Below are 56,301 nucleotides of genomic sequence, written 5' to 3'. Positions count from 1 at the left end.
GCCGCTCACGTAATAGGCCGTCGTCGATCCGGCAGCCAAGGCGTCCTGCGAGATCGACACGAAGTAGCCCTGCGTCGAGACGAACTCGGTATTGGTGCCGTAGCCGCCGACCGTGACCGCATAGAGCGGACGCGGCAGCGTGCTGGTCAGCGTGCCGTTGATGCGTGCGACGAACTTGGCGCTGCCGGTCGCGCCGGTGACTCCGGTGGCACCGGTCGCGCCAGTCGGACCGGTAGCGCCGGTCGGCCCCGTCGCGCCGGTCACGCCGGTCGGACCGGTCGCACCCGTCGCGCCCAACGTACCGGTCGCACCGATCGGGCCTTGAAGGCCGGTCGACCCTTGCATACCCGTCGGACCAACCGCGCCTTGCGCACCGGTGGGACCGACGGCGCCGTCCGCGCCAGTCGGACCGGTCGCACCCGTCGCGCCGGTGGCACCAGTCGGACCGGTCATTCCGGTCGAGCCGGTCGAGCCGATCGCTCCGGTCGGTCCGATCGCGCCCGTCGCGCCGACCGGGCCTTGCGTACCCGTCGCTCCGACAGCGCCATCCGCGCCGGTCGGACCGGTCGGCCCCTGCAAGCCGGTCGCGCCAGTGGCGCCCGTCGCACCCGTGGCTCCGGTCGCTCCCGCATTGCCGTTCAACGCGTACTGCGCGACCGGCGCGGTGGCGACCGGCTGGCGCGGCAGCGCGACGCCGTTGACCTTCACTTGCAGGTAGGTCTGATTGCCGACGAACGCGCCGGGGAAGGCGAGGTTGAGGCTGAACAGTCCGTTCTGCACCGGGAAACCCGGCTCGGAGATCGTCGTGCCGATCTGGCTGCCGCCGCTGGCGGCGTCCCACAGCGAGAACTCCAGATCGTAGTTGCCGTTGGCCGCGGTACCGTCCTGCTCCAGCCGCCCCTGATAGAGGAAGTCCGGCAGCTGGACCGCCTCCGGCGCGGCCTGCGCCGACGCCGCCGCCACGGCCAATGCGACCGCCAATGCCTTGCGTGCGAGTTTCATGGTGTGCAGTCCCCTGTCTTCGGTTCGAATCCGTTGTGGAACAAGCTGTCGCCGATCGCCGACTGCGCGGCGAGGAAGCCCGCGGTCAGCCGGTACTGTGTGCCGTCGCCTTTCGCCACGCCGGTGCCGGCGACCGCCTGGCCGAGCGTCGAGACCATCGCGTAGCAGGACGCCGAGACCACCCCGCCGCCGCTGGCGACGACTCTGCGCGGAATCGCGTAGCCGTCTCCCGCCGCGGCGGGCGCCGCGACGCACCACGCGATCGCCGCGATGCACGCACAGCGTCGCGCCGCGCGTTGCGCAGTTGCTTTGCCTTCCATCGATTTCTCCCCGTCGCTCGCCGAACGCGCACGCGCCGCTGCAGCGCGGTCGCCGTCGTGTCGAACGTCGCGAACTCCTCTGGACGCTTGCGCGCCCGCCCCTGTCCGACGCGCTGAGCTGCGTCGGTCCATTTTTAGCATTGTGAACTGCATCACAGCCGACCGCTCGCGTCAATGAGCGCCGGGTACGCCCGCGTCGTGCCATGCTTCGCCGTTCGCCCCGATCGCCGGAGACAGCCGCGCATGAAACCGCCCCGCATCGCCCTGGTCAGCGTCGCCGCCGCGCGTGCGCTCGATGAGGATCTCGCCCCGCTGCTGGACGCCCTGCACGCCGCCGGCGCCGCCGCCGAGGTCGCCGACTGGGACGACGCCGCGCGGGACTGGTCAGGCTACGACCTGGCCCTGCTGCGCTCCACCTGGGACTACACCGATCGCCTGCCCGACTTCCTCGCCTGGGCCGCGCGCGCCGCCGCGCACACCCTGCTGCTCAATCCGCCCGAGGTATTGCGCTGGAACACCGACAAGCACTACCTCGCCGAACTCGAACGCGCCGGCGTCGCGATCGTGCCGAGCCGCTTCGTCGAACCGGGCGACGCACCGCCGCCGGCGCTCGACGCGTTTCTCGCCGAGCACGCCATGGCGCGCGAGTTCGTGGTCAAGCCGTCGGTCGGCGCCGGCTCGCGCGACGCGCAGCGCTACGGCCGTGAACAGCGCGCCGAGGCCGTCACGCACATCGCGCGCCTGCACGCCGCCGGGCGCAGCGTGCTGCTGCAACCGTATCTCGATCGCGTCGACGAGCACGGCGAAACCGCGCTGATCCATTTCGACGGCACGTTCAGCCATGCGATCCGCAAAGGTCCGCTGCTGCGCCGTGGCGACGGCCCGACCGCGGCGCTGTTCGCCGCCGAGCAGATCACGCCGCGCGTGCCGGACACGGCCGAGCGTGCGCTGGCCGAGCGCGCGCTGCGGGCGGTTCCGTTCGCAGGTCCGCTCGCCTACGCGCGCGTCGACCTGATCCACGACTCCGACGGCGCGCCGCGCCTGCTCGAACTCGAACTGGCCGAGCCATCGCTGTTCTTCGCGCACGCGCCGGGCTCTGCGGCGCGCTTCGTTCAGACGATCCTCGCTCGCGCGGGCTGACGTCTGGCCGCGCTCGCGTCGACGGCGCGATGCCCGCAGCGCCGGACTCGCGCCCGACATGCGCGAGGACGAGAGTTGGAAAAGGCGTGCCGATGACGCTCCCTTCGTCGTCGACTTCGGCGGCAGTCGCCGCGCAGGCGCGCATCGCGGCGGGCGCAATTGATCACTCCTTGACCACCCCGGCTTGACAGCCGCATGACACGGACGTTTCAGCCACTTCGTCCAGAACTTCTCCACAGGGCTATCCACGCGTGCTGTGGAAAAGCCGCGGTCGTCGCGTTGTGATCGATGGCAGGCATCCGCCTCCTTCGCCGATGTTCTGCGGCCGCGCCGCGCGTCCCGTCGAATGGGCGGCACGGCGTGGGGAGAACGATCCCACGCGCATCGACGCCTTCGTCTCGCACCGCTGAGGATTTCCGGCACCCTCTTGCGTATCAGCACGTACGAGGCCCGGGGCCCGTGTCGAGGTACGGCGCGGCGCCCCTTTGGGTTCGACCTTGCGAGTCGGCATCGCTCGTGGAATCGTCCGTCATCGACCGCGAGGGGAATCCAGCGTGCTCTCCAATCCGTTGCCGCCGTCCGTTGCGCGCCTCGCGCCGCCGCTTCGCTCGCTCGCCGCGGCGCTGCTGATCGCACTCTTCCCGGTCGCTGCAGGCGCGGCGACGATCGTCGTCACGTCTCCCGACGACACCGACCCGGGCGCCGGAGGCACCTGCACGCTGCGTCAGGCGATCGTGTCGATGAACACCGGCGCACTCGCCGGCAGCTGCGCGAATGCCGGCGCCGCGTTCGGCAGCGGCGACACGATCCACTTCGCCGCCTCGGCGCTCGCCGACGCGGCGACGCCGGGCACGATCGCGCTCGCCGACTCGGCCGACGCCAGCGGCGCCGTCGGCGGCACACTGGTGGTCACTGGCGCGGAACTGACCATCGACGGCAGCGCGTGGCGCGGCGGCGGCGCAGGCCAGTACACCGACGGCGTGACGATCGTGCGGCCGGACGGCGCGAACCATCGATTCGGCATCGTCCGCGACACCGCAGCAGCCGGTGGATCGCTCACGCTGCTGGGACTGAGCCTCGGCAACGGCGCGGCCACCGATGCCTGCGAGCGGAACGGCGGCGGTGGAATCTGCATCCCGACCGCCGACCTGCATCTGATCGACAGCACGATCAGCGACGGCGACGCCGCCTACGGCGCAGGGATCTACGGCGGGTCGGGTACGCTGACCGTGGCCGGCAGCACGATCCGCGGCGGCAACGCGGCGTACGGCGGCGGCATCTTTTCGATGTCGGGCACAGTGATGCTGGACCACAGCGTGCTCGACGGCAACGTGGCCAACTGCGGCGGCGCCGTCGCCACCGCCGGCACCTTGATCGCGAACGACAGCACCATCGGCAACGGCGCCGCGCTGCGGCGCGGCGGCGGAATCTTCACCACCACTGGCTCGATTCGGGTCAACCGCAGCCGCCTCGTCGGCAACGACTCCTACTACGGCGGCGGCGCGATCCTGGCCAAGTACGCCGCCGACATCACCGTCGCAGGCAGCACGATCAGCGGCAACCACGCGCGTTACGTCGGCGGCGGGATCGCCTCCTACGGCGGCACGCTGAGCGTCACCAACAGCACGATCAGCGGCAATAGCACCTTCCGCGGCGGCGGCGGCATCCACGCCAACGGCACGCTGAGCCTGCGCCACGCGACCGTGTCGGGCAACACCACCAACGGCACCGGCGGCGGCATCGATGGCGACGGCGGCGGCGCGATCGACGATTCGATCGTTGCCGGCAACGCGCAGGCGTCCGGCGACGACATCGCCCTCGCCGGATCGTGGACCGGCGACCACAACCTGACGTCGGCGACCGGCCTCGATCTCGGCCCGCTGCAGGACAACGGCGGCCCCACGCCGACGATGCTGCCTGGCTCCGCCAGCGCGGCGATCGACGCGATCCCCGCGCAGGAGTGTGCGGAACCGACCGACCAGCGCGGCATCGCGCGCCCGCAAGGTGCGGGCTGCGACATCGGCGCGGTGGAGATCGTGGTGGACGTCATCTTCGCCGACGGCTTCGACGGCGACTAGACGTCGCGCACTGGTCAGGAAGTGACCAATCCGCTTGACAGCCGCATGACACGGGCGTGTCCGGCCTTCTTCCAGAACTTCTCCACAGGCCTGCCCACACGAACTGTGGAGGAAACCAAATCCCGCGGACCGTCCGGCTCCGCGGCTCCCGTCTCGTCGCCGCGCCGATGATCCTTCGCCACGCCGAGTTGCGCGTCACGTCGGAGAGCGACGATCGGCGAAAGGCCTCCTCGCCCGGCATCACCATTCGACGAGGCGGCCATGAAGAAAACGACACGATCGCGCACGCATCCGCTGACGGCCGCGCTGGTGGCCGCGCTGGGAATCGGCCTGCACGCCGTCGATGCGCTTGCCGCCACGCGGATCGCGGTGACGACCGCGGACGATGCGGGAACGACCGACACCTGCACGTTGCGCCAGGCGATCGCGGCGATGAACGACGGCGGCGTCGCGACGATGAGCGCCTGCGTGACCAGCACGATCAGCGGCATCGACACGATCGTGTTCGACACGAGCGTGTTCCCGCCGAACGGCGCGAACGTCATCACACTGGCGGATACGCCGAACAATCAGCTCACCATCACCGACACGCATCTGATCGTCGACGCCAGCGCGAACGGCAACTTGACCGTGCAGCGCCCGACGACGGCGACGAATGCGTTCGGCGTTCTCTACGCCATCACCTCCTACGGCACGCTGACGATCGACAGCCTGACGATCGCGAACGGAAAGCTGACCGCATCGCAGCCCTCGGGCGCCGCGCTCGGCGCCGGTATCGCCAGCGTCTATACGTCGCTGAGGCTCGACAACAGCGTGGTCAGCGGCAACGACAACGCCAGCGCCGGCTATGCGGCCGGCGGCGGCATCGCCGTCTACGCCGGCGACCTCGTCTTGAACAACAGCACCGTCGGCGGCAACCACGTTTCGGGCAATTCCGGCATCTCCGGCATGGGCGGCGGGGTCTTCGTCCGGCAGAAAATCGGAACCCAGACCGGCGGCAACGCGACCATCGCCGACAGCCGCATCATCGACAACGCCGCGCAAGGCAACGGCGGCGGACTGCACGTCGGCGGCGGCCTGACGCTGATCCGCAGTCAGGTCAGCGGCAACACGGCGGGCAAGGACGGCGGCGGCATCAAGCTCTACGGCGCCTCGACGCTGACCGACAGCACGATCCGCGACAACACGGCGACGCGCAACGGCGGCGGCATTCTCGCCGCCGGCGGCTACTACGGCGCGCCGGCCGCCCTGCTGACGCTGGACGCCTCGACCGTGAGCGGCAACCGCGTCACCGCCGTCTCGGGCAGCCGCGGCGGCGGTCTGTTCACGCGCGTCGGCAACCTGTCCTTGATCAACAGCACGCTGGCCGGCAATTCCACCGCAGCGAGCGGATACGGCTACGGCGGCGCGATCTACGTCAAGCAGAACGACTTCCCGATCACGCTGCGGCAGACCACGATCGCGTCGAATACGGCCGCGCACCGCGGCGGCGGCCTGATGATCATGAGCAGCGGCGCCGGCGCGGTGACGTTCGACGGCAGCCTGTTCGCCAACACCGACGCACCGTCGAACGGTGGCGGCAACATCGGCGTCGGCATCGGCGGCATCACCATCGAGGGCGGCGGCAACCTGGTCTTTCCCGGCGCACCGCCATCAAGCGACGTGATCAACGCGGCGTTCTCCACCGCTCCGATCAATGGCGATCCGAAACTGGCGCCGCTGGCGGACAACGGCGGGCCGACGCAGACGATGCTGCCCGGCGCCGGCAGCGCCGCCGTCGACGCGATGGCGGCGACGGACGGCCGGTGCCCGCTCGCGACGGACCAGCGCGGCATGATCCGCCCCGATCCGGCCGGCGCCCACTCCAGCCCGACACCGTGCGACATCGGCGCGGTCGAAGCCGGCTCGATTTCGGACGCGATCTTCGCGGACGGATTCGACGCCTGGCGGACATTCGGCGCGCGCGATCCGGCCGCACTGGTCAAGGATTGACCACCCCCGCTTGACAGGCGCACCACGCGGTCGTTTCCGCTACTCGATCCCAAACTTGTCCACAGCGCTGTCCACGCCAATTGTGGAAAACCCACAGCCCTGCTGCGATGCCGCACGGGCGCATCGTTTCCGCTAAAATCGCGGTTCTTTGCGCCGGCCCCTCGGCCGCGCGGCTTCCAGCGAGGTTCGACACCCGATGAAGATCCTGGTCGGCTACAAGCGCGTCGTCGATTTCAACGTGCGCATCCAGGTCAAGCCGGACGGTTCCGGCGTGGTCACCGACGGCGTGAAACTCTCCGCCAATCCGTTCGACGACATCGCGCTCGAAGAAGCGCTGCGGCTGCGCGAGAAAGGCGTCGCCAGCGAGGTCGTGGTCGCCACGATCGGCCCGGCCGACGCGCAGGCGCACATCCGCAACGGCCTGGCGATGGGGGCGAACCGCGCGATCCACGTCGTCACCACCGACGCGATCCAGCCGCTGACCGCCGCGCGCGCGCTGCTCAAGCTGATCGAGAAGGAGCAGCCGCAGATCGTGCTGCTCGGCAAGCAAGCGATCGACGACGACTGCAACCAGACCGGCCAGATGCTCGCCGCGCTGTGGGACCGTCCGCAGGCGACGTTCGCCTCGAAGGTCGAGGTGAACGGCGAGGCCGCGCGCGTCACGCGCGAAGTCGACGCCGGCCTGGAGACGATCGAGGTCGACCTGCCGGCGGTGATCACCACCGACCTGCGCCTCAACGAGCCGCGCTTCATCAAGCTGCCGGACATCATGAAGGCGAAGGCCAAGCCGATCGAGACGATCGAGCTCGCCAGCCTCGGCGTCGAGTCCGGCGATCACCTCAAGACCACGCACTACGCAGCGCCGGCCAAGCGCAGCAAGGGCGTGATGGTGAAGGACGTGGCGGAACTCGTGTCGGCGCTGAAAGCAAAGGGGCTGGTCTGATGAGCAAGATCCTGATCGTCGCCGAGCATCTCGACGGCAAACTCAACTCCAGCACCGCCCGTTGCGTGACCTGCGCCCGGCAGATCGGCGCCGACTCCGTCGACGTGCTGGTGCTCGCCGCCGACCCGGCCGGCATCGCCGCTGAGGCGGCGCAGATCGACGGCGTGAGCAACGTGCTCACCGTCGCCCGCGCCGAGAATGCGCACGCGCTGGCCGCCGTCTATGCGCCGCAGATCGCTGCCGCCGCGAAGAACGGCTACAGCCACGTGCTGGCGCCGTCGACCACCTTCGGCAAGGACGTGCTGCCGCGCGCCGCCGGGCTGCTCGGCGTGGCGCAGGTATCGGACATCTCCGCGGTCGAAGGCGCGCACACGTTCAAGCGCCCGATCTACGCCGGCAACGCGATCGTCACCGTCGAAGCGCCGGCCGGCCAGATCCTCGTCGGCACCGTGCGCACGGCGTCGTACGCCGCCGCCGCGCAAGGCGCGAACTCGGCGCCGGTGCAGGCGCTGTCGCTGGACGTCGCGCTGCCCGCGCACACGCGCTTCGTCGAGCTCGCGCAGGGCAAGAGCGATCGCCCGGACCTGCAGAGCGCGAGCCGCGTCGTGTCCGGCGGCCGCGCGCTCGGTTCGGCCGACGCGTTCAAGATCATCTACTCGCTCGCCGACAAGCTCGGCGCCGCCGTCGGCGCCTCGCGCGCGGCGGTCGACGCCGGCTACGTGCCGAGCGACCTGCAGGTCGGCCAGACCGGCAAGATCATCGCGCCGGAACTGTACGTCGCGATCGGCATTTCCGGCGCCATCCAGCACCTGACCGGCATCAAGGACGCCGGCACCATCGTCGCGATCAACAAGGACGGCGAGGCGCCGATCTTCGAGATTGCGGACTATGGGCTGGTCGGCGATCTGTTCGCGCTGGTGCCGGAGTTGGAAAAGGCACTCGGCTAAAGAATCGACTGCGAACCGGCTCGATTCGTCGCCTCAGTCCGAAGGAAGAACCGCTGCTGCGAGAAGTTGGGACGCACCGTCACCGGCGCGTCCCAACCAAGGCCGCGTCGACTTACTGGATCGAGCAAGAAAGGCGGGTTCCGTTCCAAATGCAACTGTAGCGCAGGATACGGGAGCCGCTTCCACGAGTGATCGTCACTCCCTGGCGCAGCATGTTCTGATAGAAGTCGTCGAGGTCCCCCGGCTTGATTTCATAGTAGCCGCCAGCCGAGGAGTTGATCTGTTCGCGGATGGAGTTGTCGTTCGAGTCGACGCCCGAACCTTCCGTGCGCTCGGCCTCCCCATTGGTATCGGCGCTCATGACGAATTCCATCTTGCCGCCGTCCGAAAAGGTCACCGTAGTGGCCACCTTCAGGAGTTCGCCGTCTGCGATCACCTTGTCGATGGACTGGAGCAAAGCCGAAAGCTTGTTCGCCAGTCCGTGCGCGACGTTTTGCCCCATGATCTCCGCGCGGCGCTCCTCAAGGTAATTTTCGAGCCTGTTGCTGTTCGCAGGCGTATTGACGAGACCATAGGCGTTGTAACTTCCGACTGGATTGCCGCGACTGTCGACGGCATTGGCCGGCATCTCGTAGCTGATTGGAATGCCACTCAACGGCCGCGCGAAGTAGTCGCGCACGGCGAGCATGTCGTTGAAGTAGGTGGCGTAGCGCGGCTCCACGGGCAACCAATTCACCGCCGTCGCGACCGAGAGCCCGTCCTCTCCCGCCTGCCTCGAGCGATCTTCCTCACCGCCCCTCAAGGGATCGCCGCCGCCATCGGCATAGACGACCTCGAACTTCCTGAGCTGCCGCGTCGCGAAACTGTACAGATAGCCGACGTGACCGATCGCGTAACCCTTGGCTCGGTTCTCCCAGATCTGCTCGGTGGTGCAGTCACAACGGGCGGGATGAATGTCCGCCTTGGCGGACATAGCCGCCATGCTCAATACGGCAGCGGTCAAAAAGAAGAATGCCTTGAACATGATCTCCCTTCCTTGAACGGCGCGGCACCCCATCAAACGCCCGGAAATCCACGATGAAAAAGAATCGGGCGCGCCGTCGCCGGCGCGCCCAATTTGAACTGTGCCGATCTACTGGATCACGCAAGAAAGCCGCGTGCCGTTCCACGTGCAGCTGTAGCGCAGTATGCGCGAACCGCTTCCGCGGGTGATCGTCACTCCTTGACGCAGCATGTTCTGATAGAAGCCGTCGAGGTCCCCGGGCTTGACGATGTAGTTTCCACCGGAACTCGAATCGATGGTTTCCCGAATAGGATTATTGTTCGAATCCTTGCCTGAGTTCGTGGTCCGCTTGGCTTCTCCATTGCTGTCGGCGCTCATGACGAACTCCATCTTGCTGCCGTCAGAGAAAGTCACCGTGATGGTGACCTTCAAAAGTTCGCCGTCCGCAATGACTTTATCGATGGACTGCAGCAAAGCTGCCAGCTTATTGGCCAGACCGTATACGACGTTCTGCCCCATGATCTCCGCGCGGCGCTGGTTCAGGTAGTCCGCCAAATTGTTGCCGAAGGCAGGGGTATTTACGACGTCATACCCGTTGTAGGTCCCGACTGGATTGCCACGAGCATCTACCGCATTGGGCGGCATTTCGTAGCTGATTGGAATGCCACTCAACGGCCGCGCGAAGTAGTCGCGCACGGCGAGCATGTCGTTGAAATAGGTGGCGTAGCGCGACTCCACCGGCAACCAATTCACCGCCTTCGCGGCCGAGAGATCGTCCTCTTCCGCCTGCCTCGAACGACCTTCCTCGCCGGTCTTCAAGGGATCGCCGCCGCCATCGGCATAGACGACCTCGAACTTCCTGAGCTGCCGCGCCGCGAAACTGTACAGATAGCCCACGTGACCGATCGCGTAACCCTTGGCCCGGTTCTCCCAGATCTGCTCGGTGGCGCAGTCACAACGGGCGGGACGGATATCTGCCTTGGCGGGCATGGCCGCGATGCCTATTGCAGCGGCGGCGAAAATGAATAATGCCTTGAACATTCGACTTCCTCCTTGAATTAATGGCACCCCCACTCCCGCACCGTAACAAAGGGCCAATCCAATACTCAATCGCTTCTTTTAATCCAATATTCTTTTTTGTGACGCCCTTCATCTGACAAAAATGACAGGCGCTCAAACAAAAATGAACGCGCATGCGGCGTGCAGGAGAACAGCGGTCCTGTGTGGAACCTATTCGGACTCGACACCACAGTGAAAGGATCGCTACAGACGGTCGCACGCTTTGCCCTCCAGAGCGACCTGGTCGACCTTCATTGGCGAGCCGGCGCACCGACCGCCGACGAGCTCGACGCCCCATCGACGCTCGCGCATGGCGCCCGCGAATCACTCCTCTTCGCCGCCCTCACGCGGCGGTGAAGCGGAACCCTGGTCGCCGTCGCAATCCGCGCATTCGGATTCCGCTTCGTCCACGTCCCCTGCGCAGACGCCGTTCGGACACCGCGTCGGATGGGCCGCGGCGAAGCGCTGCGCCGCCGCTTCGGCCTGCGCGATGCGTTCCGCTGTCGGCGGATGGCTGGACAGATACGCGAAATCCTCTTCGTTCTCATCGTCCGTCTGCAGGACCCGCATCGCCCGCGCGAACCAGCGCGGCGATTCCTCGTGACGCGCGAGCAGATCGAACGCGAACGCATCGGCTTCGGCCTCGAAGCCGCGGGAATAGTGGCTGTCGAGCAGGAACGTCGGCACCGCCACGACGACCGCGCCGGCCGAGCTGACGTCTCCCGCGAACACCGCCGCGACGACCGCGACCAGCGAGCCGCGCAGCGCCTGCCGCAAGGCGTGCCGATGCTGCTGGTGGCCGAGTTCGTGCGCGACGACCGCGTCGAATTCGCGATCGTCGCGCAGCCGGTGCACGAGCTGGTCGGTGACGACGACGATGCCGCCGGGCAAGGCGAACGCGTTCGCGCCGATTCCGGGCGCGTCGCGGAACTCGATGCGATCGGCGACGCCGCGATCGAGCCCGTGCAGCAGGTTCTGGAAGCGCGCGTACAGCTCGTCCTGCCGATCCTGCTCCAGTGCGCTCGGCTCCAGTCCGAAACGGTCGAGCTGCGCCAGCGTGTGTTCGCCGAGCGAATGCTCGGTGCCGGAAGGAATGGTCGCCGCGATGTGGTCGGCGAGTCGCGGCACGCCCCAGATCGCGCCGATCGCCAGAGCGGCGACGCAGATCAGCACGGCGGCGGCGACCGCGGGCGCGCGCCGCTCGAGACGATCGACCAGTGCCTCCAGTCGATGGCGGCGCGGGAACCAGACGTCGATCGGCGCGCTCGCCGGCAGCAGCAGCCGGGCACCGTCGCCGAACTCGACGGTGCGTTCCACATTGGCCAGCTTCGGCGTGACGGTCAGCTCCGCGATCGCGCCTTCGCGCGCGACGCCGTCGCCTTCGAGGACGTAGCGGCCGGCTTCGAGGTCGCGCAGCGTCGCCGCATGCGCGCGGCCGCTGCGGCCGTCGAAGTAGGTGCCGTCGAAGCGTTCGTTCATAGGCCGATGTCGATGTCGAACAAGCCGTCCATCTCGGCCGCGACGGCGTCGATATCCTCGCCGGCTTCCGCGTGCAGATCGGCCAGGTCTTCGCCGGCCAGCAGCGTCAAGCTCTGCGCGCGGTAGCGCGCGAGGCGCACCTTCGCCCAGGGAATCAGGAGGCCGGCGCTGCACAGGATCGCCACGGTGTTGCCGAGATACAACGCGCACAGGCGGCCGCCATTCAGGCTCGAACGGAACCGGTATGGCCCGAGTTCGGCACGGTTGTAGAGCAGGTTCGCGAGCGCCGCGTTGAGGAACGCCCAGACGACGAAGTAGCCGGAATACAGCGGCACCAGGAATGCGTAGCTGACCCACGCCGGCGGCGGCCCATGTGCGCCTTGCTGCGAGACGAACGAGAAGACGATCGCTCCGGTCAGCATGGAGGAGACGAAGGCCCAGGCGACCAGCGCGCCCCACGCGGCCAGATACGGCGGATAGAAATCCCGAGCCGTCGCGCGCAGAGCGAACGCGTGCCCGCCGTAGCGATGCTGTTCGACGAAGAACTGCTTCTGCTTGAACTTCATGTACGGGAACAGCAGTCCCACCGTCAGCACCAGCGGAAACCACAGCAACAGATAGCGCTTGATGGCCTCGCGATAGTCGGCGACGAAGCGGAAGCGCAGGCCGCGCCACGACGAGTAGCGCGCGCGGAACGCCGCCCCGCGCACCAGCAGCCATGGCGTGAGCACGGCGATCAGCGCGGCCAGGCCGAGTTGCAGCATTTCGCCGAACTGCCCGGCCAGCACGTAGCCGCCGAACAGCGCGACCGCGATCAGGCGGCCCTTCAGGATCGGCCCGGGCCGGGCGAGGTATTCGAACGGCACGCCGGCGAGCCGCGTGTTGCCGTAGAAGTAGCGTTCGCTGCGCACTTTCGCCCAGGCGGAATAGATGCCGAGCGTGACGATGCCGAGCGCCAGGTTGACGATCCAGATGCGGAAGTATTCGCGCGCGTCGCCGCTGAACTCGAACGGATGCTCGGTCGGCGCCGGTTCGGGCGGCGCAGGCGGCGCCGTAGGCTGCGGCTCACTCGCCGTGATGACGGGATCGTCCATTCCGCTCGCGCCGTGACGGCTGCCCCTCGCCTGCCCCGCGGCAGTCTAGCAGCGCACCGGCGTCAATCGTCGAGCAGCAATTCCGCCGCGCGTTCGGCGATCATCATCGTCGGCGCATTCGTATTGCCGCTGACCAGGTTCGGCATCACCGACGCGTCGACCACGCGCAGGTTGTCGACGCCGCGCACGCGCAGTTCGCCGTCGAGCACGGCGGCCGCGTCGCGGCCCATGCGGCAGGTGCCGACCGGGTGGTAGATCGTCTCGGCCTTGCGCCGCACGAAGTCGGCCAGCTCCGCTTCGCTCTGCGCGGCAGCGCCGGGGAAGATCTCCGCGCCGCGGTACGGCGCGAACGGCGCCTGCGCGAGGATTTCGCGCGCGAGCCTGGCCGCTTCGACCATCACCTTCAGGTCGAAGCCTTCCGCGTCGCCGAGATAGTTCGCGCGGATCTCCGCCGCGACGGACGGATCGGCCGACTTCAGCCGGATCGAGCCGCGGCTCCTCGGCCGCAGGAAGCAGGCGTGCACGGTGTAGCCGGAACCGGGCAGCTTGTTGCGGCCGTGGTCGTCGAGCAGGGCCGGCACGAAATGGAACTGCACGTCGCAGCGCGCGTCGGTGGCGTAGCGCGTGCGCACGAAGCCGCCGGCCTCGGCGATGTTCGAGGTGCCGATGCCGCGACGCCGGAGCAGGAATTCGAGCGCGACGGCCGTGTCGCTGACGGTGTCGTAGGTGATCTTGCGCGTCGACTGCACCAGGGTGCAGATGTCCAGGTGGTCCTGCAGGTTGGCGCCGACCTCGCGTGCGTCGAGCACGACGCCGATGCCGTGCTCGCGCAGATGGTCGGCCGGGCCGACGCCCGACAGCATCAGCAGCTGCGGCGAATTGATCGCGCCGCCGGCGAGCAGCACCTGACCGGCCTCGACGCGTTCGGAACGGCCACCGCGGCGATACTCGACACCGGCCGCGCGCGTGCCGTCGAACCGCACGCGCGTCGCCTGTGCCTGCGTCAGCACGGTCAGGTTCTCGCGCGCGCGTGCCGGCTTCAGGTACGCCACCGCCGCCGAACAGCGCGCGCCGTCGCGCTGCGTGACCTGATAGAAGCCGACGCCTTCCTGCGTGGCGCCGTTGAAGTCGTCGTTGCGCGGGATGCCGGCCGCGGCCGCGGCGTCGACGAAGGTCTGCGAAAGCACGTTGTGATGACGCAGATCCGACACCGTCAATGGACCACCGACGCCGTGCCACGCGTCGGCGCCGCGCGCGTTGTCCTCGCCGCGCTTGAACACCTCGAGCACGTTCGACCAGGCCCAGCGCGGATCGCCGGTCGCCTCGGCCCATTCGTCGTAGTCGGCGCCGACGCCACGCGCGTAGCACATCGCATTGATCGAACTCGATCCGCCGAGCACGCGCCCGCGCGGCCACCACAAGCGGCGCTGCCGCAATGCCGGTTCCGGCTCGGTCGAGTAGTCCCAGTTGATCCGCTTCAGCGCGAACAGCTTGCCGAGGCCGGCCGGCATGTGGATGAACGGATGCCAGTCGCGTCCGCCGGCTTCGAGCAGCAGCACGCGGTTGGCCGGATTCGCGCTGAGCCGGTTCGCCAACACGCAGCCGGCCGAGCCCGCACCGACGATGACGAAGTCGTAGCTCGAAACCATCGCGCGCCCCTTCCGACCACCGGAAGAGGCACGTTAAAACGATCGTTCGAAAATCTCAACCGTATCGCCGACGCGCAAGATGCCGCGGCCGCGTGGGATCAGGTTCTGGCCGAAGGTGACGCCCTTCGGCGTGCGCCGGTAGGTCGTCAAGGTGCGCAAGGGCTCGCCGGAAGGGTCGAACTCGCCGCGTTCGTAGTCGACCGTGGTGAAGACGCAGCGCGTGCAGGGCTTGACCACGTCGAACTCGACCGCGCCGATGCGGATGCGCTTCCAGCCGTCCTCGGCGTGCGGCTCGGTGCCGGTGACGACCAGGCTCGGACGGAAGCGCAGCATCGGCACCGGCTGCGCGAGCTTCGCGTTCAAGGCGTCGAGCGCGGCCTGCGAAATCAGCAGCAGCGGATAGCCGTCGGCGAAGCTGACCTCGTCGCCGGGCCGGCCGTAGTCCGCGTCGACCGCGCGTACGCAGTCCGCGTCCATGTGCACGAAGCGCGCGGGCAGACCGAGGAAGGCGCTGATCCACGCGTCGGCGCGCGCTTCGGCGACCTGCGCCTGCACGGTGCTCTTCCAGACCGTCGCCTCGATGCGTGCGGCGGATTCCGGCGGCGCCAGCCGCAGCACCGGCATGCCGGGCGCGCCCAGCGCGAGCGCATCGCCGTCGACCTCGGCGCGCACCAGGGTCAGGCGCGGATGCTGGCGCGCGGTGAGGAATTTTCCGTTCGCGTCGGCGACCATCCAGCGGCGGTCGCCGGCCAGGCCACGCGGCTCGACTTCGGCCTCGTCGCGCACCCACGCCGCACAGGACTTGATCGGGAATACGTGAATCGCGGAAAGCGTCGGCGTCATTGCACGATGATAGCGGCATGGGTGTGGATTCGTTTGCGGCGCTTTGGGAATGCATGAGCGGTGAGCGGTGAGCGGTGAGCGGTGAGCGGGAAGATCGTGACAGGCTCTGCTTTTTCCGCTCACCGCTCACCGCTATTCCGCTCACTCCCGACTATCGTCCCGCCCCGCAGCAACGAAACCATCGCATGCTAGGCTTGCGCCGCCTCCGAGGGACCCCCGTGCCGAGCCGCCCCGCCATCCAGCGCCACGAAGTCTTCGCCGTCGCCGTCGCGTTCGTGTACTTCTTCCTGGTGCTGGCCGCGTACTACGTGATCCGGCCGGTGCGCGACCAGCTCTCCGCCGCGGTCGGCTCGACCGCGCTGCCGATCTTCTACGCGGCGACCTTCGTCGCGACCCTGGCACTGGCGCCGCTGTTCGGCGCGCTGGTCGCGCGCTACCCGCGCCGCCGCTTCGTGCCGTTCGTGTACCTGTTCTTCATCGCCGGCATGGTCGCGTTCATTCCGCTGTTCAACGCGCAGGACAGGATCGACGCGCGCCTGCTCGGCTCGGCGTTCTTCGTCTACGGCAGCGTGTTCAACCTGTTCGTGGTGTCGGTGTTCTGGAGCTTCATGGCCGACCTGTTCGACGCCGAGCAGGCGCGGCGGTTGTTCCCGATCATCGCGCTCGGCGGCGCCGCGGGCGCGATCGCCGGACCGGCGTTGACCAAGGCGCTGGTGTTCGTGGTCGGCGTGCCCGGACTGCTGGTCATCTCCTCCGCCCTGCTCGGCTTGTCGATCGCCTGCATCTTCGCGCTGTCGCGCTGGTCGCAGCGCCACCCGGTCGCCGGCGACGATCGCCGCGATCAGCGCATCATCGGCGGCAGCTTCCTCGCCGGTGCGATCGAGACGCTGAAATCGCCGCTGATGCGTCGCGTCGCGCTGCTGATGCTGCTCGGCGACGCGGTCGGCACGGTCATCTACGCACTGCTCGCCGACTACAGCGGCGCGACCTATCCGACGCGCGAGGCGCGCACGGATTTCGCCGCCAGCGTCGACCTCTACGCCAACCTGCTGCAGGCCGCGCTGCAGCTCACCGTCACGCGCGCACTGATGGTGCGCGCGGGACCGGCACCGGCGCTGGCCCTCGACGGCGTGGTGAAGGCGGTGATGCTGGCGGGCCTGGCCGTGTTCAGCGGCGCCTGGATCGCGGTCGTCGCGGTGGTCACGCGGGCCAGCGCCTACGGCGTGTTCAAGCCGGCGTTCGACAGCCTCTACACGCAGGTCGACGCGGAGACGCGCTACAAGACCAAGAACTTCATCGACACTTCGGTCTGGCGCTTCGGCGACCTCCTGATCACCACCGGCTTCAACGGCCTGCGCACGCTCGGCATGACGCTGCCGGGATTCGCGGGACTGGCGATCCTCGCGGCGGGATGCTCCGGCTGGGTCGGCTGGAAGGCGGCGCGATCGCTCGGCGATCACGCCGCGGAAAAGCCGCGCACCGCCGACGCCTGATTCGCACCGCGCCTCAATCCTCGCCCGGCTCGGGCTTGTCGCGCGTCAGGATCGCCGCGGCGGGCGAATCGCCGACCAGCTTGCCGTCCGCGATCGAGATCGCGAAGTCCGCGGCCGGCTGCTGTACGCGGCGGGTCTTCAGATCGATGCTGCCGCGGCCGTCGACGCGCACGAGACGGATGTCGGCCAGCGACAGCGGCTTGCCCGCCGCGAGGCCGGTCGCGGGCTTGCGCGGCAGCACGATCCACGCGCTGCCGGCGGAGTCCGCGGAGAGCTTGCCGACGCCGTCGGCGCCGATCAGCAGCGCGCTCTTCTCGTCGACGCCGATGCCGAATACCTTGCCGCCCTTGCCCGCGGCGTCCGGCGCATCGAGACGCGCGAGGAAGGCGATCAGCCGGCCGAGGCGGTGGCGCTCGGAGAAGTGCGTGTCGGTGAGGACGTCTTCGAGAAAACGGAAATGCAGGAAGTCGCGCTCCAGCGTCACGCCGGAGTCGAACGGATCGGTCAGCGCGACCTTCGATTCCATGCTGCCGCCGTCGAGCGCGCCGTAGCTGTAGCGGCCGAGCACCGCCAGGCCCGCGCTCGATCCGCCGATCGGCCGGTTCGCGGCGACGTGGGCGTCGAGCGCCGCCTGCACCGGCGTGCCCTTCCAGTAACGGATGTAGTTGGACTGGTCGCCGCCGGCGAGGAAGATGCCGTCGGCGTTCTTCAGCGCGGCGATCACGCGCGGATCCGATGAGGCCTCGCGGTTGTGGAAGACGATCGTCTCGGCCGAGGCGACCGGCCCCCAGTCCTTCGCGAACGACTCGCCGTAGTTGCCGTCGTCCGGGTCGAAGCTGTCGTCGCCGACGGCGCGCAGGATCACGATGTGGCCGCCGCCGGCGCGCCGGGCGATGAAGCGGAACGCCTCGTTGAGCCGACCGCCGCCGCCCATCAGGGCGAGGCCGAATTCGGTATGCGCGGCGCGCGGCTTGGACGGATCGCCGCTGACGAAGTAGTCGAAGTTGCGGTCGCGGTAGTTGCGCGCCTTCGCCGCGGCCTCGGCGGCGGCGGGAGGCGCGAACGCGGCGGACGCGGCGGACGCGACCAGGCAGAGAAGAGCGGCGACGACGGGGATGCGCATGCGGCGGTGTCCTGATTGGCGATGACGTAGGCGTGAGCCGCATGACCCTTCACGGTCCGGCCCCGAGGGCACGTCGGAAACCTCGATCGACGCCATTCCCGCCGACACGGCACTCCATCCTGTTCTCGACCGAGCGGAGAAAACCAGGATGGAACCCGCCTTCGCGGGGATGACGAGCGAAAAGGGGCTCGACGCTCCCTTGACAAGGACGAGTTCGACGCGGATTTTTGAAATGCGCCAGTTCCCGCCTTCCGGCGACGGAGACGCGCCCGCGATTTCAATCCGGTCGCGGCCATTCGTCTAGGCGTGGACGCGACATGGCGGACCCCAGCGTGAACCCGGCGACCAGCCAGCCCGAACTCGAACGCGCACGCCCGGCCGCGGGTGCCGATGCGGCGCACGCGGCGCAGGTCGCGCGCCTGTTCAGCGAGCACAACCGCACCCTGATCGCGTTCCTCTCCAGCCGCCTCGACTCCGTCGCCGAGGCGCAGGAAGTCGCCCAGGAAGCCTACGTGCGCCTGCTGCGCCTGGAACATCCCGAACAGGTCGGCTTCCTGCGCGCCTACCTGTTCCGCATCGCCTCCAATCTCGCCGTCGACCGCCTGCGCCAGCGCAACGCGCGCGCCGACACCGACCAGGACGAACCGCTCGCCGACCTGTTCGAGGAATGGCTGGCCGCGCCGGCGCCCGAGCGCCGCGCGCTGGCGGCCGATCAGCTGCGCATCGTGCGCGAAGCGCTGCGCGAACTGCCGCGCAAGACCAGCGCCGCCTTCGTCATGCACGCGATCGAGGGGTGCGGCTTCGACGTGATCGCGCAGACGATGCAACTCAGTGAGCGCATGGTGCGCTACCACGTGGCGCGCGCGATGGCGCACTGCCGCGAACGCCTGGATGCCGAGGAGAACACCTGACATGGACCCGAACCGTCCCGATCCGACCCCGCTGCACGCCGCCGCCGACTGGTGGGTGCGCCTGCGCGATCCGCGCCGTGCCGCGCGCAGCGAGGAACAATGGCTGGAATGGAGCGGACGCGATCCGCGCCACCCCGACGCGTTCGCGCGCGTGAGCGAACTCGGCGCGCAGCTCGGCGCGCTCGACGCCGAAGCGCGGCAGGGATTCGTGCGCGAGTTCGCGCCGAGGCGGACGCGGCGCTGGTGGCCTTTCGCGCTCGCCGCCTCGTTCCTGCTCGCCGCCGTCGCGGTCGGCACGATGCTGCGCGATCGCCTGCGTGCCGACGCGGTCGAAAGCGCCAGCTACGCCACTCCGGTCGCGGTCGACCGCGACATCGCGCTGTCGGACGGATCGCAGATCGCGCTCGGCGGCGCGACGCAGCTGACCACGCACTACACGCCGGCGCGCCGCGACGTCGACCTCGGCGCGGGCGAGGCGTACTTCCAGGTGGCGCACGACACCAAGCGGCCCTTCATCGTCGCCGCCGGGAAGATCTCGATCCGCGCGGTCGGCACCGCCTTCAACGTGCGCCGCACCGGCGAGCGCGTCACCATCGCGGTCGCCGAAGGGCGCGTGCGCGTGGCCGGCAGCGAAGGTGCAGCGATCGGCAAGGTCTCCGCGGCCGACGCGCTGGAAGCGGTCGCCGGCCAGCAGATCTCCTTCGACCCGCGCGCGTCCGGCCTGACGGTCAGCGCGATCTCGCCGACCCGCGCCACCAGCTGGCGCGAGCACCGCCTCGAATTCGTCAACGAACCGCTCGATTCGGTGGTCGCCAACATCAACCGCTACTCCACGCGCCCGCTGGTGCTCGCCGACGCCAGGCTCGGCACGCTCGCGTTCACCGGCACGGTCGACCCCGCCGCGCTCGACGGCTGGCTGCGCGCGCTGCCGAAGATCCTGCCGGTGCGCGTCGGGGGCGATGCCGGACAGGTGACGATTTCGGCGGCGCGTGCTGCGCGCTGATCGCGTCCGTCCCGCCGCGGCTTGTGCGCGTCGATGGATTCCAGCGCGACGGGACCTCGAAAGGCCTCGATGCCGTCGCACCGCGAACACGGGGATCGACGGATTCCGTTTGACCAGCCGCGGGACAGCCGCTGTGGAGAAGCGCCTCGCGGGAGTGATGCAGCTTCTGAAGGTTCCCTTGCGCGGGAACGACGGGAACGACGTAACGCGCGCGACCGGCACAGAACGGACCGGGCCGGACGGACACGGTTTCGTGACCGCCGCATTTCAAAATCCGCCCGATGATCCGTCATGGCTCCCGAGCCGCGCCGTTGCCGCGGCAACGGGGATGTCCATGGGTAGTCGCGCGGTTTCGCCGCACAGGGTTGTTTCGTTCGTTCTGATCGTCGTTCTGGCGTTCCTCGCGCTGCCGTGGCCGGCCGCGGACGCGCGGGCGCAAGGATCGCCGGCGCCAGTGGATTTCGCGATCGCGCCGCAGCCGCTGGCCGGTGCGCTGATCGAGTACTCCAAGCAGGCCCACGTGCAGGTGCTGACCTCGGGCGCGAACCTCGACAACGCGCAGTCGCCGGGCGTCAACGGCAAGCTCAGCGCGTCCGCCGGCCTGCGCAAGCTGCTCGAAGGCACCACGTTCAGCTCGGAATTCACCGACGCGAACACGGTCGTGGTCAAGCCGGCGGCGTCGCGGCCCGCCGCGAAGGAGCCGGCGCCGACCAAGACGGCGGCGCCGAAGGAGAGCGACGTTCCGCAGGAACCGCCGGCCGAACTGGAGAAGCTCACCGTCACCGGCTCGCGCATCCCGCGCGCGCAGGTCGAGGGGCCGGCGCCGGTCGTCGTCGTCACCGCGGCGGACATCCGCAACAACGGCTTCGCCAGCACCTACGACATCATGACGTCGCTGACCCAGAACCTGGGCTCGCTCGACAACAACGCCAATACCAACGGCTTCTCCAACGGCGCGATCGCGGTCGACCTGCGCGGCCTCGGCCCCAACCACACTCTCGTGCTCGTCAACGGCCGGCGCATCGCCGACTACCCGCAGTCCTACGGCGGCAACAGCAACTTCACCGACATCTCCAGCATCCCCGCGTCGATGATCGAGCGGGTCGAAATCCTGTCCGGCAGCGCTTCGGCGGTGTACGGCTCCGACGCCGTTTCCGGCGTCATCAACTTCATTCTCAAGCAGAAGGTCGACGGCACCACCGTCGACCTGCGCGTCGGCGACACCCAGCACGGCGGCGCCAGCTCCCAGCGCCTGCAGGTCACCAGCGGCTGGTCGAGCGGCAACTTCGACTCGGTGTTCTCGCTGGAACTGTTGAACAAGACGCCGCTGTGGGCCTACCAGCGGCGCTACACCGATTCCAAGCTCGATTCGCCGGTGCCGACCTACGCCTCGCCGGTGTTCACCCTCATCGACGAGAACGGCGACTACATCGACCCGGGCAAGGAAACCTGCGACGCGCTCTCGCATCTCGATCGCGGCTCGGTGTTCCACGCCTATCGCCGCAACTACGGCTACTACTGCGGCAGCAACCAGGACGTCGGCTACGGCACGCTCGAGAACGGCCGCAAGGCGGCGAACTTCTACGGCACCGCCACCTACCACTTCAGCGACCACCTCGACTTCTTCCTCGACCTGCAGGCCAGCACCTCGCACCAGGAGGGCTACAACACGCCGCTGCAGTGGCAGAACAGCTACCAGCTCAACGGCGACTCGACGCCGGTGCCGTTCTACAACCTCGCCACCGGCCGGATCGAGCAGTGGCAGCGCCGCTATTTCACGATCGAGGAGAACGGCGGCTTCGAGCGCGGCAAGATCCGCAACATCAACAACACCTACTCGATCAACACCGGCGTCAAGGGCTCGATCCCCGACACCGCCTGGACCTACGAGGCGCTGTTCGGCCACTCGCAGAACCAGCTGAAGAGCAAATGGCCGGCGCTGATCTCGGCGAAGGCGCAGGCGCTCTATCTCGGCCCCTCGCTCGGCATCGATCCCGACAGCGGCTACCAGATCTACGACGCGCCGATCAGCCGCCTGTACACCCCGCTGACGGTCGACCAGTTCCGCTCGATCACGCAGGACTCGATCGACCGCGACTTCAGCCGCGCGGAGAACTTCAGCGCGACCCTGACCAACACCGAGCTGTTCCACCTGCCGGCCGGCCCGGTCGGCTTCGCCGCGGTGGCCGAGTACGGCAACCAGTACTACGGCCTCAAGCCCGATCCGCTCTCGCTCGACGGCACCTACTACGGCCTGCACAACACCGGCGCGGTCGGCTCGCGCGACCATACCGGCGCCGGCGTCGAATTCAACGTGCCGGTGTTCTCGATGCTCAACATGAACGCCGCCGGCCGCTACGACCGCTACGAATATTCCTCGACCTCGTCGGGCAAGTTCACCTGGTCGCTGGGCCTGGAGTTCCGTCCGTTCGAGAGCCTGCTGCTGCGCGGCTCGGCCGGCACCGGCTTCCGCGCGCCGGACCTGTCCTACCTCTACGCCGGCCTCAGCGGATCGAGCTCGAGCGCGCCGGACTACTACTACTGCCGCGAGTTCGAGCCGGACGTCGACATCGGCGACTGCAGCCGCAGCGACGTGCCCTACAACGGCCGCAGCCACGGCAGCACCACGCTGAAGAACGAGACCAGCCGCTCGTTCACCTACGGCTTCGTCTATTCGCCCGTGCGCGGCCTGGACATCACCGCCGACTACTACAACATCCGGCTGAAGAACGAAGTGCTGTACCAGGACAGCGACATGATCCTGCGCCAGGAAGCCGACTGCCGCCTCGGCGTGCTCGACATGAACTCCGCGCTGTGCCAGCAGGTGCTGACCCAGGTCGTGCGCAACCCGGCCACCGACCCGGCCAATCCGCTCGGCATCACCTCGGTGCTGGTGCTGCCGATCAACGCGGCGGTCGACCGCACCTCGGGCGTCGACGTCAAGGCGCACTACAAGCTCGAAACCGATCGCGTCGGCACGTGGGACTTCGATCTCGGCTACACCTACGTCATCAGCCACGACCTGCAGCAGTTCCCGGGCGACCCGGTCGTCGACGAGCTGAAGGACCTCTACAACTACGTCATCCCGCGCGACAAGACTTCCTACTCGGTGACGTGGAACTACGACAAGATCACCACCACGCTGTACGGCTATCGCCTCGGCGGCCTGCCGGACTACGACGGCACCCAGCGCCTCGCGCCGACCTTCGTCTACAACGGCTCGTTCAACTACCGCTGGAGCGACGCGCTGACGCTGAGCCTGATCGTCGACAACCTGCTCGACAAGGAACCGCGCCGCAAGGGCGAATGGACCAGCTATCCGTACTATCCGAACCGCTGGTACAGCCCGCTCGGCCGCTCGTTCTTCGTGCAGGCGAACTACCGCTTCGGCGGCAAGGACTGAGCGGACGCGGATCGGCCCGCGGCATGCGCGCGAACTCGCTCGCGGCGAAGCATGCGTGCCGCGCGCTCGCGCTCGCCGCGGCGGGCGCCGCGCTCTGCGCCTGCGCACCGCCGCGCGTCGATTCCACGGACGCGGCGCCGGTCGCGCGCAAGGTTCCGCACGTCGTCTCCTCGCCGAACGGCGATCGCGTCGACGACTACTACTGGCTGCGCGACGACACGCGCAGCCGCGCCGACGTGCTCGGCTACCTGCGCGCCGAGAACGCGTACTACGCGCACACGATGGCGCCGCTGCAGGCGCAGGCCGACCGCCTCTACGACGAGATCACCTCGCGCATCGCCGCCGAGGACGCCAACGTGCCGGTGCGCGAGCGCGGATGCTGGTACCAGACCCGCTACGAGGGCGGCGCCGGCTATCCGCGCTTCGTGCGTCGCTGCGGCAACGAAACCGCCGCCGAGGAACTCCTGCTCGACGAAGCCGCGCTCGCCGCCGGGCACGACTACTACCACGTGCGCTCGCGCGTCGTCAGCCCGGACGAACGCCTGCTCGCCTACGCCGAGGACACCTCCGGGCGCTATCAATGCACGATCCGCATCAAGGATCTCGGCCGCGGCGAAACCCTGCCGGACGAGATCCGCGGCACCTCCGGCGCGATCGCCTGGGCGGACGACAACCGCACGTTCTTCTACGTCGAGAACGATCCGGTCACGCTGGCCACCCGGCGCGTCCGCCGTCATGTCCTCGGCACCAGCGCCGCCGAGGACGTCACCGTCTACGAGGAGCCGGACGACCGCTACTACGTCGACCTGGCGCGCAGCGGTGACGACCGCTTCCTCGTCATCCAGCTCGACAGCCGCACCACCAGCGAGGCGCGCTACCTGCCGGCGAACGCGCCGCTGGCGCCGTGGCGGATCCTGGCGCCGCGCGAGAGCGGCGTCGAATACGACGTCGACCACGTCGACGGCGGCTGGGTCGTGCGCACCAACTGGCAGGCGCCGAACTTCCGCATCGTGCAGGTCGACGACGCCGACGCCGGCGACAAGCGCCGCTGGCGCGAGGTCGTCGCCGCGCAGGACGGCACGACGATCGAGCGCGTCGCGGTGTTCCAGAACCATCTCGCGCTCGGCGAGCGCGGCGACGGGCTGCGCCGCCTCCGCATCGTCGATCGGCGCGACGGACACCAGTTCCACGTCGGGTTCGACGCCACCGATTACACCGCCACGCTCGGCGACAACCGCGTGCAGGGCACGCACGAGCTGCGCTACGACGTCACCTCGCTGACCACGCCGCCGTCGACGTATCGCCTCGACATGCGCAGCGGCGAGCGCACCCTGCTCGAGCAGGCGCGCATTCCCGGCTACGACGCTGCCGCCTACGAGGCCACGCGCATCCGCATCGACGCACGCGACGGCACGCGCATTCCGGTCTCGCTCGCGTATCGCAAGGGCCTGCGCCTCGACGGCACGGCGCCGCTGCTGCAGATCGGCTACGGCGCCTACGGCGTGTCGAGCGACCCGCGTTTCGATCCGGCCTATGCGTCCTTGCTCGACCGCGGCTTCGTCGTCGCCGTCGCGCACGTGCGCGGCGGCGGCGAGATGGGGAACGCCTGGCACGATGCCGGCAAGCTGCTGCACAAGCAGAACACGTTCGACGATTTCGTCGACGTCACGCGCGCGCTCGTCGCCGCCGGCTATGCCGACCGCGCCAAGGTCTTCGCCACCGGCCGCAGCGCCGGCGGCCTGCTGATGGGCGCGATCGCCAACCAGGCGCCGCGCGACTACCGCGCCATCGCCGCCGGCGTGCCCTTCGTCGACGTGCTGACCACGATGCTCGATCCCAGCGTGCCGACCACCACGAACGAGTACGAGGAATGGGGCGATCCGCGCGAGAAGCGCTACTACGATGCGCTCCTGTCGTATTCGCCGTACGACAACGTCCGCGCGCAGGACTATCCCGCGCTGTTCGTCACCACCAGCCTCAACGACTCGCAGGTGCAGTACTACGAACCGGCGAAATGGGTGGCCAGGCTGCGCGCGCGCAAGACCGACTCGCAGCCGCTGCTGTTCAAGGTCGACATGGACGGCGGCCACAACGGCAAGAGCGGACGCTTCGGCCGCTACCGCGAGACGGCGCAGATGTATGCGTTCTTTCTCGATCGGCTGGAATCGTCTGCCGACTGATGGCGATCCATCGTCGCCGCCGCAGCGGTGAGCGGTGAGCGGTGAGCGGTGAGCGGTGAGCGGTGAGCGGTGAGCGGTGAGCGGTGAGCGGTGAGCGGTGAAGCCTGCCGAAATGCGTGCGTTTCCAGAAGCTCGATGAGGAAACTCGTGACATCATCCCCGCGAAAGCGGGGATCCATCTTGCTCTGGACTCGCGGTCAGAATCAGAGCGGATCCCCGCATTCGCAGGATGATGAAAGTCGGGAGTCCCGCGAAGTCATCGAGGCAGAACCTACACCCGCGAATAGCTCCACGACTGCATGCGCCCGTCGCGATACGGCATCACGCCGTGGAACGGGCGCAGGTCGCCGTCGAAGACCAAGGGCAGGAAATGGCGATCGCCCTCCCACATCGGCAGCTCGTGCAGGCGCTCCAGTTCGACCCACTCCAGGGCGCCCTCGTGATTGGAATCGAGCGGCGTGCCCTCGAAGCGCGTGACGACGAAGAGGAAGCCGAGCCAGTCCTCGCCGTGCTTGCCGAAGCCGGGCCAGCTGATCGTGCCGCGCAGCTGCAGTTCGGTGCATTCGATGCCGGCTTCCTCGCGGATCTCCCGGCGCATGCCGGCGAGCACGTCCTCGTGCGGATCGAGCTTGCCGCCGAGTCCGTTGTACTTGCCGAGGTGCAGGTCGTTCGGGCGCGCGTTGCGGTGGATCATCAGCACGCGCCGGCGATCCGGCGACAGCACGTATCCGAGGGTGGCGACGATCGGGGTGTAGGGCATCGGCTGTGCACAGCAGAAAGGAGCTGTCCATCATAGCCGCTGTGGTTACACTGGCCCGTATGCCTCCGGCGCCGTTGCCGCCCACGCGCAACGTCGCCCCACATCAGGTGCCGCGATGGGTATTGAGACGATTTCCGAACAGCGCTGCTTCGGCGGCGTGCAGGGCTTCTACCGCCACGAGTCGAAGGAGACCGGCGGTGCGATGAAATTCGGCGTGTACCGCCCGCCGCTCGCGGACGGCGCCAAGGCGCCGGTGCTGTACTACCTTGCCGGCCTGACCTGCACCGAGGAGACCTTCGTCATCAAGGCCGGCGCGCAGCGGCTCGCCGCCGAGCTCGGCCTGATCCTGGTCACGCCGGACACCAGCCCGCGCGATACCGGCATCGAAGGCGCGACCGGCGACTGGGAATTCGGCGAGGCCGCCGGTTTCTATCTCGACGCGACCACGCCCGCGTATGCGTCGCGCTTCCGCATGTACAGCTACGTCACGAAGGAATTGCCGGCCGTACTCGGCGCGCATTTCGCCGCGGCGGATCTCGGACGCGAGGCGATCTTCGGCCACTCGATGGGCGGCCACGGCGCATTGACCATCGCGCTGAAGAATCCGCAGCGTTACCGCTCGGTGTCGGCCTTCGCGCCGATCGTCGCGCCGAGCCACGTGCCCTGGGGACTGAAGGCCTTGCCGCGCTATCTCGGCAACGACACGAAGACCTGGCGCGCCTACGACACCGTGGCGCTGATCGAGGACGGCCACCGCTTTCCCGGCACGATCCTGGTCGATCAGGGTTCGGCCGACAAGTTCCTCGACATCCAGTTGCAGCCCTCGCGACTCGACGAAGCCGCGCGCGCGGCCGGCCAGGCACTGAACCTGCGCCTGCGGGACGGCTACGACCACAGCTACTACTTCATCGAAACCTTCGTCGAGGACCACCTGCGGCATCATGCGCAGGCGCTCCGGGGCTAGGAAAATTCCGCCTTCGACGGTCGAGGGAGATGGCCGGACCGGAACCGCCGGCACGTCGAGCCCGTGCGCTACTCGTGCTGCAGTACGTTGACCAATCTGCCGAGCGGATCGCGCACGTAGAAGCGCCGAACGCCCCAAGGTTCCCGCGTGGGGCCGTATTCGAGCGCGATGCCCGCCTTCCCGACGCGCGCCAGCGCGGCGTCGAGATCGTCGACCTCGATCGACAGATGCGGCACCGGCGTGCCGTTGCCGCCTTCCGTCGCGACGCTGACCTGCACCGTCATCCTGGCGACCGAACCATAGGCGCGGATCCAGCCGTGATCCATCAGCACGTCGAGGCCGATCAGGTCGCGATAGAACGCGTCCGCCTCGGCGAGGCCGGATTCGGTCGCTTCGAGATTGGCGACGATGCGCAGCACGTTCATCGGATCAGTCTCCCATTCGATGGGCGATCGCGCACGCCCACCCGGCCTCGTCCATGCGGCATTCGCCGGCCGGCATCCCTGCTTCGCGCGCGGTGACGGCTAAGGGCCGCTTCGGCCGATGTCTTCATTCCAGAGCTCCGGCCGCTCGCGCATGAACTTCTCCATCAGCGCGACGCAAGCCGGATCGTCGACGAGCTCGATCGCGACGCCGCGGCTGCGCAGCCAGTCCTCCTCGCCCATGAACGAGCGATGCTCGCCGACGACGATGCGGCGGATGCCGTACAGCACGATCGCGCCGCTGCACATCGCGCACGGCGACAGCGTCGTGTACAGCGTGCAGTCGCGATAGACCGCGGCCGGCTGGCGGCCGGCGTCTTCCAGCGCGTCCATTTCCGCGTGCAGGATCGCGCTTCCGCGCTGCACGCGGCGGTTGTGGCCGCGGCCGATGATGCGGCCGTCGTGCACGACGACCGAACCGATCGGGATGCCGCCTTCGCCGAGGCCGGCTTCGGCCTCGGCGCGCGCGGCGGCGAGGAATTCCAGATGCGTTGCTGCGGACGTCATCGTGCGGCCTCCGTCGAAGATCACGATCCTCGGCGAGCCGGCGAACGGCGTCAATCGCCGACGAGGAGAGGCAGCGCGAACAGGATCGCGCCGACCACGAACAGCGCGGTCAGCGCGTGCACCAGCGGATGATTCACGCGCAGGAACACGAACTGCTCGATCGCGCGGCCGACCCAGAACAGCGACATGCCGACGAGGAGCGCGTGACCGAGGCGCGTATCGAGCAGATCGTACGGCAGGAAGAAGCACAGCGCCGCGACGCCGAAGAACACGTAGGTCAGGCGCAGGTTGAGGATCTGCACGACCGCGCGTGTCGCCGTGTTCGTACGCCGCAGCGCCTGCGGCCAGTCGAACAGTTTCCAGAACGCGAGATGGAACAGCGCGAAGCCGAGGCTGTGCGCGCCGCAAAGCAGGACGATGATTTCGCGGTTCGTCACGTCAGCGCTTGCGCGGCGACACCCACATCGCGATGTCCGCCTCGAACACGACGGCATTGCCGATGTCGCGCACTTCCACGCGCGCCTGCAGCTCCTGCGCCGCCGCCGCGTCGGCGACCGTCGGCACCGTCGCGGTCGCGGTCATCGTGCCATGCGCCTTGGCGACGTAGCGCACCGTCATGCCCTTCGGAATCCAGCGCATCGAGTCGGGGATGGTCGCGTCCGTCGCCAGCCCGCCGGCCAGCTCGGCCATGTTGCACAGCGCGATCGCGTGCACGCTGCCGATGTGGTTGCGCACGGCGCGGCGGTCGCGAATCTGCACGATGCAGCGCCCGGGCTCGAGCACCTCGACGCGCGGCGCGATCGAGGCGAAGTACGGCGCGCGCCGGCAGATCAGCTTGGCGAACAGCCAGCGCCCGGACGGCGATGCGCCGAGGCGTCGGAACAGGCGGAGGGCTTGGGAACTCATGTCGATCGGCCTCGCTGCGTTCACGATCATGCAGGGCTTTCCTCTCTCGCTTGAGGGAGAGGTGAACATCTTGGGTTTCCCTTCTCCCCGGGAGAAGGTGGCCCGAAGGGCCGGATGAGGGAAACTCGAAGTGAAGCGCTCCACTCCGACTCCCCTCACCCGCGCCTGCGGCGCGACCTCTCCCGCAAGCGGGAGAGGTGAAATCTCAACTCCGCAGAGCTTTGCGCGACTCGACTCAGGCCACCGAGCGCAGCGGGCGCTTGCCCTCGTGACGCGTACCGGCGGCCAGCTCCGACGGATCGAAGTCGTCGACCGAGATGAACTCGAACGTCGCCTTGCGCACGCGCGCGAGCAGCTCGCGCTCGGCGGTGCTGATCACGCCCTTGGCTTCGGCGTCGGCCAGCTGCGCCTCGTAGTCGTGGCCCTGCAACTCGCCGGCCTTGGCCGCCTTGAGGAACTTGCGCTCGACCGGCTCGGCCGCGATCACTTCCGGCAGCAGCGCGTTCATGCGGCCGACCACGTTGTTGGCGCTCGGCGTCAGGTAGGTCCATTCGGCGAGGCGGTCGCGCGCCTCGTTCGGCGCGCACAGCAGCGCCGCGACGCGATGGCCGAGGCGATCGGACGGCGGCACCTCGCGCCGGCCGAACGGGAACACCAGCGCGTACAGCACCCACGCCGCCGGGCGGATCGGGAAGTTGCGCAGCACGCCGTCGAGCGCGTTCTGCATGCGATACGCGCAGTCGTGGAACGCCCAGGCCAGCAGCGGCTGGTCGGCGACCGGACGGCCCTGGTCCTCGTAGCGCTTGAGCATCGCGCTGGCGATGTACAGGTTCGACAGCACGTCGCCGAGTCGCGCCGACAGCTTCTCCTTGAACTTCAGCTTGCCGCCGAGCAGCAGCATCGAGCTGTCGGCGAGCAGGGCCAGATTCGCCGCATAGCGATTGAGCTTGCGGTAGTAGCGGCGCGTGTAGGCGTCGCCCGGCACGCGGCCGATCTTGGCGAAGGTCAGGCCGAGCACGAGGCTGCGCACTGCGTTGGAGATCGCGAAACCGACGTGCGCGAACAGCTCGCGGTCGAACGCGCGCAGACGCGTGCCGTAGTCCTCGATCTGCGCGGCCTGCATTTCCTTCAGCACGTGCGGATGGCAGCGGATCGCACCCTGGCCGAAGATCATCAGGCTGCGCGTCATGATGTTGGCGCCTTCGACGGTGATCGCGATCGGCGCGGTCTGCCAGCCGCGGCCGGCGTAGTTGTTCGGGCCGAGCTGCACGCCCTTGCCGCCGTGCACGTCCATCATGTCCTTGGCGACTTCGCGGCCGAGTTCGGTCGCGTGGTACTTGGCGATCGCCGACGGCACCGCCGGCTTCTCGCCGCGCGCGACCGCCGCGGCGGCGGCCTTCGACAGCGCGGTGATCGCGTAGGTGTGGCCGCCGATGCGCGCGAGCGCCTCCTCGACGCCTTCGAAACGGCCGATCGACATGCCGAACTGCTTGCGGATGCGCGCGTACGCGCCGGTCGCGATCGCGCACATCTTGACGCCGCCGGAAGCGGTCGACGGCAAGGTGATCGCGCGGCCGACCGACAGGCATTCGATCAGCATGCGCCAGCCCTGCCCGGCCATGTCGGCGCCGCCGATCAGCTGCGACAGCGGCACGAACACGTCCTTGCCGCGCAGCGGGCCATTCTGGAAGGCCGCGTTGAGCGGGAAGTGGCGACGGCCGATCTCCAGGCCCTTGGTGTCGCGCGGAATCAGCGCGAGCGTGATGCCGATGTCGTCGACGTCGCCGAGCAGGTGCTCGGGGTCGTACATGCGGAAGGCGAGGCCGATCAGGGTCGCCACCGGCGCCAGCGTGATGTAGCGCTTGTCGAAGGTCAGGCGCACGCCGAGCACCTGCGCGCCCTGCCACTCGCCCTTGCAGACGATGCCGTAGTCGGGGATCGAGGTCGCGTCCGAGCCCGCGGTCGGACCGGTCAGCGCGAAGCACGGCACTTCGCGGCCGTCGGCCAGGCGCGGCAGGTAGTAGTCGCGCTGGTCCTGCGTGCCGTAGTGCAGCAGCAGCTCGCCCGGACCGAGCGAATTGGGCACGCCGACGGTCGAGGACAGCGAACCGGACACGCTCATCAGCTTCTGCAGCACCGCCGACTGGCCGAGCGCCGAGAATTCCAGGCCGCCGTACTGCTTCGGGATGATCATGCCGAAGAATTTCTTCTTCTTGACGAACTCCCAGATCTCCGGCGTGAGATCGGCCAGCTCGTGGCTGATCTGCCAGTCGTTGACCATCGCGCAGACTTCCTCGACCGGACCGTCGAGGAAGGCCTGTTCCTCGACGCTGAGTTCGGGCTTGGGCTGCTTGAGCAACTGGTTCCAGTCCGGCTTGCCGCTGAACAGCTCGCCCTCGAAACCGACCGTACCGGCTTCGAGCGCGGTGCGCTCGGTGTCGGAGATCGGCGGCATCACCTTCTGGAACGCGCCGAGCAGCGGCGCGGTGATCTTCGTGCGGCGGAAGTCGACCAGATTCAGCGGCACCGCGATCGCGGCGAACACGATCAGCGGCAGCAGGGTCGCGAGCAGCGAGGAGCCGGCCAGCCAGCCGGCCACCACGATCGCGACGGCGGTCGCGACGCTCCACGCGCGCAACCCGGTGCGAAAGTACGCGGCGCCGAGCGACACCAGCAGGCCGGCCAACAACGGAAGGATCGCGCTCATCTCAGTGCTCCTCGCTTGCGAGCGATTGCAGAAACTCTAGTACGTGGCGGGTAAATGCGTCGTTGTCGTCGCCGGCGACCATGTGCGAGGCCTGCGGCACGACGACGTGGCGCGCCTGCGGCGCCAAATGGAGGAATTCGGCGATGGTCGTCTGCGAGACGATGTCGCTCTCGCCGCCGCTGACCAGCAGCAGCGGCACGCGGATGCGGCGCACCGCGTCGAGCAGCATCGGTTGATGGCTGTCGATGTCGGGCGTGAGATCGTCGAGGAGGCGCGGATCCCAGTGCCAGCGCAGACGCCCGTCGCCGTGGTCGACCAGCAGCGAACGCAGACGCTCCGGAGGTTTGCGCTCGCGCCGATGCGGCAGGTAGGCGGCGATCGCGTCGCTGGCTTCCTGCAGCGAGGCGAAGCCGTGCGGATGCGCGCGCATGAAGCCGAGGATGCGTTCGACGCCGCGCGTCTCCCAGCGCGGCGTCACGTCGACCAGCACCATCGCGCCGAACGCGTTCTCGTCGCGCCCCTGCGCCGCGATGCCGAGCAGGCCGCCCATCGAGGCGCCGACCAGCACCGGCCGCGGGCCGACGGTGGCGGCGACCGCGAGCAGGTCCTCGACCATCGGCTCGAAGTGGTACGGCTGCTCGCCGCGCCAGCCGCTGTCGCCGTGGCCGCGCGCGTCGAAGCCGACGCAGGCAAAACCGGCGGCGGCGATGCGCTGCATGCTCGTCGCCCAGGCCAGATGCGTCTGGCCGAATCCGTGCGCGAAGACGACGCCGCCGCGCGTGCCGGGCAGGCTCCCGAGCGCGAGTTCCATCCCATCCGGACGGATCAGGCGGCTCGCGGTCGCGATCGGCAACGATGAGGCGGCACTTTCCATACGATGCAGTATGGATAACCCACAGGGTGAAATCAATACGCAACCGTACTGATTAATTTGTCCTTTGTAAACATTAGTTTACCCTTTGGAGATTCAATTCCCGGCGACCATCGGGCAGACTTACGCGCATGGCCGCGCTCAGCAAGCTCGAACCGAAAACCCGCCTCAGCGCGGCCGACTGGGAAGAAGCGGCGCTGGAGGTGCTGGCGGAGAACGGCGTCGGTGCCGTGGCGGTGGAATCGCTGGCGCGCCGGCTCGGCGTGACCAAGGGTAGTTTCTACTGGCATTTCGCCACGCGCGAGGCCCTGCTGCAGGCCGCGCTGGAGCGCTGGGAGCGTTCCGACGAAGCCGAACTGGAAGCCGCGATCGCCGCCGCCTCCGACCCGCGCGAGCGCCTGCGCGAACTGATCCGCCAGGTCAGCCACAAGCATCCCTCGCACGCGGTGTTCGCCGCGCTGATCAAGTCGATCGACCAGCCGCTGATCCGGCCGCTGATCGAACGCGTCTCGCAGCGCCGGCTCGCCTTCGTCACCGAAGCCTTCCATCAGGCCGGCTTCGACGCCGCCGCCGCGGCGAACCGCGCGCGCCTGGCCTACTCCGCCTACGTCGGCTTCGTGCAGCTCGCGCAGATCGGCCAGCCGCGCATGAACCACGACGAGTTCGAGGTCTACATCCGCGACTTCATCGGCATCCTGATTCCGCAGTGAGCGCATAGCTCAGCGTCCCGCGACCATCAGCCCGGGCAGCAGGATCGCGCCGACGGAAATCTTCGGCCGCCGGATCGGACAGGTACCGAGTACGCGCAGCTGCGGCAGCAGCTGGCGCAGATTGCCGGCGATGGCGACGCCGGTGACGGCATGGCGCACGCGGCCGCCTTCGACCCAATGGCCGGTCGCCGCGACGGAAAAGTCGCCGGTGACGGGATTGGGCGCGCTGCCGTGGATGCGCTCGACCCACAAGCCGGTGTCCAGCGCCGCGGCGAGCGCGCTTTCCGGAATCGCGCCCTCGAGCAGCACGTTGTGCACGCCTCCGGCATGCCCGGTCGAGCGCAGCCCGAGCCGTCTCGCCGAGTAGCCGTCGAGCAGCAAGGTGCGCACGCATCCGTCCTCGACGATCCGCGTGCGGCCCGTCGCGACGCCTTCGTTGTCGAAGTTCGTCGAACCGAGCCCGCCGCGCTCGTGCGCGTCGTCGACGATCGACGTGCCCGGCGCGAACACGCGCTGGTTCACGCAGTCGCGCAGGAACGTCAGGCCGCGCAGGTGCGCGGAACCGAACAGCGCCGAGAACGCCGCCTGCATCAGCCACGCCGCGACGCGCGGGGCCAGCAGCACGCGGCAGCGCCCGGTCGCGATCGGACGTGCGCCGAGCAGCGATTCCGCCGTGCGCGACAGGTCGGCGACGAGATCCGCGACGGCGGTCGCGGCGAGCGGCCGACGAAAATGCCGAAGATCGGCCGCGCGCTGCGCCTCGTGCCCGCGGCGGGCGATCCATTCGCCGCCGACGGCGTGCAGGGTCGCCGCCTCGAAGCCGAGGAATCCGGCCGAGGTCGCCAGCACGCTGCTGCACGACTGCGACTCGGAGAACAGCGCCGTCAGCCTGGAACGCGCGCTGCCGCGCGATCCCAGCGGGCTCCATCGCGCGAGCTTGCGTGCGGCGGCCGCGGCGCCGTCGGACGAGGGATGCCAGATGTCGAGATCCTCGAACCGCGTCGGATGCAGCGCGGCATCGGGCAGGTCGATCCACGGATCGGGATCGGCGAAATCCGCGATCGCGCAGGCGTTGCGCAGGCCGTCGGCGATGTCCGTGTCGCGCAGCGAGGCGATCTTGCAGCGCCCGTGGCGGCGCTGCTTGATGACGCTCGCCACCAGCACCGAGCGTACGACGTGCTCGATCTTCTCCAGCTCGCCGCCGCGCAGCTGCACGCGCAGCGTGCGCGTGCGCGCCAGCGCGACCGCCGCCTTGTCCGCACCGTGACGGTGCGCCGCCTGCAGCGCGAACGCGGCGGCGCCTTCGAGCGCGCAGCGGTCGGCCGCGCCGTGGTCGATGGCCTCGTCGACGGACTCGTCGAGCGACTCTTCGAGCGGTTCGTCGAACGCGTTCACGGATGCACCGCGGCCTCGCTGGCGATCGCGCCGCGCATGCGCAGCGAGGCGAACAAGCACGCCGCGCCGGCCAGCGCGTTGACGAGCAGCGGAAGCGCCAGCGACTCCCAGCGCAGCGGTCCGCGCACCAGCTCGGCCAGCCCCTGCGCCGCCGAGGCGAGCGGCACGTAGCTCGCGTACGGCAGCGCGTGCGACGAGGCCGCGTAGCCGGTCGCCATCACGATCATGATCAGCGACAGCGCGAGCACCTGGTAGAGATTGGAAAAACTCATGCGCGAACGGCTCGCCAGCGCGAGCCAGGTCACCGCCGGCGCGATCAGCAGCAGGAACGAGGCGCTCGTGACCAGGAACGAGGCGACGATCTCCACGTCCGAGGTCAGCGACGGCGTCGGGCTGACGCTCGCGTCGAGTTCGCGGATCATCTGCACGGTGCCGCTGTTGACATAGTTGCCGAGCACCGTCGCGATCCAGATTCCGGCGAGATAGCCGACGATGCTCGCGCCGCCGAGGATCGCCACGCGCGCGTGCAACCGCAGCCGGGCCGCGCGATCCGGCGTGCTGCCGTCGACGATCTGCACCAATGGCGGCGCGACCGCGCCCATCAGCCACTGCACCAGCAGCGCCGGCAGGACGATCAGCAGCATGCCGACGGAGAGTTCGAGGTCGCTGTCGACCGCGACCGCGCGCGGCCAGTCCTCGAGGCGATGCGCCGGATCGCGCATCAGGAACGCCACCTTGCGCGCCGCGGCGAGCGACTCGCGGCCGCGCGTCTGCGAGGCCTTGAACAGCACGCGGTTCGGCGCCGCGGCGGTCGCCGACGGATCGGCCTCGATCAGCGCCTGCACGGTGTTCAGGCGCAGCTCCCGTGCGAGATGCGCGCAGGAATCGACCACCACCGTCAGCGCGCGACCGTCGATCGCCTCGATCGCCGGCGGCGTCGCGCCCTGCGGACAGATGCCGACGGTCAGCGGGCGTGCCGCGTCGGCGCGACCGAGCAGCAGCAGCGGCATCACGACCAGCATGACCGGCGTCAGCAGCAGCGGCAGCAGCGCCTTGCTCGTCAGTTCGGCGAATGAAGGCCATCCTTGCATGGAGATCTCCTCGGGAAGAAAACGCTCAGGTGCGCAGCGCCGTGGCGGGATCGAGATTCGCCGCGCGCAGCGCCGGCGCGACGCCGGAAACGACGCCGACCGCGACCGCGGCGAGCACCGCGAGGCCGATCACGAGCGGCGAGGCATCCAGCACCAGCACGCCGCCGAGCAGATCGTTCGCGCCCGCCGCCAGCAGCGCGAACACGCCGATCGCGACGAGCGCGCCGGCGACGGCGACGATGACGTTCTCGAGCAGGAACTGGCGCATGATCAGGCGATGCGTCGCGCCGACCGCGATGCGCAGGCCGATCTCGAAATAGCGGTGGCGCACGCTGATCAGCGAGACGTTGACGATGCCGACCGCGCCGACCACCAGCGAAATGCTCATAAGCAAGGTGGCGGTGAGCGAGATCAGCGCGGTCGTGCTGCGGATGCCGGCACGCACGCGCTCGGAGGAGCTGATCGCGAAGCCGGCCTGCTGCGCGCCGGCCAGGTTGCGCTCGCGGCGCAGCAGGATGCCGATGCGCGCCTGCCAAGTGTCGAGGTCGGCGCCGGGCGGGACCTCCACTTCGATCACCAGCGGCAATGCCGCCGCGGACGGCGACGCCGACGCTTCCGGCACGACGGCATCCGGCACGATCGCCAGGCCGTCGCCGCCGCTCGAATCGGCGCCGAGACCCTTCGCCTTGACCAGGCCGACGAGGTGCACGAACTGCCCGCCGAGCCGGATCCGGCTGCCGACGTCGGCGACGTCGAGCCCGAGGCGCTCGGCGGCGGCGCGATCGAGCACGATCACGCGGCGCTGCTCGGGCCCGTCGCTCGGCACCAGCGGGCGGCCGGCGAGCACGTCGTAGCGGCCGGTCTGGAACAAGCTGTAGTCGGCGGTGACGGTCGGGATCGCCGCCGTCGCGCGCGCCGAGGCGAGCGTCTGCGTGCCGAGGCTCTGCACCAGGCTGACGCGCCGCGCGTCCGGCAGCGCGCTGCGCAAGGCGACGTAGTCGCGGCGCGTCGGACGCAGCGCCGACAGGCTCGGTCGCGGATCGGGCGCGATCGTCAGCACCGGGCCGCCGCTGAACGCGAGGCGCTCGAACGAGCGCCCCAGTCCTTGCGTGATCGAGGCGACCAGCAGCACGCCGAGCGTGGCGATCGTCACCGCCAGCGCGCTGAGCAGACTCGCCAGCGCGTTGGCGCGCACCTCGCGCAGCGCATCGGCGAGCTGGTCGGCGAACGGCACCACCGCGCGGCGCGGTTCAATCGACGCGGTCATCGACGCACTCGCCGGCGCGCAGCGTGACGACGCGGCGGCAGCGCCGCGCGAGGTCGAGGTCGTGGGTGACGACGACCAGCGTGCGGTCGCCGGCGGCGTCGGCCATCAGCATGCGCAGGCACAGCGCCGCGTTCTCCGCGTCGAGGTTGCCGGTCGGCTCGTCCGCCAGCAGCAGGTGCGGATCGCCGACGATCGCGCGCGCGATCGCCACGCGCTGCTGCTGCCCGCCCGACAGCTGCTGCGGAAAGCGCTGCGCGAGATCGCCGAGGCCGACCGCGTCCAGCGCCGCGGCGGCGCGGCGGCGGCGCTCCGCGCGGGCGACGCCGCGGTAGTACAGCGGCAGCTCCACGTTCTGCGCGACGCTGGCCGAGCGGATCAGGTGGAATTGCTGGAAGACGAAGCCGATGCCCTCGTTGCGCAAGCTCGCCAGCGCCTCGTCGTCGAGCTGCGAGGTGACCACGCCGTGGATCGCCACCGAGCCGGCGCTCGGACGATCCAGGCAGCCGAGCAGCGACAGCAGCGTGGTCTTGCCGGAACCCGAGCCGCCGACGATCGCGGTGTGCTCGCCGCGGCGGATGTCCAGATCGACGCCGCGCAACGCGTGCACGGGACCGCCGTCGGTGGCGTAGGTCTTCGCGACCCCGCGCAGCGAGGCGACCGGCGCGTCGAGGTTCATCGCCGCACGCCGTGCGCAGTGTCGACGACGACGTCCTGGCCGACGACCAGCGTGGCGAGCACGCTGGCCGGACCGGTGACGACCAGATCGCCTTCGCGCAGGCCGCGCTCGATGCGCTGGTGGCGGTCGTCGCCGAGGCCGGTCTCGACCGGCACCATCGCGATCCGGCCCGCACCGACGCGCAGCACGTACGGCGCGGTCAGCGCCTCCGAGCCGACGTTCTGGCCCGGATAGCGGATCGCCTCGAGCGGCACGATCAGGCCGGGCTCGCCGCCGTCGAGGTCCACATCGGCGATGCACGAGGTGTGCACCAGCCGCGTCGGCAGCGCGTCGGCGGCGAAGGCGATCTCGCCCTGGAACCTGCCCTGCTCGCCGCTCGCGGCACGCGCGCGCAAGGCGACGAATTCGCCGGGCAGCGGCGCTCCGCCGAGCACGGTGGAGCGGACCCGCGCCCTGTCGCCGACCTTGAGCTTGCCGAGCTCGGCCTCGGACAGTTCGACGCGGGCGATCAACCGATGCGTGTCGGCGAGCTTGAGCAGCAGCGAGCCCGGCAGCGCCGCGCTGGTCGGGATGGCGACCTCGCCCTCGCGGATCGAGACGTCGACCACGGTGCCGTCGACCGGCGCGGTCACGTGCAGCTTCTGCTGCATCGCCCTGGCGTGGCGCACGGCGAGCTGCGCCTCCTTCAGCGACGCCTGCGCCGCCCTCACGCCGGCCGCGGCCGATTCGCTCTCGCGCTGCGCCGTCTCGACGCGATCCTGCGGGATCAGATGCGTGTGCCCGAGACGCAGCACGCGGCTCTCGTTCGAGCGCGCGAGCCGCAGCGCGACCTCGGCGCGCGCCAGCTCGGCGGCGACGCGCGCGACGGTCGCCTCGAGCCGGTCGACCTCGGCGTCGACGTCCGGCGCGCGCAGTTCCAGCAGCGCATCGCCGGCACGCACCGACTGGCCGTCGGCGACGAGCAGCTTCGCCACCGGCGCGACGACCTCGGCGCGAATCTCGGTGACGTTGGCGTAGTCGAACGCGCCGGTCAGCGACAGCTTGCCGGCCAGCACGCCGCGCGCGACCGGCACCGCCTGCACGACGGTCCGCCCGTAGCCGCGCTGGCGATGGCTGGCGAACAGCGCGATCGCCAGCAGCGCGACGAGGGCGATCCAGCCGAGGCGACGCGTCGGCACGGCGCTAGACGCGGCTCGACAGCACGACGAGCAGGCCCCACACCGCGAACACCGCGGCGAACGGCGCCACGGCGAGCGCCGCGGCCCAGGCCGCGCGCAGGCGCACCGAATCGCGCAGCCAGTAGAACAGGATCGCGATGCTCCACAGCACGGTCGGCGACAGCGCCGCCAGCGGCTTCTGCCAGACGGATTGCTCGCTGAGGCGGAACACCAGCGCGTCGGCCGAGAGCGGATTGAGGCGCTCGATCGACGTCGTCGCCATCGATTCGAGGAAGCTTGCGGCGAGCGCGCAGAACGAATCGAGCGCCGTCGGCAGCAGCGCGACGCAGGCCGCGCCGAGGCAGCCGGCCGAGGACACGCGCGATCCCGCCAGCACGCTGACCAGGCGCAGATAGCTCCACAGCGCGACCAGCACCAGCACCTGCTGCAGGGCCATGCCGGCGGTCGCCAGCGGCGCCATCACGGCCGGCGACAGGAAGCGCGCCATCGCGGCTTCGGCGTCCGGCGGCAGCTTGCCGAACGCGGCGGCCTGACCGAGCGCCAACGTGTGCATCCATTCGTAGTCGACCGCCGTGTAGTAGCGGACGTAGAAGATCGCCGCGACCAGCACCATCAGCAGCCACGCAAGCAAGGCGGCGCGCCAGACCTCCATCGCCACCGCCGCGCTGCGCGAAGGCCGCGCCATCGCCGGCAGCAGCGTGTCCAGCAGCGCGCGCAGCGTGCTCACGGGCGCGCCTCCGAACGCTCGCCGGGTTCGGCGGAGAGCTTGCACAGCTCGCACACCACCGGCTTGTCGGCCGGCACGCTCAAGGACACCAGCGCCGCCTTCGCGCCGGCGTAGACGCCGAGCACGCCGAGCACGATCGCGACGAACGCCGTGCGGCGCGCGTCGACGGCGCGGAAGATCAGGAAGCCGGCGACGGCGACCGCGCCGAGATTGGCCAGATCGAACGTCTGCAGCGCGGTCTTCCACGGCACCGAGGCCTGCGCGAAGAACACGTCGGGGCCGTTGGGGAACGTCGGCGCGCCGGTCGCGACCGCGATCGCCGCGCCGACCAGCGCATAGACGGCATAGGCGGCGGCGATGCCGACGGTGAACGCGCGCAGCGTCGGCGCGAACACGAATCGCGAGCCGCCGAGCGCGCGCAGGACGGCGGCGTAGACGCCGGCTCCGACGACCAGGCACAGCGGCCAGAACAACAGGCTCATCAACGGCGCATAGCGCAGCTGCTGCGCCTGCCGCGCGACCAGTTCGTCGATCTCCGCCGCGCCCAGCGCGCTCTGCTGCGCCTTCAGGCGCAGCAGGCCTTCGATGTCGGAATGCGTGATGATCGCGTACTGCATCAGCGCGATCGCGAGCGCGCTCGCCGCCACCGCCAGCACGCAGGCGCGCAGCGGAAGCATCGGCGCGGAATCGGGGACGCCGGAATCGGCGCTCGTCGTCGGCGTCGAGATCGCCGGCGTCGTGGTCGCAGTCATCGGATGTTTCCTCGGAGGGAATATCGGCGGCTTGCACCGCCGATATGGGCGAGACTTCGGTCGCGTCAGTTCGCCTGCGTCACCACGCAGCCGATGGCGCAGGCCGTCGCCGCCACGCAGCAGCACACGACGGCGCAGGCGATGGCCGGATCGAAATTCGTCGTTCTCGACTCTTCCACCGAGATTTCGACGGAGCCCAACAGATCGTTCATGGCATTCACGTACCTTCCTCCTTTGGTCGACGTCACGCCGCCGCGGATGCGACGGCACCTACCCCGCGGGCGGAAAGTCACCCCACCCCGGCCCGCAAGCCCTTCGTTTCAGGTCAAGACGAGGTCGCCGCGCGCTCGCGCAGCACGCCCTTGTCGAACAGAAGATTGAGCAGGCCACGCGCCTGCGCGTCGGCCACGCCGAATTCGCCGCCGAGCGCGGCGGAGATCGCATCGGCGTTCCAGAGCCCTTCGTGAATCAGATGGCCGATGCGCTGCATCAGCGCCGGATGCGCCTTGTTGCGGATCGCGATCGTGTCGAATTCGTTGCGCAGCACGAAGCCGTCGTCTTCCGCGGCGTAGCGCAGATCGCCGCGGAACGACAGCGCGGTGGCGGCGTCGAGCTGCGTCGGCATGTGCCGCGCGATCAGCTCGCGCAGGCGCGCGACCGCTTCGCGACCGTCGGCGAACGCGGCGCGCTCGAACACGATGTAGCCGTCCGGATGCTCGTCGGAGGCCGAGCACGGCGAGATCAGGCGGATCTCCTTGTGCGCCAGGTTGATCAGGAAACCGCTGACGCAGGCGATCGTGCTCGGCCGCGCCGCCTGCAGCGCGGGCGAGGCGTATTCGCCGAGCTCGACCGCGACGAACTCGCGGTCTTCCCGCAAGCGCTTGCTGTTGCGCGCGCGCCCGGCATCGGCCTTGACCATCAGCGAGCCGCGGTTGTGCAGGACCAGCTCGACGAACAGCAGCTGCGCCGGCGTGAAATGCGCGAGGGTGTCGTGCAGGACGCGCGGTGTCAGGATCGAGAAGCGGTTGATCTGGCAGCCTTCGCGCGTGGACAGCTTGATCACCTCCCAGGTGCGCTCGACGTCGCGCAGCGGAATCGCGGTCGTCGTCTGCGGGAATTCGCCGCAGACCGCCTTGAGGTCGAGGCAGTATTTCTCGTAGTCGGGGTTGTCGAGCGGCTCGGTGCCCCAGTAGAGGAACGCCTTGGAGGCGATCGGACCGAGTTCGTCGCGCAGACCCGCGAGCGCGGCCAGCCAGTCGTCGCGGATCGCCGCGTAGCTCACCGCGCCGCGGTATTTCTCCGCCGACACGCCGCAGAACCAGCAGCCGACCGAACAGCCGGAGGCGAGCTCGAAGGTGGCCGGCGCGTGCACGATCGCCGACGCGTTGGCCGGATCGACCTCGGTGCGGCAGCGCGCGATCTGCCGGCGGCGCCAGGCGTCGAAGGCGACGTTCGAGGACACCGCCGACAGCATGCGTCCGGCGAACGCGCGCTTGAGTTCGTTGAACGCGTTGAGGCAACGGATGCCGTCGCGCTGCAGGTCCGCGTCGGTGAGGCGCCCTTCGCGCAGTGCCTGACCGTCCCACATCGCGCGCACCTGGAGCGGATCGAGCCGCAGGCCGAAGGCTTCAGTGGTCGCGCGCGGGTTTTCCTGCAGGCCCTTGCGGAAAATCGGATTGCCGATCAGCAGTTCGGCGAACCGCTTGACCTCGGCGGTCAGCAGCCGCTCCGTGCCGAGCACGGATTTCGGATCGGTGATCAGGCGCAGCCGCAGCTCGTGATCCTCGAGCGAGGCTTCGATGACCTGCAATTCGCGGTGCGCCGAAATCGTTTCGCGGGCGCCGACGTCGATCTCCATGACCGTCCCCTCCCCATCGCTCCTGGCCCGAACCCGGATCCCACATTCCGGGGGCGAGCACGCGTTCCATGTCGCTCTCGATCGATGCGCCGGCGGTCTGCCGGAAGCGGAAATCGGCCGGGGAAATCGACCGCGCCGCCGCTTCGCATCGCTTCCGTTGGAGTCCGCCTCCCGCCGCGTCCTCCGACCGTTCGCCGTTCTCCGGCCCTCGCGTACCGCGCCTGCGAGGCGCCGGCGGCAGTCCCGCCACCTCGGGACCGGATTGCGCCGGCGATTAAATGGTCGATTAAAAGTATCGTATTTCCGAACTTAATCTGTCAAGCGTTTCCGCACGACAGCGCAACGTTCCGCCCATACCGTCCAAAGCCCCGTCGGGCGGAGTTTTTCTCGGATGAAGCGGTTCGCCGATCGCCTGCGCGAAGCGCGAGTCGCGGCAGGAATGACGCAGGAGCAGCTCGGCTTCGCGCTCGGCGTCACCAAGTCGTCGGTCTCCGCCTGGGAGAACGACCGCGAAACGCCGAGCTTCCGCCTGCTGCCGCAGCTGCGTTCGATCCTGCGACGCTCACTGGACGAACTGGTCTGCGGCGGCCCGCTGACCCCGCTCGGCGTGCGCGAGGACGTCGCCGCCTACGGCGATCCCTCGCTCAAGGCGCGCAACCGCGAGGAACAGGCCCTGCTGCTGCGCTACCGCGCGCTGCCGGCCAAGCGCCGCACCGCGCTGCTCGAAATCCTGCGTCCGGACAAGGACTGATCCGCGCCGCCGCGGCCGTTCCCGGTTGCGGCACGCCGCCTTGCATTGCCTGCAGGGCGCGGCTACCGTCCCGCGTACCCTCCTTTGAACCGGCGCCCCACGGCGCCATTGCCCCATGGCCAGCCAACTCGAAGCATTGAACCGATGGGTCGACGACGTCGCTCGACTGACCCGCCCCGACCACATCCACTGGTGCGACGGCTCCGACGCCGAATACCAGACCCTGCTCGAACGCATGCAGCAGGACGGCACGCTGATCCCGCTCAACCCCGACACGCATCCGAACGCGTGGCTGCACCGCTCGCATCCGTCCGACGTCGCGCGCGTCGAGCACCTGACCCTGGTGTGCACGAAGCATCAGGAAGACGCCGGCCCGAACAACCACTGGATGGAACCGGGCGAAGCGCACGCGAAGATCGACGCGCTGTTCGACGGCTGCATGCAGGGACGCACGCTGTACGTCGTCCCCTACTGCATGGGTCCGATCGACTCGCCGATCTCGCGCTGCGGCGTGGAGATCACCGATTCGCCCTACGTCGTCGCCAACATGCGCATCATGACGCGCATGGGCGCCGCGGCCTTGGCGCGCATCGAGCGTGAAGGCACCGCCGCCCTCGCGCGCGGCGAGCAGCCGACCTTCGTCAAGGGCCTGCATTCGATCGGCGAGCTCGATCCCGAGCGTCGCTTCATCATGCACTTCCCCGAGGAACTGACGATCAAGTCCTACGGTTCGGGCTACGGCGGCAACGCCCTGCTCGGCAAGAAGTGCCATGCGCTGCGCATCGGCTCGTTCCAGGCGCGCCAGGAAGGCTGGCTGGCCGAGCACATGCTGATCGTCGGCATCGAGAACCCGCAGGGCGAGACCCACTACATCGCCGCCGCGTTCCCGTCCGCCTGCGGCAAGACCAACCTGGCCATGCTGATCCCGCCGCAGGGCTATCGCGAGGCCGGCTGGAAGGTGTGGACGATCGGCGACGACATCTGCTGGATGAAGCCCGGCGCCGACGGCCGCCTCTACGCGATCAATCCGGAAGCCGGCTTCTTCGGCGTCGCGCCCGGCACCAGCAACGACACCAATCCGAATGCGCTGGCCTCGATCCAGCGCGACACGATCTTCACCAACGTCGCCGTCACGGCCGACAACCAGCCCTGGTGGGAAGGCCTGCCGGGCAAGCCCGTCACCGACTGGCAGGGCCGCCCGTACGACCCGGCCAACGGCCCGGCCGCGCATCCGAACTCGCGCTTCACCGTGTCGGCCAGGCAGGCGCCGAGCTGGTCGCCGCGTGCCGAGGATGCGCAGGGCGTGCCGATCTCGGCGATCGTCTTCGGCGGCCGCCGGCCGTCGCTGATCCCGCTGGTGTTCGAGGCGCGCGACTGGGCGCACGGCGTGCTGGTCGGCGCGGCGATGGGCTCGGAGACGACCGCCGCCGCCACTGGCGCGGTGGGCGTGCTGCGCCGCGACTCGATGGCGATGAAGCCGTTCTGCGGCTACAACTACGGCGACTACTTCGCGCACTGGCTGTCGTTCGACCGCCCCGACGCGAAGTTGCCGAAGATCTTCCACGTCAACTGGTTCCGCAAGGGCGCCGACGGCAAGTTCCTCTGGCCCGGCTACGGCGAGAACCTGCGCGTGCTGGAATGGATCATCGGCCGCTGCGACGGCACCGTCGGCGCCACCGAGACGCCGATCGGCTACCTGCCGCGCAAGGACGACATCAACCTCGCCGGGCTCGGCCTCGGCGACCGCTCCGTCGACGAACTGCTCGACGTCGACGCCGACGGCTGGCGCGCCGAGATCGAGGACATCGGCCGCTACCTCGACTCGTTCGGCGCCCGCACCCCGGCGCGGTTGCGCGAGGAGCAGCGGCGCGTGGCGGCGGAGCTAGAAAAGGCCGGCTCATCTGTACGTAAAGTCGCTGCTGGATAACCATCACTGGAAAATGCTGTGGCGACCGACGACATCGGTCGTCGCAGCGCGGAACTTGCGCTCGCCAGCCTCATCCAACGAGGACCCCATCGTTGGATGCAGGCGCCCCGATGACGCGATCGTCGATCCGCTGGCTGGCTGTCATGGCGCTGGCTTTGTGTGGACTCGGCGAGCCATGGATTGCCTCGGCAACCTCGTGCAGTCCCTATCTGGAACGATATTTCATGCGCTGCCGCAGCGGTGTCTGCGAAGGCGTGTTTCGCGTCTCTGAAATCCGTGCGTTCGGAAGCTGCGGAAGACGCACCGATGTGGCACCTGCCGATGCAACAACGACTCGGCTTCTGGCTCCGGTGCTGACGCACTCCAATCCTCACGCGAATGGATTGTTCGAACTGAAGTTCCGGCTGTACTGGCCGGAGATCGGGCAAGGCCTGATCACGGCACTGAAGAACGACCTTTACCTGCGCAGGCTTGGAGTCTCGGAAGACGGGGAAATCCTGGATCTTGCGTCCACACCGATCGGCGAGGTCGTAACGTGGATGAACAAGGCATACGGTTCCAACTGGATTTCGCGAAGGGATGCCAGCACCTCCGACGAGGTACTTCGAGCCGAAAGGCTTACATTCGAGCGAACAGCCAGGCAGGAACGCTGGTGGAACGTATTGCGCTGGACGGCGTTCTGGACCAGTTTTTTGATTGTCCTGGCGGTTTTTCTCCACTCGATCCATCTTTTCTTCTTGCGCCTGTACCGCCACGCCGACAAGCGGCGCGAGCAGCCGCTACGAACGCCATTGCTGGTCCAAGTCGGCATCGGTATGGTCTGTCTCTGGGTGCCTTTCTTCACACGTTACAAGCTCTGGCCAGGCATGCTCCTGCTCCCTGCGCTGGCGGCAGTCCTGCCGGCGGAAGCCTGGGCTTGGTTTCGCCATAAGCCGGTCACCTCGCCCCCGCCGCAAACTCCCACCCCAGCCGGCTAAACCCTTCATCCCTCCCACGCATCCAAGCTGGCAAGATGAACGCCTGCCTTGCCATGCCCCTGCCGATGAGCGCTACGCCACGTACCGAAGTGGCCGACTCACCCGATGCCGACCTGGTCCGCCGTGCGGCCGACGGCGACATGCGCGCATTCGAAGCGCTGTACCGACGCCACGCTGGCCGCGTGCACGGTGCCGTCTGGCGCCTGTCCGGCATGAACGAGGCGCGCGCGCAGGAGCTGACCCAGGAAGCCTTCGTGCGCGCCTGGCAGAAGCTCGGCAGCTTCCGCTTCGAAAGCGCGTTCTCGACCTGGCTGCACCGGCTTGCCGTCAACGTCGCCCTGATGGACCTGCGCGGACGCGATCCGGAGGAAGCCGTCGAGGACGACGTGCTCGAAGCGGCCAGCGACCCGGTCACGCCGTTCTGCGCCGGCGAGCGCGCCGACCTCGAACAGGCCGTCGCCAAGCTGCCGCCGCGTGCGCGCGCGGTGCTGGTCCTGCATGATGTGGAAGGCTGGAAACACGAGGAGATCGGCCGCGAACTCGGCATGGCGGTCGGCTCGTCGAAAGCGCAATTGCATCGTGCGCGCGGTCTGCTGCGCACGATGCTGGGAGACGCAACATGACGGACTTCGAAATCCAACGCCGCCTGCGCGAGATGAACGCGCCGCGCGCGCCGCAGCTCGACCTGTGGCCGGCGATCGAGAAGCGCATCGCGAACGAGGAGCGCGCGACGGTCACGCCGCGCCGCCGCGGCTGGCTGCCGCTGGCGGCGGCGGCCGGACTGCTGGTCGCGGTCAGCGCCGGCGTGCTGGTGCTCGGATGGCAGCAGCGCGGCGCGGCGCCGGAAACGGCGATGCGCGACGCGCGTGCGTTCGAGCGCGAGCTTCCGCACGTGTCGCCGAGCGACGCCGACCTGCGCATGCGCTCGCCGGGCGGCGATCCGCGCCTGGCCGGTGCGGGCGTCGTACTCGACGCCGCGCAGGCGGAACTCGAACAGGCGCTGGCCGAACGGCCCGACGCGACCTTCCTGGTCGGCCTGCTGAATCGCACCAACGCACGCCGCATGAAACTCGATCACTACGGCGCCAACGCCGGTTGATGTCTGGAGCCCCTCCGATGATCCGATCCGTTCCCTTCGCCTTGCTCGTCCTGACCGCCGCGGGCAGCGTCCACGCCGGTACGCCGATCGACGAGAAACGTACCGTCGACGCCGACGCGCGCATCGAGATCTCGAACGCGAAAGGTTCGGTCACGATCAGCGGCTGGGACCGCAACGAGGTCGCGATCAGCGGCGAACTCGGCAGCGGCGCCAGGCCGACCATCGAAGGCGGCGGTTCGCAGCTGCGCATCAAGATCGAAGCGCCGGACAAGCAAGGCTGGTTCAGCTGGGGCGCCGACTCGCGCATGGGCCCGACCGATCTCGACATCAAGGTCCCCAAATCCGCCGAGCTCAAAGTCGGCGTGGTCAGCGCCGATCTGACGCTGTCCGGCGTCGCCGGACGCCTGCTCGACGTCGACAGCGTCAGCGGCAAGCTGCGCCTGTCCACCAACGCCAAGGAAGTGGACATCGACAGCGTCAGCGGCGGCGTCGACATCGACGGCAAGGCCGACCGCGCCCGCGTGCAGACCGTCTCCGGCGACATCCGTGCGCGCGGCCTCGGCGGACGCCTCAAGTACGAAACCGTCTCCGGCGACATCGACGCCGACAACGCCCGCTACAGCGAGATCAACGCCGGCACGGTGTCCGGCGACATCGACCTGCGCGGCCAGCCCGAGGGCGACCTGCGCATCGACGTCGAATCGATGAGCGGCAGCGTGCACTTGTACCTGCCCGGCGAAGTCTCCACGCGCCTGCGTGCGTCGAGCTTCAGCGGCTCGATCCGCAGCGACTTCGGCACGGTCAAGCACGAAGAGCACGGCCCCGGCAGCAACCTCGATGCGAGCAACGGCGCCGGCCAGGGCCAGGTCAAGGTCGAGACCTTCAGCGGCGACATCGACATCCGCCGGCAGTGATTTCCGCATCGCGACCGGGCGCCCGCACCAGCCGGCGCCCGGTCGTGTGCGCATCCGGTCTCCCATCGAACAATCCGCACATGAATCCGTCAGGCCGCCTGCGCAACGCCGTCCACGGGATCGTCGTGCTGCTCGTGCTCGGCCTCGCGCTGCAAGTGCGCGACATCGCGCCGGCGCTCGGCGTGAAGATCCCGCCGCTGCCGATGCCTTACGGCGGCTCGCTGCTCGACAACCTGATCGCCGTCGCGATCGCGCTGGCCGCGGCGCTCCTGCTCAGCCGGCGACGCGCGGACCTGGCCCGCCATCTCGGTCTGACCTGGAACGGTTGGCGCGGCCCGTTGCTGACGGCGCTGGCGACGGCGCCGTGCTGGATCGGGCTGGCCCTGCTCGGCAAGGTCTCCGACGAATGGTCGCTGCGCGACCTGCTGTTCCTCGCCGCGCTGTTTCCGCTCGCCGAGGAAATCGTCTTCCGCGGCTTCGGCTTCGTCTTCGCGCGCAACGACCTGCGCTGGCGCTTCGCCGCCGCCGTACTGGTGCAGGCCGTCGCCTTCGGCCTGGTGCACTGGTGGGGCGCGGGCGGCATGGCGCTGACGATCTTCGGCATGACCGCCCTCGGCGGCGTGATCTTCGCCGTGCTCGATGCGCAGGACGGCTACACGATCTGGAGCGGCTGGGTGTTCCACGTGTCCTTGAACGCGGCCTGGAACGTGTTCACCGTTCCCGACGAAGCCGTGTTCGGCTGGACCGGCAATGGGCTGCGGCTGTTCAGCGCGGCGCTGGCGATCGCGCTGCTGTGGACCGTGCGTCGGAGAAGCGGGGCCTGAACCAGGCCTCGCCACGCCTGCTCATGGGACAGGTCGGCGCGCGCAGCGCACCGGCTGGGGAAGGTATCCGCAGCGATCTTCTTCTTCGCTAAAGCTTTCGCATGCGGACTGCGGCAATCCCGGACGCGACACCGCTCAGGCGCGCACGCGCTCCTGCGCTGCCGACAAGGCCAGCACGTCGCCGAGCAAGGCCTGCGCGGTGACTTCCGGCCCCGCACCCGGTCCCTGGATCACCAGCGGTTGCGCACGATAGCGCTGCGTGGTGAGCGCGAACAGGTTGTCGGTGCCGGCCAGGCGCGCGGCGGGATGCGTCGGCGCGACCTCGGTCAGGCCGACGCGCGCGCGGCCGTGCTCGTCCAGTCGTGCGAGGAAGCGCAGCAGCCGACCGCGCTGCGCCGCGTCGGCGCGGCGGCGTTCCAGATCGGCGTCCAGTTCCTCCGCGCGCGCGAGGAACTCTTCGACCGCGACGTCGCGCAACGCCGCCGGCACGAGGCTTTCGATCGCGACGTCGGTGGTGTCGATCGGATGCCCGGCGGTGCGCGCCAGGATCAGCAGCTTGCGCGCGACGTCGGCGCCGCCGAGGTCGACGCGCGGATCGGGCTCGGTGTAGCCGAACGCGCGCGCCTCGCGCAGCAGCGCGGAGAACGGCCGGCTGCCGTCGAACTGGTTGAACAGCCACGACAGGGAACCGGAGAACACGCCGTCGAGCGCGAGCAGGCGGTCGCCGCAGTCGCGCAGGCGGCGCAGCGTCGACAGCACCGGCAGGCCGGCGCCGACCGTCGCCGCGTCGCCGTAGAGGACGCCGCCGCGACGACCGGCGCGACGAAGATCGTCCCACGCCGCGAGCGTCTCGCCGGTGGCGGCCTTGTTCGCGCTGACGACGTGATAGCCGGCGCCGAGCCAGTCGGCATGGCGCGCCGCCTCGTCGGCCGACGCGGTCGCGTCGACCACCACGCGACGCGCGGCGCCGCTGTCGTCGAGCGCGGCCAGCAGGCCGGCATCGTCGCGGCCCGAGGCCGATTCCGCCAGCGCCGCGACGACGCGCCCCGGCACCAGGCCGCGCGCGTTGGCGATCTGGCGTTTCGAATTCGCCGCGCCGACGAGATAGAGCGTCGACGCGGCCGGCGTCGCCAGCAGGCGCAGCAGCGCGCCGCCGACCACGCCGGTGCCGAGCAGGACGACGGCCGTGTCCGTGCCTGTCGCGGCCACTTCGCGCGGGACGGCGCTCATGCGCTCACCTTGCGCGTGCGTTTGAGCGCTTCGACGCGCACCAGCGCCGCGTCGAGATCGGCACAGAGATCGTCGCCGTCCTCGATGCCGGCCGAGACGCGCAGCAGCGCGTCGCTGATGCCGGCCTTGCGGCGCGCTTCCGGCGCCATCGAGGCGTGCGTCATGGTCGCCGGATGTGCGATCAGGCTTTCGACGCCGCCGAGCGATTCGGCCAGCGAGAAGTAGCGCAGGCCGTCGAGGAAGGTCTCGATCGCCTCGAGGCCGCCGTCGAGGTCGAAGCTCAGCATCGCGCCGAAGCCGAACTGCTGGCGCGCGGCGAGCTGGTGGCCCGGATGCGCGGCGAGACCCGGCCAGTAGACGTGCGAGACCGCCGGATGCGCGTCGAGCAGGGCCGCGATGCGCGCGGCGTTCTCCTCGTGCGCGCGCAGGCGCGGCGCCAGCGTGCGCAGGCCGCGCAAGGTCAGGAAACTGTCGAACGGCGCACCGGTCAGGCCGAGGCAGTTGGCCCACCAGACCAGCTGGTCGGCGGTGTCCTTGTCCTTCGCCACCACCGCGCCGCCGACGACGTCGCTGTGGCCGTTGATGTACTTGGTGGTCGAGTGCACGACGATATCGGCGCCGAGGTTGAGCGGACGCTGCAGGGCCGGCGACAGGAAGGTGTTGTCGACCACGCAACGCGCGCCGACCGCGTGCGCGGCCTGTGCGACGTGGCGTACGTCGGTGATGCGCAGCAGCGGATTGGACGGCGTCTCGACCCAGACCAGGTCGGGCTTGTGCGCCAGCGCCTCGGCCAGTTTGACCGGATCGGTGAGGTCGGCGAAGAGCACGCGGAAACGCCCCTTCTTCGCCCACGCGTCGAGCAGGCGCCAGGTGCCGCCGTAGCAGTCATGCGCCGCCAGCACGAGGCCGCCGGCCGGCACCAGTTCCAGCACCAACGCGACCGCGGCCATACCGCTGGCGGTGACGACCGCGCCGGCGCCCTCCTCCAGGTCGGCCAGCGCGGCGCCGAGCTGGTCGCGCGTCGGGTTGCCGCTGCGCGAGTAGTCGTATTGCCGCTTGCGCGCGAATCCCTCGAACGTGTAGTTCGTGCTGAGGTGCAGCGGCGGCACCACGGCGCCGTGCTGCGTGTCCGATTCGATGCCGGCGCGCACGGCGCGGGTACAGGATGCAGTGCTCATGTGGCGTTTCCGATGAGAGTGAAGGTTTCCGAAATCAGCGCGGAAATCTGCGCGTCTTCCTTGAGAAAGGCGTCGTGGCCGTAGCGCGAGTCGATCACGTGCAGCGCGGCCGCGGCGCCGCAGCGACGCTGCAGTTCGCACAGGTCGGCGAGCGGCACGACGCGATCGGTCGAGATGCCGATCAACGTGGTCGGAACGCGCACGTCTTCCGGCTCGACGCGGTGCAGATCGATCGATTCGGACAGGGCGAGATAGCGCGCGCCGTCGAAGCGCTGGACGAAGCTCGCGCCGGCGGCCTTCAGCCAGGCTTCTTCGGCGAACTGGAAGCGGCCGTCCGCGAATACCGGCGCGTCGGCGCAACGCTCGGCGAACTCGCGCTCGCCGCGATACGTCGTCATCGCCAGGCGCCGCGCCAGATCGAGGCCGGCGGCAGCGTCGCCGAGCCGCGCGCCAAGGCGCACGACCTCGCGCTGGATGTTGCGCACGGCGACGCTGAGCGGATGCGCGCGATGCGCGCCGGCGATCGCGACGAGATGGCCGATGCGCTGCGGATGACGCGCGGCGAAGGCCAGGCCGACCATCGCGCCGTAGGACGAACCGACGAAGGCGCGCGCGCGACGCAGGCCGAGCGCGTCGAGCACGGCGGCGAGCGCGTCGGCCTGGTCGGCGCTGTCGACCGCGTGCGCGCCGCCGAGATCGGCCAGCTCCACCCAGTCGATCGACAGCACGCGGCAACCGCGCGTGTCGATCGCGCGCCCCGGTCCGACGATCGCGCTCCACCATCCGGCGCCGCCGTCGGCGGTCGTCACGACGTGGCGATCGGCCGAGATACCGCCCTGCACGATCACCACCGGCGCGCCGGCGGCGCCGTGCAGCGCGTAGCGCACGCGCAGCTCGCGCGTGCCGTCGGCGTGCTTCGGATGCAGGCGGATGGACAGTTCGCCGCGCGAGTCGAGGGTCGCGTCGACGGCAGGCGGCTCGGAAGCGGCGAACGGAACCGGCGCGCGCTCGAACTCGAAGGCGTGGACGTCGGCGTGGACTTGGAAGGTCATCGCGGCTCTCCGTTTCGCCCATCGACCGCGGGATTCCGGAGAAGACTGCGTCGACGGCCCGCGTCGGACGACGCAGGTCGGCTTCGCACTCATCTCTCGGCGGATCGCGCGACGCGCGTCCCCGCGGGAGTTGGCACCGTGACGGGTTCGATCCCGCAGGTTGCCCCGGCTTCAAAGGGCCTGTCCCTCAGCCGGTCTTGATGAGCAGTGGGGCGCACTCTATCGGCACGCGCTCATGCCGTCAATAGACGTTTAGACGGCTATATGTCCAATCTTCATCAGCCGGACTGGTCGCCAAGGCGGTTGCGCCGCGGCGGAAGCTCGGACGTGCGGGTGCCATGGGTACCCGACGGCTCGAATACGTGGCCCGCTTTGGCCTTCCTGCCCTTATTCAGACCTGCTCAGTCGAACTCGCCCGAGCCCGTCGCTCGTCTGGCGCGCAGGCCCATCGGAGCCGTAGCGCCCTGCCGATGTGGCAGCCACATGAGGCAAGCCATCGCCGACTCCCGTGCCAGGAAAGGACCGGACCCTCGGCTCGCGCGCAATGGGCGGTCGTCGTGCGCGGCGACGACACTTCCGGCTCGCCGGGACCGGCTGCCGCGGCCCGACGCCGCCAGCCCGCTATAATTGCCGTTTTGCCCTCGCCGCCGCGCCGGCACCGCCCCCATGTCCGACCAACTCTCCGAAGCCAACCGCCGCCGCACGTTCGCGATCATTTCCCACCCCGACGCGGGCAAGACCACGCTGACCGAGAAGCTGCTGCTGTTCGGCGGCGCGATCCAGATGGCCGGCAGCGTCAAGGGCCGCAAGGCCGCGCGTCACGCGACCTCGGACTGGATGGCGCTGGAGAAGGAGCGCGGCATCTCGGTCACCTCGTCGGTGATGCAGTTCCCGTACGAGGGCAAGATCGTCAACCTGCTCGACACGCCGGGCCACGCCGACTTCGGCGAGGACACCTACCGCGTGCTGACCGCGGTCGACTCGGCGCTGATGGTGATCGACTGCGCCAAGGGCGTGGAGGAGCGCACGATCAAGCTGATGGAGGTGTGCCGCCTGCGCGACACGCCGATCATGAGCTTCATCAACAAGCTCGACCGCGAGGGCCGCGCGCCGATCGAACTGCTCGACGAAGTGGAGTCGGTGCTGAAGATCCCGTGCGCGCCGATCACCTGGCCGATCGGCATGGGTTCGCGCCTGAAGGGCGTCTACCACCTGCTGCTCGACGAGGTGCACGTCTACGAACCCGGCCGCAACTTCACGCGGCAGGATTCGACCATCTTCAAGGGCCTGGACGATCCGGCGCTGGCCGAGCGCATCGGCGCGGCGATGCTGGCGGAACTGCGTGAAGAACTCGAGCTGGTGCAAGGGGCCTCGCACCCGTTCGATCGCGAGGAGTACCTGGCCGGACGCCAGACGCCGGTATTCTTCGGCTCGGCGGTCAACAACTTCGGCGTGCAGCCGCTGCTGGATTTCTTCGTCGAGCACGCCCCTGCCCCGCAGCCGCGCGCGACCACCACGCGCACGGTGCAGCCGGACGAGGAGGCGCTGTCCGGATTCGTGTTCAAGATCCAGGCGAACATGGACCCGATGCATCGCGACCGCGTCGCCTTCCTGCGCGTGTGCTCGGGCCGCTACGACGCCGGCATGAAGATGCTGCACGTGCGCAGCGGCAAGGAGGTGCGCATCGCCAACGCGCTGACCTTCATGGCCTCGGACCGCGAGATCGCCGCCACCGCCCATCCCGGCGACGTGATCGGCCTGCACAACCACGGCACGATCTCGATCGGCGACACCTTCACCGCCGGCGAGTCGCTGTCGTTCACCGGCATCCCGAACTTCGCGCCGGAGCTGTTCCGCCGCGCGCGGCTGAAGGATCCGCTGAAGATGAAGGCGCTGCAGAAGGGCCTGGCGCAGTTGTCGGAGGAAGGCGCCACGCAGTTCTTCCGTCCGCTGATGTCCAACGACCTGATCCTCGGCGCGGTCGGCGTGCTGCAGTTCGACGTCGTCGCGTACCGGCTCAAGGACGAATACGGCGTGGAAGCCGTGTTCGAGAACGTCGGCGTCGTCACCGCGCGCTGGGTGCACTGCGGGGACGCGAAGAAGCTGGAGGAGTTCCGCGAGAAGAACGCGTTGAACCTCGCCGTCGACGCGGCCGGCGAGCTGGTCTACCTGGCGCCCACGCGCGTGAACCTGCAGCTGACCCAGGAGCGCTGGCCGACCGTCACGTTCGCCGCGACGCGCGAGCATGCCAGCGCGGTCGAGGTGGCCGGCTGAAACGACGACGCCCGGCACTTGGCCGGGCGTCGCTCGAGACAGAAGATTTCTTTTTCTCAGCCGCCGGAGAAATCCGTGCGGAACAGCTTGTCGGAACCGTGCTTCGAGGACAGGTGATGCTCCGAAGCGTCGTTCGACGAGAAGATCCGGTCCTGCGAGGTGAAGATGCGATCCGGCATCTGCGCCGTCGAGGCCGAAGCGACGACGTTGCGGTGATGCGGTGCGTCGACCTTGCCGTGCCAGACGCCGACGATGCCGAGCGCGACGGCCAGGCAAGCCGCCATGCCGCCGGCCCAGCGCAGCGGGCGATGCGAAACGCGACGCGCGTGATGTGCCGGACGCGCCTCACGGCTGCGCTGCGGATGCGCCGAACCGCGGCGGCGCACGCCTTCGGCCAGCTCGGCGGAAGCCGGCTGCAACGCGTTCAGCAGGCGGGCGAGATCGGCTTCGCGCGCCGAGGTGGCGAGCTTGGCGGCGACTGCCTCGCGACGCGTGGCGTCCGCTTCGCCGGAAACGGCGGCGACCAGTTCGTCGGCAGCGAGATCGGCGCTGCGCGCCGAGGTGAGCCGACGGTAGAGCCGGGACAGGGAATTGTCGTTCATCGCAGTGTCTCCTCGGCCGTCCTGGCCACCCGTGCGCAGGGGTTCTGCGCTCAATCTTCGAAATTGCCGTAACCGAGTTCGCGCAGGCGGGACTTGAGTTCTTCCAATCCGCGCGAGACCAGTTTCCTCGCCGCCTCGGCCGAAGCGATTCCGGCCAGATCGGCGATTTCCTGCAAGGAAAATCCTTGCAAATGAAGGGCGATCGGCAGGCGCCGCCGCTCGGGGATCTCGTTCATGCAGCGCTCGATGCCCTGCATGCGTTCGACGTCGCCGGCGCTCTGCTCGGGTCCGACGGGACCCTCGCCGAGGTCGACCGGAGCGTCGTCTTCCTCCTCCGGCAGCGGCTCCGCGGCACGGACTTCGGCGCGCCGCAGCGCGTCGATGACCGTACTGGCGACCACCCTCTGCACATAAGACGCATGAAAGGCCCCGGACCGGTCACGCTCCAGCGCCTTCCACAGCCGGATGCGGACTTCCTGCTCCACGTCGGCCGGGTCGATGCCGTGCTTGTCCAGCCCGTAGGTCGACAAAAGGCCCTTGACGCGCGCGCCGTAGGCCCTGAACAGCTCTTCGAGGCGGGCGTGGACGGGATCGACGAAGGATGGCATGGGCGGGCACGGGCGAAGGGCCGGCTATGCTCCCCGAGGGCGCGCTGCGGCGCAAGCCGCAAAAGTCACCCTCGTATCCAGGCGATGTCGGCGTTCGACTTCACGGAAAGGACGGCCGTGGAAAAGCCGCTCCGGACGTGGGACGTGCGACGACGCTGGAGGGAGATTCAGCCGGGAAGCGCGGCGATCGCGCCGGATCTCGGAGAAAAAAAACGGCCCCGTTTCCGGGGCCGTTCCAACTGACGACAGACAGCCGTTCGATCAGAACTTCTGCGTGTAGCGCAGGTAGTAGAAGCGACCGATGTCGAAACCGCCGTAGTAGGAGAACTGCGAGTTCGGCGCCGAGTACATG

Annotated in this window: 51 protein-coding genes and 1 riboswitch (1 of these 52 only partly in view); of the genes, 20 read left to right on the top strand and 31 right to left on the bottom strand. The window is 69.2% G+C overall.

Annotated elements, in window-relative coordinates; genetic code table 11:
- Positions 1 to 1,002: the 5' portion of a hypothetical protein gene (locus J7520_RS17910; protein WP_291191374.1), read on the bottom strand. It extends 279 nt beyond the left edge of the window; 1,002 of the gene's 1,281 nt are visible here — the first part of the coding sequence; the start codon lies at positions 1,000 to 1,002; its stop codon lies off the left edge, out of view.
- Entirely contained in the window at positions 999 to 1,322 is a 324-nt protein-coding gene (locus J7520_RS17905; protein ID WP_291191371.1) for a hypothetical protein, read from the bottom strand. The genes J7520_RS17910 and J7520_RS17905 overlap by 4 nt, the downstream gene beginning before the upstream one ends.
- A gap of 243 nt (positions 1,323 to 1,565) precedes the next feature.
- Here J7520_RS17905 and J7520_RS17900 point away from each other — a divergent pair, with 243 nt between their 5' ends.
- Both J7520_RS17900 and J7520_RS17895 read left to right on the top strand, forming a co-directional pair.
- Positions 1,566 to 2,462 carry a hypothetical protein gene (locus J7520_RS17900; RefSeq protein WP_291191368.1) on the top strand — a complete coding sequence of 299 codons (897 nt, stop codon included), beginning with the start codon at positions 1,566 to 1,568 and terminating at the stop codon, positions 2,460 to 2,462.
- Positions 2,463 to 3,016: 554 nt separating this feature from the next.
- Positions 3,017 to 4,540, top strand: coding sequence for a choice-of-anchor Q domain-containing protein (locus J7520_RS17895; protein WP_291191366.1), 1,524 nt, complete (start codon positions 3,017 to 3,019; stop codon positions 4,538 to 4,540).
- A gap of 14 nt (positions 4,541 to 4,554) precedes the next feature.
- Here the strand turns inward: J7520_RS17895 and J7520_RS17890 are convergent, their stop codons facing one another.
- Positions 4,555 to 5,052 carry a hypothetical protein gene (locus J7520_RS17890; protein ID WP_291191363.1) on the bottom strand — a complete coding sequence of 166 codons (498 nt, stop codon included), beginning with the start codon at positions 5,050 to 5,052 and terminating at the stop codon, positions 4,555 to 4,557.
- Between J7520_RS17890 and J7520_RS17885 the strand changes: the two genes are divergently transcribed.
- The 3 genes from J7520_RS17885 (at position 5,009) to J7520_RS17875 (ending at position 8,422) form a co-directional block, all read left to right on the top strand.
- On the top strand, positions 5,009 to 6,532 hold the full coding sequence (locus J7520_RS17885) for a choice-of-anchor Q domain-containing protein (RefSeq protein WP_291191361.1): 1,524 nt from the start codon (positions 5,009 to 5,011) through the stop codon (positions 6,530 to 6,532). The two genes, J7520_RS17890 and J7520_RS17885, sit on opposite strands and share 44 nt — an antisense overlap.
- A gap of 196 nt (positions 6,533 to 6,728) precedes the next feature.
- Positions 6,729 to 7,475, top strand: a complete 747-nt coding sequence (locus J7520_RS17880; RefSeq protein WP_291191358.1) for an electron transfer flavoprotein subunit beta/FixA family protein — start codon at positions 6,729 to 6,731, stop codon at positions 7,473 to 7,475.
- Positions 7,475 to 8,422 (top strand): FAD-binding protein, encoded by a 948-nt coding sequence (locus tag J7520_RS17875; protein ID WP_291191355.1) that lies wholly within the window; start codon positions 7,475 to 7,477, stop codon positions 8,420 to 8,422. Before J7520_RS17880 ends, J7520_RS17875 begins: the two co-directional genes overlap by 1 nt.
- Positions 8,423 to 8,534: 112 nt before the next feature.
- Here J7520_RS17875 and J7520_RS17870 read toward each other — a convergent pair whose 3' ends face one another.
- From J7520_RS17870 to J7520_RS17845, 6 genes are all read right to left on the bottom strand, one after another.
- Positions 8,535 to 9,446 (bottom strand): hypothetical protein, encoded by a 912-nt coding sequence (locus J7520_RS17870; RefSeq protein ID WP_291191351.1) that lies wholly within the window; start codon positions 9,444 to 9,446, stop codon positions 8,535 to 8,537.
- Between the two features lie 108 nt (positions 9,447 to 9,554).
- Positions 9,555 to 10,466, bottom strand: a complete 912-nt coding sequence (locus J7520_RS17865) for a hypothetical protein (protein ID WP_291191348.1) — start codon at positions 10,464 to 10,466, stop codon at positions 9,555 to 9,557.
- Between the two features lie 342 nt (positions 10,467 to 10,808).
- Positions 10,809 to 11,963, bottom strand: a complete 1,155-nt coding sequence (locus J7520_RS17860; protein ID WP_291191345.1) for a M48 family metallopeptidase — start codon at positions 11,961 to 11,963, stop codon at positions 10,809 to 10,811.
- Positions 11,960 to 13,057, bottom strand: a complete 1,098-nt coding sequence (locus J7520_RS17855) for a YjgN family protein (protein ID WP_291191342.1) — start codon at positions 13,055 to 13,057, stop codon at positions 11,960 to 11,962. Before J7520_RS17855 ends, J7520_RS17860 begins: the two co-directional genes overlap by 4 nt.
- Positions 13,058 to 13,119: 62 nt before the next feature.
- Positions 13,120 to 14,706 (bottom strand): choline dehydrogenase, encoded by a 1,587-nt coding sequence (locus tag J7520_RS17850; RefSeq protein ID WP_291191339.1) that lies wholly within the window; start codon positions 14,704 to 14,706, stop codon positions 13,120 to 13,122.
- Between the two features lie 33 nt (positions 14,707 to 14,739).
- Complete coding sequence (locus tag J7520_RS17845) at positions 14,740 to 15,549, bottom strand: MOSC domain-containing protein (RefSeq protein ID WP_291191336.1); 810 nt, start codon at positions 15,547 to 15,549, stop codon at positions 14,740 to 14,742.
- 185 nt (positions 15,550 to 15,734) lie between these two features.
- On the opposite strand from J7520_RS17845, the gene J7520_RS17840 reads away from it, so the two are divergent.
- Positions 15,735 to 17,042 (top strand): hypothetical protein, encoded by a 1,308-nt coding sequence (locus J7520_RS17840; RefSeq protein WP_345776922.1) that lies wholly within the window; start codon positions 15,735 to 15,737, stop codon positions 17,040 to 17,042.
- 13 nt (positions 17,043 to 17,055) lie between these two features.
- Here J7520_RS17840 and J7520_RS17835 read toward each other — a convergent pair whose 3' ends face one another.
- Positions 17,056 to 18,165, bottom strand: coding sequence for a cyanophycinase (locus J7520_RS17835; protein WP_291191330.1), 1,110 nt, complete (start codon positions 18,163 to 18,165; stop codon positions 17,056 to 17,058).
- 317 nt (positions 18,166 to 18,482) lie between these two features.
- Between J7520_RS17835 and J7520_RS17830 the strand changes: the two genes are divergently transcribed.
- The 4 genes from J7520_RS17830 to J7520_RS17815 all read left to right on the top strand — a co-directional run bounded on the left by J7520_RS17830 (position 18,483) and on the right by J7520_RS17815 (position 25,662).
- Positions 18,483 to 19,076: an RNA polymerase sigma factor gene (locus J7520_RS17830; protein WP_291191328.1), complete on the top strand. Its 594-nt coding sequence runs from the start codon at positions 18,483 to 18,485 to the stop codon at positions 19,074 to 19,076.
- Position 19,077: 1 nt separating this feature from the next.
- Positions 19,078 to 20,079, top strand: a complete 1,002-nt coding sequence (locus J7520_RS17825; RefSeq protein ID WP_291191325.1) for a FecR domain-containing protein — start codon at positions 19,078 to 19,080, stop codon at positions 20,077 to 20,079.
- 454 nt (positions 20,080 to 20,533) lie between these two features.
- Complete coding sequence (locus tag J7520_RS17820) at positions 20,534 to 23,482, top strand: TonB-dependent receptor (RefSeq protein ID WP_291191322.1); 2,949 nt, start codon at positions 20,534 to 20,536, stop codon at positions 23,480 to 23,482.
- 23 nt (positions 23,483 to 23,505) lie between these two features.
- Positions 23,506 to 25,662 carry a S9 family peptidase gene (locus tag J7520_RS17815; RefSeq protein WP_291191319.1) on the top strand — a complete coding sequence of 719 codons (2,157 nt, stop codon included), beginning with the start codon at positions 23,506 to 23,508 and terminating at the stop codon, positions 25,660 to 25,662.
- Between the two features lie 271 nt (positions 25,663 to 25,933).
- On the opposite strand, the gene J7520_RS17810 is transcribed toward J7520_RS17815, so the two are convergent.
- Positions 25,934 to 26,422, bottom strand: coding sequence for an 8-oxo-dGTP diphosphatase (locus J7520_RS17810; RefSeq protein ID WP_291191316.1), 489 nt, complete (start codon positions 26,420 to 26,422; stop codon positions 25,934 to 25,936).
- A 115-nt stretch (positions 26,423 to 26,537) separates the two neighbouring features.
- Here J7520_RS17810 and fghA point away from each other — a divergent pair, with 115 nt between their 5' ends.
- A complete protein-coding gene (fghA, locus tag J7520_RS17805) occupies positions 26,538 to 27,386 on the top strand; it encodes an S-formylglutathione hydrolase (RefSeq protein ID WP_291191313.1) in 849 nt (282 codons plus the stop codon).
- 68 nt (positions 27,387 to 27,454) lie between these two features.
- On the opposite strand, the gene J7520_RS17800 is transcribed toward fghA, so the two are convergent.
- The 6 genes from J7520_RS17800 to J7520_RS17775 form a co-directional block, all read right to left on the bottom strand.
- Positions 27,455 to 27,811 (bottom strand): VOC family protein, encoded by a 357-nt coding sequence (locus J7520_RS17800; protein WP_291191310.1) that lies wholly within the window; start codon positions 27,809 to 27,811, stop codon positions 27,455 to 27,457.
- A gap of 99 nt (positions 27,812 to 27,910) precedes the next feature.
- The gene (locus tag J7520_RS17795) at positions 27,911 to 28,375 is read right to left on the bottom strand and encodes a nucleoside deaminase (protein ID WP_291191307.1); all 465 of its coding nucleotides are present in this window, start codon (positions 28,373 to 28,375) and stop codon (positions 27,911 to 27,913) included.
- Positions 28,376 to 28,425: 50 nt separating this feature from the next.
- On the bottom strand, positions 28,426 to 28,812 hold the full coding sequence (locus J7520_RS17790) for a hypothetical protein (RefSeq protein WP_291191304.1): 387 nt from the start codon (positions 28,810 to 28,812) through the stop codon (positions 28,426 to 28,428).
- Between the two features lies 1 nt (position 28,813).
- Entirely contained in the window at positions 28,814 to 29,281 is a 468-nt protein-coding gene (locus J7520_RS17785; RefSeq protein WP_291191301.1) for a hotdog fold domain-containing protein, read from the bottom strand.
- Between the two features lie 235 nt (positions 29,282 to 29,516).
- The gene (locus J7520_RS17780) at positions 29,517 to 31,988 is read right to left on the bottom strand and encodes an acyl-CoA dehydrogenase (RefSeq protein WP_291191298.1); all 2,472 of its coding nucleotides are present in this window, start codon (positions 31,986 to 31,988) and stop codon (positions 29,517 to 29,519) included.
- Between the two features lies 1 nt (position 31,989).
- On the bottom strand, positions 31,990 to 32,799 hold the full coding sequence (locus tag J7520_RS17775; RefSeq protein WP_291191295.1) for an alpha/beta hydrolase: 810 nt from the start codon (positions 32,797 to 32,799) through the stop codon (positions 31,990 to 31,992).
- A 191-nt stretch (positions 32,800 to 32,990) separates the two neighbouring features.
- Between J7520_RS17775 and J7520_RS17770 the strand changes: the two genes are divergently transcribed.
- The gene (locus J7520_RS17770; protein WP_291191291.1) at positions 32,991 to 33,569 is read left to right on the top strand and encodes a TetR/AcrR family transcriptional regulator; all 579 of its coding nucleotides are present in this window, start codon (positions 32,991 to 32,993) and stop codon (positions 33,567 to 33,569) included.
- A gap of 9 nt (positions 33,570 to 33,578) precedes the next feature.
- Here the strand turns inward: J7520_RS17770 and J7520_RS17765 are convergent, their stop codons facing one another.
- From J7520_RS17765 to J7520_RS17725, 9 genes are all read right to left on the bottom strand, one after another.
- Positions 33,579 to 34,964, bottom strand: coding sequence for a TldD/PmbA family protein (locus J7520_RS17765; RefSeq protein WP_291191288.1), 1,386 nt, complete (start codon positions 34,962 to 34,964; stop codon positions 33,579 to 33,581).
- Complete coding sequence (locus J7520_RS17760) at positions 34,961 to 36,055, bottom strand: hypothetical protein (protein WP_291191285.1); 1,095 nt, start codon at positions 36,053 to 36,055, stop codon at positions 34,961 to 34,963. The genes J7520_RS17765 and J7520_RS17760 overlap by 4 nt, the downstream gene beginning before the upstream one ends.
- A gap of 25 nt (positions 36,056 to 36,080) precedes the next feature.
- Positions 36,081 to 37,322, bottom strand: coding sequence for an ABC transporter permease (locus J7520_RS17755; protein WP_291191282.1), 1,242 nt, complete (start codon positions 37,320 to 37,322; stop codon positions 36,081 to 36,083).
- Positions 37,306 to 37,998, bottom strand: a complete 693-nt coding sequence (locus J7520_RS17750) for an ABC transporter ATP-binding protein (protein WP_291191280.1) — start codon at positions 37,996 to 37,998, stop codon at positions 37,306 to 37,308. Before J7520_RS17750 ends, J7520_RS17755 begins: the two co-directional genes overlap by 17 nt.
- Complete coding sequence (locus J7520_RS17745; RefSeq protein WP_291191278.1) at positions 37,995 to 39,176, bottom strand: efflux RND transporter periplasmic adaptor subunit; 1,182 nt, start codon at positions 39,174 to 39,176, stop codon at positions 37,995 to 37,997. The genes J7520_RS17750 and J7520_RS17745 overlap by 4 nt, the downstream gene beginning before the upstream one ends.
- A 4-nt stretch (positions 39,177 to 39,180) precedes the next feature.
- Entirely contained in the window at positions 39,181 to 39,903 is a 723-nt protein-coding gene (locus J7520_RS17740; protein ID WP_291191276.1) for a YIP1 family protein, read from the bottom strand.
- Positions 39,900 to 40,655, bottom strand: coding sequence for a hypothetical protein (locus tag J7520_RS17735; protein ID WP_291191274.1), 756 nt, complete (start codon positions 40,653 to 40,655; stop codon positions 39,900 to 39,902). Before J7520_RS17735 ends, J7520_RS17740 begins: the two co-directional genes overlap by 4 nt.
- 65 nt (positions 40,656 to 40,720) lie before the next feature.
- Positions 40,721 to 40,876 carry a hypothetical protein gene (locus J7520_RS17730; RefSeq protein WP_291191271.1) on the bottom strand — a complete coding sequence of 52 codons (156 nt, stop codon included), beginning with the start codon at positions 40,874 to 40,876 and terminating at the stop codon, positions 40,721 to 40,723.
- Between the two features lie 104 nt (positions 40,877 to 40,980).
- Positions 40,981 to 42,513 (bottom strand): radical SAM family RiPP maturation amino acid epimerase, encoded by a 1,533-nt coding sequence (locus J7520_RS17725; protein ID WP_291191268.1) that lies wholly within the window; start codon positions 42,511 to 42,513, stop codon positions 40,981 to 40,983.
- 391 nt (positions 42,514 to 42,904) lie between these two features.
- Between J7520_RS17725 and J7520_RS17720 the strand changes: the two genes are divergently transcribed.
- The 7 genes from J7520_RS17720 (at position 42,905) to J7520_RS17690 (ending at position 49,005) form a co-directional block, all read left to right on the top strand.
- The gene (locus tag J7520_RS17720; RefSeq protein WP_291191265.1) at positions 42,905 to 43,264 is read left to right on the top strand and encodes a helix-turn-helix transcriptional regulator; all 360 of its coding nucleotides are present in this window, start codon (positions 42,905 to 42,907) and stop codon (positions 43,262 to 43,264) included.
- Between the two features lie 115 nt (positions 43,265 to 43,379).
- Positions 43,380 to 45,191, top strand: a complete 1,812-nt coding sequence (locus J7520_RS17715) for a phosphoenolpyruvate carboxykinase (GTP) (protein WP_291191262.1) — start codon at positions 43,380 to 43,382, stop codon at positions 45,189 to 45,191.
- Between the two features lie 110 nt (positions 45,192 to 45,301).
- Complete coding sequence (locus J7520_RS17710) at positions 45,302 to 46,168, top strand: hypothetical protein (RefSeq protein WP_291191259.1); 867 nt, start codon at positions 45,302 to 45,304, stop codon at positions 46,166 to 46,168.
- 65 nt (positions 46,169 to 46,233) lie between these two features.
- Entirely contained in the window at positions 46,234 to 46,791 is a 558-nt protein-coding gene (locus J7520_RS17705; RefSeq protein WP_291191412.1) for a sigma-70 family RNA polymerase sigma factor, read from the top strand.
- The gene (locus J7520_RS17700) at positions 46,788 to 47,267 is read left to right on the top strand and encodes a hypothetical protein (protein ID WP_291191256.1); all 480 of its coding nucleotides are present in this window, start codon (positions 46,788 to 46,790) and stop codon (positions 47,265 to 47,267) included. Before J7520_RS17705 ends, J7520_RS17700 begins: the two co-directional genes overlap by 4 nt.
- A gap of 17 nt (positions 47,268 to 47,284) precedes the next feature.
- Positions 47,285 to 48,181, top strand: coding sequence for a DUF4097 family beta strand repeat-containing protein (locus J7520_RS17695; RefSeq protein ID WP_291191253.1), 897 nt, complete (start codon positions 47,285 to 47,287; stop codon positions 48,179 to 48,181).
- An 80-nt stretch (positions 48,182 to 48,261) separates the two neighbouring features.
- Positions 48,262 to 49,005 carry a CPBP family glutamic-type intramembrane protease gene (locus J7520_RS17690; RefSeq protein WP_291191250.1) on the top strand — a complete coding sequence of 248 codons (744 nt, stop codon included), beginning with the start codon at positions 48,262 to 48,264 and terminating at the stop codon, positions 49,003 to 49,005.
- 135 nt (positions 49,006 to 49,140) lie between these two features.
- Here J7520_RS17690 and J7520_RS17685 read toward each other — a convergent pair whose 3' ends face one another.
- The 3 genes from J7520_RS17685 to J7520_RS17675 are packed head-to-tail and all read right to left on the bottom strand — an operon-like array spanning position 49,141 to position 52,465.
- Positions 49,141 to 50,235: a homoserine dehydrogenase gene (locus J7520_RS17685; RefSeq protein WP_291191247.1), complete on the bottom strand. Its 1,095-nt coding sequence runs from the start codon at positions 50,233 to 50,235 to the stop codon at positions 49,141 to 49,143.
- Positions 50,232 to 51,413 (bottom strand): cystathionine gamma-synthase, encoded by a 1,182-nt coding sequence (gene metB, locus J7520_RS17680; RefSeq protein ID WP_291191245.1) that lies wholly within the window; start codon positions 51,411 to 51,413, stop codon positions 50,232 to 50,234. The genes J7520_RS17685 and metB overlap by 4 nt, the downstream gene beginning before the upstream one ends.
- Positions 51,410 to 52,465 carry a homoserine O-succinyltransferase gene (locus tag J7520_RS17675; protein WP_291191242.1) on the bottom strand — a complete coding sequence of 352 codons (1,056 nt, stop codon included), beginning with the start codon at positions 52,463 to 52,465 and terminating at the stop codon, positions 51,410 to 51,412. Before J7520_RS17675 ends, metB begins: the two co-directional genes overlap by 4 nt.
- A gap of 86 nt (positions 52,466 to 52,551) precedes the next feature.
- A riboswitch (SAM riboswitch) is annotated at positions 52,552 to 52,672 on the bottom strand.
- A gap of 459 nt (positions 52,673 to 53,131) precedes the next feature.
- Between J7520_RS17675 and J7520_RS17670 the strand changes: the two genes are divergently transcribed.
- Positions 53,132 to 54,739, top strand: coding sequence for a peptide chain release factor 3 (locus J7520_RS17670; protein ID WP_291191239.1), 1,608 nt, complete (start codon positions 53,132 to 53,134; stop codon positions 54,737 to 54,739).
- A gap of 56 nt (positions 54,740 to 54,795) precedes the next feature.
- Here the strand turns inward: J7520_RS17670 and J7520_RS17665 are convergent, their stop codons facing one another.
- Entirely contained in the window at positions 54,796 to 55,341 is a 546-nt protein-coding gene (locus J7520_RS17665) for a hypothetical protein (RefSeq protein ID WP_291191236.1), read from the bottom strand.
- A 50-nt stretch (positions 55,342 to 55,391) separates the two neighbouring features.
- Positions 55,392 to 55,949: a sigma-70 family RNA polymerase sigma factor gene (locus J7520_RS17660; protein ID WP_291191233.1), complete on the bottom strand. Its 558-nt coding sequence runs from the start codon at positions 55,947 to 55,949 to the stop codon at positions 55,392 to 55,394.
- Between the last annotated feature and the right edge of the window lie 352 nt (positions 55,950 to 56,301).

The organism is Dokdonella sp. (genome assembly GCF_017744955.1).
GTDB lineage: Bacteria > Pseudomonadota > Gammaproteobacteria > Xanthomonadales > Rhodanobacteraceae > Dokdonella_A.
Note: the sequence above shows the minus strand (reverse complement) of the source record. Positions and strands in the feature narration are given on the sequence as shown.

What these genes read in the sequence shown, in the direction of transcription:
- J7520_RS17905 (WP_291191371.1), bottom strand. Translation starts at nt 1,322, where the DNA reads ATGGAAGGCAAAGCAACTGCGCAACGCGCGGCGCGACGCTGTGCGTGC.
- J7520_RS17900 (WP_291191368.1), top strand. Translation starts at nt 1,566, where the DNA reads ATGAAACCGCCCCGCATCGCCCTGGTCAGCGTCGCCGCCGCGCGTGCG.
- J7520_RS17880 (WP_291191358.1), top strand. Translation starts at nt 6,729, where the DNA reads ATGAAGATCCTGGTCGGCTACAAGCGCGTCGTCGATTTCAACGTGCGC.
- J7520_RS17875 (WP_291191355.1), top strand. Translation starts at nt 7,475, where the DNA reads ATGAGCAAGATCCTGATCGTCGCCGAGCATCTCGACGGCAAACTCAAC.
- J7520_RS17870 (WP_291191351.1), bottom strand. Translation starts at nt 9,446, where the DNA reads ATGTTCAAGGCATTCTTCTTTTTGACCGCTGCCGTATTGAGCATGGCG.
- J7520_RS17865 (WP_291191348.1), bottom strand. Translation starts at nt 10,466, where the DNA reads ATGTTCAAGGCATTATTCATTTTCGCCGCCGCTGCAATAGGCATCGCG.
- J7520_RS17860 (WP_291191345.1), bottom strand. Translation starts at nt 11,963, where the DNA reads ATGAACGAACGCTTCGACGGCACCTACTTCGACGGCCGCAGCGGCCGC.
- J7520_RS17855 (WP_291191342.1), bottom strand. Translation starts at nt 13,057, where the DNA reads ATGGACGATCCCGTCATCACGGCGAGTGAGCCGCAGCCTACGGCGCCG.
- J7520_RS17850 (WP_291191339.1), bottom strand. Translation starts at nt 14,706, where the DNA reads ATGGTTTCGAGCTACGACTTCGTCATCGTCGGTGCGGGCTCGGCCGGC.
- J7520_RS17845 (WP_291191336.1), bottom strand. Translation starts at nt 15,549, where the DNA reads ATGACGCCGACGCTTTCCGCGATTCACGTATTCCCGATCAAGTCCTGT.
- J7520_RS17840 (WP_345776922.1), top strand. Translation starts at nt 15,735, where the DNA reads ATGCTAGGCTTGCGCCGCCTCCGAGGGACCCCCGTGCCGAGCCGCCCC.
- J7520_RS17835 (WP_291191330.1), bottom strand. Translation starts at nt 18,165, where the DNA reads ATGCGCATCCCCGTCGTCGCCGCTCTTCTCTGCCTGGTCGCGTCCGCC.
- J7520_RS17830 (WP_291191328.1), top strand. Translation starts at nt 18,483, where the DNA reads ATGGCGGACCCCAGCGTGAACCCGGCGACCAGCCAGCCCGAACTCGAA.
- J7520_RS17825 (WP_291191325.1), top strand. Translation starts at nt 19,078, where the DNA reads ATGGACCCGAACCGTCCCGATCCGACCCCGCTGCACGCCGCCGCCGAC.
- J7520_RS17815 (WP_291191319.1), top strand. Translation starts at nt 23,506, where the DNA reads ATGCGCGCGAACTCGCTCGCGGCGAAGCATGCGTGCCGCGCGCTCGCG.
- J7520_RS17810 (WP_291191316.1), bottom strand. Translation starts at nt 26,422, where the DNA reads ATGCCCTACACCCCGATCGTCGCCACCCTCGGATACGTGCTGTCGCCG.
- fghA (WP_291191313.1), top strand. Translation starts at nt 26,538, where the DNA reads ATGGGTATTGAGACGATTTCCGAACAGCGCTGCTTCGGCGGCGTGCAG.
- J7520_RS17800 (WP_291191310.1), bottom strand. Translation starts at nt 27,811, where the DNA reads ATGAACGTGCTGCGCATCGTCGCCAATCTCGAAGCGACCGAATCCGGC.
- J7520_RS17795 (WP_291191307.1), bottom strand. Translation starts at nt 28,375, where the DNA reads ATGACGTCCGCAGCAACGCATCTGGAATTCCTCGCCGCCGCGCGCGCC.
- J7520_RS17785 (WP_291191301.1), bottom strand. Translation starts at nt 29,281, where the DNA reads ATGAGTTCCCAAGCCCTCCGCCTGTTCCGACGCCTCGGCGCATCGCCG.
- J7520_RS17780 (WP_291191298.1), bottom strand. Translation starts at nt 31,988, where the DNA reads ATGAGCGCGATCCTTCCGTTGTTGGCCGGCCTGCTGGTGTCGCTCGGC.
- J7520_RS17775 (WP_291191295.1), bottom strand. Translation starts at nt 32,799, where the DNA reads ATGGAACTCGCGCTCGGGAGCCTGCCCGGCACGCGCGGCGGCGTCGTC.
- J7520_RS17770 (WP_291191291.1), top strand. Translation starts at nt 32,991, where the DNA reads ATGGCCGCGCTCAGCAAGCTCGAACCGAAAACCCGCCTCAGCGCGGCC.
- J7520_RS17760 (WP_291191285.1), bottom strand. Translation starts at nt 36,055, where the DNA reads ATGCAAGGATGGCCTTCATTCGCCGAACTGACGAGCAAGGCGCTGCTG.
- J7520_RS17755 (WP_291191282.1), bottom strand. Translation starts at nt 37,322, where the DNA reads ATGACCGCGTCGATTGAACCGCGCCGCGCGGTGGTGCCGTTCGCCGAC.
- J7520_RS17750 (WP_291191280.1), bottom strand. Translation starts at nt 37,998, where the DNA reads ATGAACCTCGACGCGCCGGTCGCCTCGCTGCGCGGGGTCGCGAAGACC.
- J7520_RS17735 (WP_291191274.1), bottom strand. Translation starts at nt 40,655, where the DNA reads ATGACTGCGACCACGACGCCGGCGATCTCGACGCCGACGACGAGCGCC.
- J7520_RS17725 (WP_291191268.1), bottom strand. Translation starts at nt 42,513, where the DNA reads ATGGAGATCGACGTCGGCGCCCGCGAAACGATTTCGGCGCACCGCGAA.
- J7520_RS17720 (WP_291191265.1), top strand. Translation starts at nt 42,905, where the DNA reads ATGAAGCGGTTCGCCGATCGCCTGCGCGAAGCGCGAGTCGCGGCAGGA.
- J7520_RS17715 (WP_291191262.1), top strand. Translation starts at nt 43,380, where the DNA reads ATGGCCAGCCAACTCGAAGCATTGAACCGATGGGTCGACGACGTCGCT.
- J7520_RS17710 (WP_291191259.1), top strand. Translation starts at nt 45,302, where the DNA reads ATGACGCGATCGTCGATCCGCTGGCTGGCTGTCATGGCGCTGGCTTTG.
- J7520_RS17705 (WP_291191412.1), top strand. Translation starts at nt 46,234, where the DNA reads ATGAGCGCTACGCCACGTACCGAAGTGGCCGACTCACCCGATGCCGAC.
- J7520_RS17700 (WP_291191256.1), top strand. Translation starts at nt 46,788, where the DNA reads ATGACGGACTTCGAAATCCAACGCCGCCTGCGCGAGATGAACGCGCCG.
- J7520_RS17695 (WP_291191253.1), top strand. Translation starts at nt 47,285, where the DNA reads ATGATCCGATCCGTTCCCTTCGCCTTGCTCGTCCTGACCGCCGCGGGC.
- J7520_RS17690 (WP_291191250.1), top strand. Translation starts at nt 48,262, where the DNA reads ATGAATCCGTCAGGCCGCCTGCGCAACGCCGTCCACGGGATCGTCGTG.
- J7520_RS17685 (WP_291191247.1), bottom strand. Translation starts at nt 50,235, where the DNA reads ATGAGCGCCGTCCCGCGCGAAGTGGCCGCGACAGGCACGGACACGGCC.
- metB (WP_291191245.1), bottom strand. Translation starts at nt 51,413, where the DNA reads ATGAGCACTGCATCCTGTACCCGCGCCGTGCGCGCCGGCATCGAATCG.
- J7520_RS17675 (WP_291191242.1), bottom strand. Translation starts at nt 52,465, where the DNA reads ATGACCTTCCAAGTCCACGCCGACGTCCACGCCTTCGAGTTCGAGCGC.
- J7520_RS17670 (WP_291191239.1), top strand. Translation starts at nt 53,132, where the DNA reads ATGTCCGACCAACTCTCCGAAGCCAACCGCCGCCGCACGTTCGCGATC.
- J7520_RS17665 (WP_291191236.1), bottom strand. Translation starts at nt 55,341, where the DNA reads ATGAACGACAATTCCCTGTCCCGGCTCTACCGTCGGCTCACCTCGGCG.
- J7520_RS17660 (WP_291191233.1), bottom strand. Translation starts at nt 55,949, where the DNA reads ATGCCATCCTTCGTCGATCCCGTCCACGCCCGCCTCGAAGAGCTGTTC.